Below are 56,957 nucleotides of genomic sequence, written 5' to 3' on the forward strand. Positions count from 1 at the left end.
CTCCCGCAAGCACGGCAACCCCCCGCAGTAACCCAGCGGATCCTTCGCGGTACCCCCGCGGAAACCTCTCTCACGGAGACTGTGACCTATGAACTCCCCTGACATCCGCGTCGAGAAGGGCCACGCCGAGCCCGAGGAAGTCGCCGCCATCACGGCCATCCTCCTGGCCCGCGCCGCCGCGCAGCCCGCCGACCCCACCCCGGCCCACCGAGGCCGCGCCAAGGCCGGCTGGCGCCGCCTGGAGCGCGAGCCCGGGTTCCGGGCGCCGCACAGCTGGCGGTAGCCTGCGGCGCTTGTGCGGCCCTGTTCTCCCGTGGGGAGGGCGGGGCCGTTGGCATGTGAGCGCATGGGAGCTCGGGGGGTGCTGTCTCGTGGGCGGCCGCGGGTGCGTGGTGGCTGATCGCGCAGTTCCCCGCGCCCCTAACGCCCTTAGGGGCGCGGGGAACTGCGCGAACGGCCCCCGACTACCCGCAGCCGCCCACGAAGCCCGACCCGCTCCCACAAACGGCCCGCGGCCACCTCCCGAAGGAGGTGGCCGCGGGCCAAAACCATGTACGTCCTGTCGCCTACCGCAGTCGTGCCATCAGAGCGTGCTCGACCAGCGTGATAAGCGCAGACTTCGCGTCCGCCCGGTGCCGGGCGTCGGTCGTGATGATCGGCGTGTCAGGCCCGATCTGTAGGGCCTCACGGACCTCGTCCGGGTTGTACGGCTGGTTCCCGTCGAACCCGTTGAGGGCGATCACAAAAGGAAGCCCCGAGTTCTCGAAGTAGTCGACCGCCGGGAAGCAGTCGGCAAGGCGCCTCGTGTCAACGAGGACGATCGCACCGATGGCACCGCGCACCAGGTCGTCCCACATGAACCAGAAGCGGTCCTGGCCGGGCGTACCGAAGAGGTACAGGATCAGGTCCTGGTCCAGGGTGATACGGCCGAAGTCCATGGCGACCGTCGTGGTCGTCTTGTCTCCGGTGTGGGTGAGGTCGTCGATGCCCGCCGAAGCAGACGTCATGACGGCCTCGGTGCGCAGCGGGTTGATCTCCGAGACGGCGCCGACGAACGTGGTCTTGCCCACGCCGAAGCCGCCAGCCACCACGATCTTCGCGGACGTGGTGGAGCGGGAAGGCCCTCCGCTAGAGCTTGCGAAGTCCACTGAGCACCCTTTCGAGCAGTGTCACGTCTGGCTGGCCGCCGGCGTTCTCGTCGCCGCCGGGCTGATGGATGGCGACCAGGCCCGCCTCCGCCAAGTCGGCGACGAGGATCCTGGCCACGCCGAGAGGGATCGTCAGGAGGGCGGAGACTTCCGCCACCGACTTGATCTCGCGGCAGAGGTTGCAGATCCGCTGATGCTCGGGCAACTGGCCCTGCATCTGGTGCGGCTGCGCGGTGGTGTGCACCAGCGCCTCGATGGCGAGCTGGTAGCGCGGGCGCGTCCGTCCGCCGGTCATGGCGTACGGGCGCACCAGGGGGTTGTTCGACGCCCCGGCGGGCGCCGGCTCAGGGGCGCGTCGCTGCGGCTGCACGGGCTGGATGCGCGGCGCCGACGGCTGGTCGTACGGCGAGGGCCCGGGGCCCTGCGGAGCGTACGGCTGCCGCTGGCTGGGCGTGGAGGGGAAGTTGTAACGGTTCGGGTTCTGGGAACCGTCGTTCCGGCCCTGGCCAGGACCGTACGACCAATTACCCGACGATGAACCGCCTGGGGGTGTTGCCACTTTCTCCTCCTCCGACTGTGCCTGGCACCCATCCTGTGGAGCCGCGTCCCGAAACCTTACGGCCACGGGACGCCAAAACGCACCGACTGTCTGTTAGTTGAGCAGGCTGCCCTGGAGCTCCGCACGCAGATCCGGCGTCAGGACCGTACCGGCACGGTCGACGAGGAGCGCCATCTCGTACCCAATGAGGCCGATGTCCGCCTCGGGGTGTGCGAGAACCGCGAGCGACGATCCGTCGGAGATGGACATGATGAACAGGAATCCCCGCTCCATCTCCACAACCGTCTGGTTCACGCTGCCGCCCTCGAAGATCCGCGAGGCACCCGCGGTCAGCGAGGTCAGACCGGAGGCGACGGCCGCGAGCTGGTCGGCGCGGTCGCGCGGAAACCCTTCGGACATCGCCAGAAGGAGTCCGTCGGCGGAGACCACCACCGTGTGCGACACCCCGGGGGTGTTGTCCACGAAGTTGGTGATCAACCAGTTCAGGTTCTGTGCCGCCTGGCTCATCGGGCTCACACTAACGCTCCTGGTTGTAGGTGCTGTCAGAACCGAAGCCCTGACCGTTCGTTTCGCTTCCCGCGCTGCGTCCCCGCTGGACACCGCGGCGCAGGTTGCTCAGCCTGCCCCGGACGTCCTCGGGAGCGCGGGAGATCTGTGGACCTCCCTGGGGGGTGGTCTCGGCGGCTCCCTCGACCAGGTTGGCCTTGGGCACCCGCCGCGGCAGGCCGGAGGAGGTCACCCCGCCCGCCTTGGGCTTCCGGAGCTGCGCGGCCTGCTGCCAGCGATCGTCGTTGGCCGAACGCCAGCTGCTGTCGCCGTTGCTCTCCGGCGTGGGGGCCGGCGACTCCTGCCGCACCGGCCGGGCGCCGTTGGTGCCGCTCGCGGCGGCTCCGCGGCGGGGAAGGCCGGCGTCGGTCAGTGCGTGGGCGGCGGAGGAGGCCGGTCCCGGACGGTCGAAGCCTACGCGGTCGTGCTCGTTTGCGTCATCGGCCTGCGCAGATTCCGTTTCCGGAGCGTACTGGTCCGGGTACCCGTTGCGGTAGCCGTCCTGCTGCGGCCAGTCGTCCTGGTGACGCCGCTGTTCGAAGGCCGGGAAGGTCTCCGGGGCGGAGGCACTCGCGGCGGCGGGCTCCTCACGGACCGGCTCCGGATAGGAGGGCTCGGGGTAGCCGCCGTTGGACGAGAAGGTGTCGTTCTGCGACAGGCCGCCGTTCGGCGCGTAGTACGTGTCGTCGTACGACGGACGCTGCTGCTCCTCGTACTGCGTCTGCCGCTGTTCCTCGTACGTCGGCTGCGCCTGCTGCGGGTCGTACCCGCCGGGCTGCTCGGGGAAGCCGCCCCGGCCGTCGTAGGCCGGCTGGCCGGTGAACTCGTCGTACGCCTGCGTCTCGGGGTTCTCCAGGGCGGGCGCCTGGCCGTGGTTCTGGGCCTCCAGAGCCGCCCGGCGCTCCTCGCGCATCAGGGAGCGGCCGACCGGGTCCAGGTCGCGAAGGTCGTCCGGGACCTCGTAGCGGCTGTCGTCGAAGCCCAGCTCGGCTGCGGTGCGCAGCTGCGGCTGGTTGAAGTTCTCACCCTGGAACTGCTGCTCCGGGATGATCTGCGAGACGGTGAACTCGTCCTGGGCCGGCTGCTGCTCGCCGCCGCCACCGTGCGTGATCGCGTCCGGCAGCATGACCAGCGAGGTGGTGCCGGCCTGCTCGCCGGAGGGGCGCAGCTGGACGCGGATGCCGTGCCGGTCGGACAGCCGGCCGACCACGAACAGGCCCATGCGCTGCGAGATCGCGGCGTCCACGGTCGGCGGGTTGGCCAGCTTGTGGTTGATGTCGGCGAAGTCCTCGGCGGTGAGGCCGATGCCCTTGTCGTGGATCTCGATCATGACCCGACCGTCGGGGAGACGGGTGGCGGTCACACGAACCTTGGTCTGCGGGGAGGAGAACGTCGTCGCGTTCTCCAGCAGCTCGGCGAGCAGGTGCACGAGGTCGGTCACGGCACGGCCGTGGATCTCGGCCTCCGGGACGCCCGACAGCTCGATGCGCTCGTACTGCTCCACCTCGGAGGAGGCGGCGCGCAGCACGTCGACCAGCGGAACCGGCTGGTCCCAGCGGCGGCCGGGCTCCTCGCCGGCGAGGACGAGGAGGTTCTCGCCGTTGCGGCGCATACGGGTCGCGAGGTGGTCCAGCTTGAAGAGGTTCTCCAGCTGGTCCGGGTCGGCCTCGTTGTTCTCCAGGTCGGTGATCAGGGTCAGCTGGCCCTCGATCAGCGACTGGTTGCGGCGCGACAGGTTGGTGAAGATCGCGTTGATGTTGCCCCGCAGCAGGGCCTGCTCGGCGGCGAGCCGGACGGCCTCGCGGTGGACCTGGTCGAAGGCGCGGGCGACTTCACCGATCTCGTCCCGGGTGTTGATCGGGATGGGCTGGACGCGGGTGTCCACGCGGCCCGGGTCGGTACGCGAGAGCTGGTCGACCAGCATCGGCAGACGCTGCTCGGCGATGCCGAAGGCGGCGTTGCGCAGCTGGCGCATCGAGCGGGACATCTGGCGGGCGACCATGCCGGCCAGGATGAACGCGGCGAGCAGGGCGACCACGACGGCGGCACCGGTGATGAGGGCGTCGCGCTTGGCGTCGTCGGAGATGGCGGAGGCCTCGTTCACCGCGGTGCCCGCGAGGTCGTTCTCGATGTCGCGGTAGGCGTTGTACTTGAGGGTGTTGACCGCCCACCAGTTCTCGGCGGTGATGCCCTGCTGGGCGAGCGCCGCACGCTCACTGGTGTCCGTGGAGCTCAGCTGGGCCAGCGCCCCGACCAGCTGCTCCGGCTTGGCCGGCGGCGCCACGTAGTCGGGGTTCTTCTGCTTGGCCGCGGCGGCCATGGCGGCGCCTTCGGCCTTGATCTTCGTCGTGGCGTCCTGGAGCTTCTGGATGTCCTTCTCGGTGCCACCGCTCTGGTACTCCTGGATGGCGATGCCCTCCAGGTAGGCGTACGAGGAGAGGGCGACGCGCTGCTTGGCCAGGTCCGTGGCCTTGGGGCCCGGCTTGACCAGCATGTGCATACCGATGGAGCGCTCCAGGGAGAGCGCGCCCTTGGTCAGCGAGATGGCGTAGACGGTACGGCCGTAGCTGGTGATGTTGCCGGTGCCCAGGCCCAGCTCGTTGGAGAACTCCAGCAGCCGGTGCTCGACCGCGACGTAGCCCTCCTCGGTCTGCACGCCTGCGAGCTTGTTGGTGTAGGCGGCCGCGCGGAGGTCCGTCAGATCGGGCTCGACCTCACGGAAGCGCTCCAGACGGCGCACCAGGTTGGGCCGGTCCGGCATGTTCTGGGCGGCCACGTCGAAGGCGTCGGCGGCCTCGTCGGTCTTCTTGCGGGCGGCCACGACCGCCGGGTCGTCCTCGCCCTTGCCCTGGAGCAGGGGAGCGGCGGTCGAGTCGCGCTCCTCCAGCAGGGCATCGCCGTAGGTGAGGGCGGCGGCGACCAGACGCGCGGTGTTCTCCGCGTCCTCGGCCTCCTGCCAGGTGTCGATCGAGCTCTTCACCTGGAAGCCGCCCATGACGAGGCCGACCAGCACGGGTATGAGCAGGATCGCGTTCAGCCGGGTCGGCACGCGCCAGTTGCGCGGCGAGAGACGGCCGCCGCTTGGCGCCGGCGCCGCCGTCGGTTCCGATCCGGGCACAGGGGCGGGCGCCGCTCCGCGCGGCGGCGGGGTGAAGTTGCCCCGGGCCGACGGCTCGGGACTGTTCTTGCTTCGCCTCACTCGACCAACAACCTTCCGGCGGGGTCGGCACCTACGTATGTGCCGCTGTGTCTCAGAGCCCAGTTCGCCATCGAGTACGTAGTACCGGTGGGTACGTCTTTGACTATTGGGCAGTTCTGGCATTCCAGCACGTCGGCCTGCGCTCTTCCAAACAGTGGAAGCGGATCATTCCGCGTGAGGTAAGGCCCAGATAAAACGGTCATAAAGAGCGAGCCCCGTCAAAAGACGGGGCATTTGTGCGCGCAGCGACACCGGTTGACCGCGACGAGTGGCCGTACCACCCGATTCCTCTGCCGAAACGTTATGAACAACGAAGCCGACCGTGTCAAAGGCCACAGCCGGCTCCGGCTCATCTACGACAACTGCCGTATTGCGCTCACGACTTGCGCTACCGCAGCCGCGCCATGAGCGCGTGCTCCACCAGCGTGATCAGGGCACTCTTGGCATCGGCCCGGTGCCGGGCGTCGGTGGTGATGATCGGCGCGTCCGGGCCGATCTGTAGTGCCTCGCGCACCTCGTCGGGCGTGTAGGGCTGGTGTCCGTCGAAGCCGTTGAGGGCGATGACGAACGGGAGCCCGCTGTTCTCGAAGTAGTCGACCGCGGGGAAGCAGTCGGCGAGCCGGCGGGTGTCGACCAGCACGACGGCGCCGATCGCACCGCGCACCAGGTCGTCCCACATGAACCAGAAGCGGTCCTGGCCGGGCGTACCGAAGAGGTACAGGATCAGGTCCTGGTCCAGGGTGATACGACCGAAGTCCATCGCCACCGTGGTGGTGGTCTTGTCACCGGTGTGCGTGAGGTCGTCGATGCCCGCCGAAGCAGACGTCATGACGGCCTCGGTGCGCAGCGGGTTGATCTCCGAGACCGCGCCGACGAACGTGGTCTTGCCCACGCCGAAGCCACCCGCCACCACGATCTTCGCGGAGGTGGTCGCCCGGCCTGGTTCAGAGCTTGCGAAGTCCACTGAGCACCCTTTCGAGCAGCGTCACGTCCGGAGCGCCGCCGTTGTTCTCGTCGCCGCCCGGCTGGTGGATGGCGACCAGGCCGGCCTCAGCGAGGTCGGCGACGAGGATCCTGGCCACGCCCAGCGGCATGGACAGCAGCGCCGAGACCTCGGCGACCGACTTCACCTCACGGCACAGGTGGCAGATGCGCTGGTGCTCCGGGAGGAGCCCCATGAGCGCTGCCGGGTCGGCCGTGGTGCTGATCAGGGCCTCGATGGCCAGCTGGTAGCGCGGCCGGGTCCGGCCGCCGGTCATCGCGTACGGACGTACCAGCGGCTGGTCGCCCTCATCCTCGTACGGCTCCGCGTACGGATCATGAGAGGCGGTGGGCGGGGTCATGAATCCTCCGGGCGGGGACAGCAAGTCGGTCAGTCAAGCCGTCTGGGTGGGGGCCAGTGCGGGGATTGTGGCGGCCGGACGGTGATTTGGTGAGACGGGTGGATCCGCGGGTGATCAGTGGAGCAGACTGCCTTGGAGTTCGGCGCGCAGGTCCGGCGTGAGCACCGCGCCCGCACGGTCGACCAGCAGCGCCATCTCGTAGCCGACGAGGCCGATGTCGCATTCGGGGTGTGCCAGTACGGCGATGGACGAACCTTCCGAGACGGACATGAGGAAGAGGAATCCCCGCTCCATCTCGACGACGGTCTGTGCCACGCTGCCACCGTCGAAGATCCGGGAGGCTCCCGCGGTCAGCGAGGTCAGGCCCGACGCGACGGCCGCCAGCTGGTCGGCACGGTCGCGGGGGAAGCCCTCCGACATCGCCAGCAGCAGACCGTCGGCGGACACGACGACGGTGTGGGACACCCCGGGGGTGTTGTCCACGAAGTTGGTGATCAACCAGTTGAGGTTCTGTGCCGCCTGGCTCATCTGGCTCAACTAACGCTCCTGCTGGTGAGTGGGGTTCGGGAAGCTGCCGGTCTGGCCATTGCGGACCTCACGACCTTGCGCGATACCCCGACGGAGATTGGTCAGCCGGCCGCGTACGTCATCAGGCGCACGCGAGACCTGCGGACCGGCTTGGTGCTGTTGCTGCTGAGCCGTACCCGGGACGAGGTTCGCCCTGGGTACCCGGCGCGGCAGGCCGGAGGTGGTGACCCCGCCCGCGGCCGGTTGCCGGACGCGTTCCGCCTGCCGGACGAGGTCGTCGTTCGGCGAGCTGCGCCAGGCGGTCGATGAGGTCCGCTGGGGAGCGGAGGACGACTGCGCGGGAGCCGCGGGAGCCTGCGGCTCCTGGGGAGCGGAGGCCGGAGCCGAGCCGCCCGCACCGGGCTGACGCCCCTGCGGGCCGCCGTGGAACCAGTTGGTCTCCAACGTGTCGTACAGCGGTGTACGACCGTCACCGGGACCCGTCGCGGGCGGCAGCGCCTCGGGCTCCTGCCGCACGGGCCGCTGCTGCGGACGCGCCGGGGCCGGAGGCTGCGGGGCGCCGTATCCGGCGTTGCCGCCGTACGTGCCGTTGACCTGCGGCCGCTCGAACTGCCCGGTGGACTCGGGGTTCTGGCGGTCGGGCAGCGCGTGCTGGCCCGTGGAGCTGCCGTCGTACGCCTGCGGAGCGGTCGGCCGGCCCTGCTGCGCCGGGGTGTTCTGCCCGGGGGCGCCGAAGACGTCCGGGCGGACGAACTGGCCCGTGCCCTGCGGCTCGTTCGCAGCAGGTCGGGCGAACTGGCCCGTGCCCTGCGGGTTGTACGAGGCCGGGCTCACGGCGTCGAAGTCCGGGCGGGCGTCGAGGCGCGGGATCGCCGGGATCTCCGCCGTCGAGCCGGGGCCCTGACGGTCGTCGATCCGCGGCATCCGGGAGGTCTGCGAGGGGTCCTCGTCGTGCCCGCGCGGGGTGTCGAGTGAGGCGCGCGGCACCGGCGGCTGCGCGTTCTCGTCGCTCCAGCTGGGGCGGGACGGCTGGTTGTTGCCGCCCGGCAGCTCGGCACGCGGACCACCGCGCGGCGGAAGCTGCGGCTGACGGCCACGACGGCCCTTCTCACCGCCGGCGGGCGGCGACTGCGGGGCCGACGGTCCGCCCGGCCGGGACTGCTCGCGGCCGGGGCCCGCGCCGCGGGAGCCGCCGAAGGCGTCCTGGCCCGCGCCGAACGGGTCCGCGCCGAACGGGTCCTGGCCCGCGCCGGCGGCATGCAGTCCCTGCGGAGCACCCGGAGCCTGGCCACCGAAGCCGGCGCCCGCGGGGGCCGGCCGGCCCTGCGACGGCGCGCCGCCCTGGCCCTGCGGTCCACGCGGGGCACCCGGTCCGCCCGGAAGCCCGCCACCGTCACGCCCGGGCAGCGCGGCCCGCGGCCCCTGACCGGCACCGAGCCGGCCACCGCCGGCCGCACCGGCACCGAGGGCACCGCCACCCGGCGCACCCGCGCCGAGGGGGCCGCCACCGGCCTGGGCCTGACGACGAGCGGCAGCCGCACCTGCGGCGGCCTGCGCGGCGGCGGGACCACCGGAGCCACCGGGGCCACCCGGACCGGGCTTGCCCGGAGCGGGCTTCTTGCCGCCCTGGGCGACGTCGACGGGCAGCATGACCAGCGCGGTCGTACCACCGGAGTCGGACGGGCGCAGCTGGATGCGGATGCCGTGCCGCTGGGACAGACGACCGACCACGAAGAGGCCCATGCGGCGGGACACCGAGACGTCCACGGTGGGCGGCGAGGCGAGCCGCTCGTTGATCGCGGCGAGGTCCTCGGGGGAGAGGCCGATGCCGGTGTCGTGGATCTCGATCAGGACGCGGCCGTCGGGCAGCGCGTGACCGGTGACCTTGACCTTGGTCTGCGGAGAGGAGAACGAGGTCGCGTTCTCCAGCAGCTCGGCGAGGAGGTGCACGAGGTCGTTGACGACCCGGCCGGCGACCTCGGTGGTCGGCACGGAGGCCAGCTCGATGCGCTCGTACTGCTCGACCTCGGAGGCGGCGGCACGGAGCACGTCGACCAGCGGGACCGGGCGGGTCCAGCGGCGGCCCGGCTCCTCACCGGCGAGGACGAGGAGGTTCTCACCGTTACGGCGCATACGCGTCGCGAGGTGGTCGAGCTTGAAGAGGGAGGACAGCTGGTCCGGGTCGGCCTCGCGGGACTCCAGTTCGGAGATGAGCGACAGCTGACGCTGGATGAGGCCCTGGGAGCGACGCGAGAGGTTGGTGAACATCGCGTTGACGTTGCCCCGCAGCAGGGCCTGCTCGGCGGCCAGTCGTACGGCTTCGCGGTGCACGTCGTCGAAGGCCGCGGCCACCTGGCCGATCTCGTCCCGGGAGTGCACACCGACCGACTCGACGGAGGTGTCGACGTCCTGCGGGTCGGACTCGGAGAGCTGCTTGACCAGCTCGGGCAGCCGGTCCTGGGCGACCCTGGTGGCGGTCTCCTCGAGGCGGCGCAGCGAGCGGATCATGGAGCGGGCCACGACGAAGGCGCCGACCAGCGAGACACCGAGCACGAGCAGGATCAGCGCACCGGAGATGATCGCCTCGCGCTCCGACTCGTTGCGCAGCTCGCGGGCCTTCTGCTCCATGTCCTCCAGCAGCGTCGTCTCGATGGCGCGCATCTGCTGGATCTTGGTGGTGCTGTCGTCGACCCAGTCCCGGTAGGAACGCTTCTCCAGGTCGTCGAGGGCGTTGGGGTTGCCGAGCGCACGGTTGGCGTACTTGTCGCTCGCCGTGATCGTCGGGTTGCCCTTCTCGATCGACTTGAGCAGGTCGGCGGCGCCCTGGGTGCCGTAGATGCTGCGGAAGCTCTTCAGCTCGGACCGCTGGCTCGCCAGCGCGGACTCGGCGTACAGCCGGTCGTTCTCGGAGAGGTCGCCGACGCTGTCGTTGTTCGCGGGCAGCGCCGCGGCGAGGACCGCGCGCTGGATGGACGCGTACTCCTTGGCGGTGGAGAAGGCCGCCAGGGCACGCGTGCTCTGGATCATCTCCGGGTTGCTGGTCGCCTCCGCCATGTCCTGCGAGAGACCGAGCAGGTTGGTGATCAGCCGGTGGTACGCCTCCACGGTCTGCGTGGAGTTGTCCTTGGCCTCGTAGGCGGTGCTGCGGATCTTCTCGATGGTGCCCAGGTCGCCGACGAGCTGGACGAGGTTCTCGCGGACGCCCTTGAGGTTGCCGTCCTTGCTGGAGTCGTCGATCTCCTCGGACGCCTCGACGAAACTGTCGCGGGCCCGGTTGGTCTTGTCCCGGTAGCCCTTGACCGTGTAGTCGGTCGCCTTGGCACCGTGCGCGAGCGGGCCGGCGGACTGGTCGCGCTCCTCCTGGAGCGCGGCGGCGAGCTCGGTGGCCCGCTTGGTCATGTCCGTCAGCAGCTTCATGTTGTCGAGCTGCTGGATGTCGTCCATGTTGTCGCTGATGCGCAGGGCACCCAGCGAGGTGGCCGCGACCACCGGAAGCGTCAGCAGCGCCACCAGACGCGTGGAGATTCGCCAGTTGCGCAGGGCTATTCGCGCGCCCGGGCCACCGGTGCCCTTGGGGGCCTTCTTCGCAGCCGGCGCGGAAGGGTTCGGCGTCCCCGGGGACGCCGAAACGGCGGGGCGCCCGGAGCGCTCACCGCCGTCGACGGACGGGGCCGGACCCTGGTTCTGGGCGTGCTGGGTCGAGGGACCTCGGTCGGTCCCGCCGTGCTCCGGCTCCGCCGAAGCGCTGCCATCCCTCTTGAAACGTCCCTGCACTAGCGTCGCAACCTCTGGACCAGGCGCCCCTCCGCGTGAACGGACGGACACGGTGTCGGCGTCATGGGGAGCGTCCTGAACACGCTCCCCGGTGGTCGTGAGTGACCGGCGCTGGTTTCCCCCTATCTCGCCGCCACCAGGCGCGTTGGTGCGCCCCCTGTGCGCCGGCTCGATCCTGCGGCGGTCCGTGGAATTCCAGCACAGTGCAGGATCTCCAACAAGGCCCGTAGGTCGAGCCGTGACATACGTGACACCACGTGAGGGCGAGATTACCTGCCGTAGAAACTGATCCCGTCCATAACGGACTTATGCCCGCGAGCCGCTCGGGTGAGGGAGGTGTCCCAGTCGCCATGATCAGGAGCGGAATGATGGGTTCAGGGGGCGAATGTCTGTTTCGTGGGGGTGAGATGCGGGTCTGGATTGTCCCTTTTGTTTGCACCCTCGTGAGCAAACTCACACGCACATCAAGGGTCCCCGCGACCACGGAGGGGAATCGCGTGTTTAGCCTGGCGCTTTACATCATGTAAGACTTTGACAACCCCGCGCCCGCGCGAGACCAGACTCCACCGGCGCCCCGACACGACAGGGTCACGTACAACCGTGAAGACGACGATGATGTTCCACAACATAGCCAACCCGCGGCGCACGACGCTGGCGCACCTCGAGGACGCCGACGCCCTGCAGACCCCGGAGCAGGAGCACTCCGTCGACCTCCCCGCCCAGACCGCCAACCCGCGGCGCACCATCCTCATGGAGGCCCCCGCCACGGCCTCCGTCGCCGGGTAATACGCGCACCGGGCCCACATCACTCAAAGCGCCCGCGTACGGCGGTAATGCGCGAGGCACCCGCCCCTCCCCGCGTTAGCCTGGAGCGTCAGACTCCAGCCGGCTCAAGTGAGGGGCGCAGCATCCCGTGCGCATCGCCAGATTCTCCATCGACGGGAACGTCGCCTTCGGCGCGGTCGAGGGCGACAAGCCGGACGAGCTCGTGCTCGACATCATCAAGGGCATCCCGTTCGCGGACTTCGAGCTCTCCGGTACGAAGGTCCCGCTCAGCAAGGTGCGTCTGCTGCCCCCGGTGCTCCCCAACAAGGTCGTGGCCTTCGGCCGCAACTACGCCGAGCACGCCCGGGAGCTGGGCAACGAGGTGCCCGACGCCCCGTTCGCCTTCTTCAAGCCGTCCACCTCGGTGATCGGCCCCGGCGACGAGATCCAGTACCCGTCCTTCACCGAGGACCTCCACCACGAGGCCGAACTGGCCGTCGTCATCGGCCGCATGTGCCGCGAGGTCCCGCGCGAGCGCGTCAAGGACGTGATCTTCGGCTTCACCTGCGCCAACGACATCACCGCCCGTGACGTCCAGAAGCGCGAGAAGCAGTGGGCGCGGGCCAAGGGCTTCGACAGCTCCTGCCCGCTGGGCCCCTGGGTGGAGACGGACCTGGCCCTCGAAACGGCCGCCGATCTGACCATCCAGCTCACCGTCAACGGCGAACAGCGCCAGCTCGGCCGCACCAGCGAGATGATCCACCCGATCGAGGATCTGATCGTCAACATCTCCGAGGCCATGACGCTGCTCCCCGGCGACGTGATCCTCACGGGCACCCCGGCAGGCGTCGGGCCGCTCACCGTCGGCGACGAGGTCGCCGTCACCATCGAAGGCATCGGCACTCTCACCAACAAGGTTGTCAAGCGTGGCTAGCGCACCCGTCCGCGTACGTTTCTGCCCCTCGCCCACCGGTAACCCCCATGTGGGCCTGGTCCGCACCGCCCTGTTCAACTGGGCCTTCGCCCGGCACCACCAGGGCACGCTCGTCTTCCGCATCGAGGACACCGACGCGGCCCGCGACTCCGAGGAGTCCTACACCCAGCTGCTCGACTCGATGCGCTGGCTGGGCTTCGACTGGGACGAGGGCCCCGAGGTCGGCGGCCCGCACGCGCCGTACCGCCAGTCGCAGCGCATGGACCTCTACAAGGACGTCGCGGCCAAGCTCCTCGAGGCCGGCCACGCCTACCGCTGCTACTGCTCCCAGGAGGAGCTGGACACCCGCCGCGAGGCCGCCCGCGCCGCCGGCAGGCCCTCCGGCTACGACGGTCACTGCCGCGACCTGACCGACGCGCAGGTCGAGGAGTACAAGGCGCAGGGCCGCGAGCCGATCGTGCGCTTCCGCATGCCCGACGAGACGATCACCTTCACGGACCTGGTCCGCGGCGAGCTGACCTTCACCCCGGAGAACGTCCCGGACTACGGCATCGTCCGCGCCAACGGCGCCCCGCTCTACACGCTCGTCAACCCGGTCGACGACGCCCTGATGGAGATCACCCACGTCCTGCGCGGCGAGGACCTGCTCTCCTCGACGCCCCGTCAGATCGCCCTGTACAAGGCGCTGATGGAGCTGGGCATCGCCAAGGGCATCCCCGGGTTCGGCCACCTGCCGTACGTGATGGGCGAGGGCAACAAGAAGCTCTCCAAGCGCGACCCCCAGTCCTCGCTGAACCTCTACCGCGAGCGCGGCTTCCTGCCGGAGGGCCTGCTCAACTACCTCTCCCTCCTCGGCTGGTCGCTCTCCGCCGACCAGGACATCTTCACGATGGACGAGATGGTCGCGGCCTTCGACCTCGCCGACGTGCAGCCCAACCCGGCCCGCTTCGACCTGAAGAAGTGCGAGTCGATCAACGGCGACCACATCCGCCTGCTGGATGTGAAGGACTTCACGGAGCGCTGCCGCCCGTGGCTTCAGTCGCCGTTCGCCCCTTGGGCCCCGGAGGCCTTCGACGAGGTCAAGTGGCAGGCGATCGCCCCGCACGCCCAGACCCGCCTGAAGGTCCTCTCGGAGATCACGGACAACGTCGACTTCCTGTTCCTCCCGGAGCCGGTCTTCGACGAGACGTCCTGGACCAAGGCCATGAAGGAGGGCTCGGACGCCCTCCTGCGCACGGCACGCGAGAAGCTGGACGCGGCCGACTGGACCTCCCCGGAGTCCCTCAAGGAGGCCGTCCTGGCCGCCGGCGAGGCCCACGGCCTCAAGCTCGGCAAGGCCCAGGCCCCGGTCCGCGTCGCCGTCACCGGCCGCACGGTCGGCCTGCCGCTCTTCGAGTCCCTCGAGGTGCTGGGCAAGGACACGACCCTGGCCCGGATCGACGCGGCGCTGGCGAGGCTGGCGGCGTAGTACGCCCACCTACGTGAGGGGCGGCACCCGACTCCCGGGTGCCGCCCCTCACGCGTACGACTCAGATGGCGTCGGGCTCGTCGATCAGGTACGTGCCCTTACGTAGGCCTTGCGCAGGTGCTCGTCGGGACCGAGCTGCGCGGTGGCGTTCTTGCGGAGCGGGTCACGCGCCAGTATTCGTACGGCCCTGTCCGGATGAGCTGAGCTCGACGCTCCCCGGGCAAAGCTTCGTACACCGCGTGTGCCTCGACGGTGAACTGGATGCGGTACTCGCTCATGGCCGCAGTGTGCCAGTCTGTCAGGGTGATCAAAGCCGTTGTCTGGGACGTCGACGACACCCTCTTCGACTACTCGGGGGCCGACCGCGCCGGAATGCGTCTGCATCTGGCGGCAGAGGGGCTGCTGGACGCGTACGACAGTGTCGAGCAGGCCATCGAGCGCTGGAGGACGATCACCGACGCGCAGTGGGCGCGGTTCTCCGCCGGCGAGGCGACCTTCGAGGGGCAGCGGCGTGATCGCGTACGGGTCTTCCTGGGCGCGGAGCTGACCGACCCCGAGGCCGACGGGTGGTTCGAGCGCTACATCGCGCACTACGAGACCGCCTGGGCCCTGTTCCCGGACGTCCTGCCCGTCCTGGACGCCCTCGCCGCCAGCCACCGGCACGCGGTGCTGTCGAACTCCAGCATCCACGTCCAGGACCGCAAACTCCGCGTCCTCGGCGTGCACGACCGCTTCGAGGCCATCCTGTGCGCCGCCGAGCTCGGCGTCTCCAAGCCGCAGGCCGGCGCCTTCCACGCAGCCTGCGCCGCCCTGGAGCTCGCCCCGCACCAGGTGGCGTACGTCGGCGATCACCCGGAGATCGACGGGCGGGGCGCCGCGCAGGCCGGGCTGCTGTCGGTCTGGATCGACCGTGCCGGCGTGTACACCAGCGCGGACGCCCTCGGCGGACCGCACCGGATCGCCTCCCTCTCCGAACTCCCCGCGCTCCTCGGCGCGGATACCCGTTTTGGAGCCCCGTCCACCTTCGGGTAATGTTCTTCCTGCGCCGCCGAGGAGCGGGCCGAAAGGCCGGAACCCGGAGGAGCAAGCTAGAACAAGATCCCCTCAGGGGCTTGCGTTCCAGTGGCCTATGGTGTAATTGGCAGCACGACTGATTCTGGTTCAGTTAGTCTTGGTTCGAGTCCAGGTAGGCCAGCTCGCAGAGCTCATCTGCAAAGCCCCCGTTGTGTAGCGGCCTAGCACGCTGCCCTCTCAAGGCAGTAGCGCCGGTTCGAATCCGGTCGGGGGTACTGATCTCGATCAACTCGGGATCGCTAGGGCCCCCGTTGTGTAGCGGCCTAGCACGCCGCCCTCTCAAGGCGGTAGCGCCGGTTCGAATCCGGTCGGGGGTACAAACTGGTCTAAACCACATTGGTCTATGGTGTAATTGGCAGCACGACTGATTCTGGTTCAGTTAGTCTTGGTTCGAGTCCAGGTAGACCAGCTCGGATCTGCGGAAACGTAAGATCCTCGCCCCCGTTGTGTAGCGGCCTAGCACGCCGCCCTCTCAAGGCGGTAGCGCCGGTTCGAATCCGGTCGGGGGTACAGGGTGAAGGCCCTCCACTTAGGTGGAGGGCCTTCGTCATTCCTGGTCACCGAAGCCGTACCGGCGCGCCGACTCCTCCTCCTGTGCCAGCCGGTGCAGCGCCTGAAGCATCGGCTCGACGAGGATCGCTCCCAGGACCGCCGTCTCCACCTTCTCGGCCTCCGACGCGTGGGTCTCGACGAAGTCCAGGTCGAGGACCGCGGCCCCGTGCATCAACCGGGCGTACGCCGACAGCAGTTGAGGATCCCAGTCGTACCCGAGCCGTCTGAGCGCGGCCATCGCCACCACGAGCGAACGGTACGAGGGCGAGATCGTGACCAGAGCCTTGGCGTTCGACCAGCCCAGGGACTCCAGCAGTTCGTCAGCCGCATCGTGCGCGGCCCGGACGTACTCGTCGTCCTCGTCCGGCTCCGGGACCTGCGGCAACGCCCACAGGGCCGCGCCCAGGCGGATCGTCCGGGGCAGGGCGTCGTCGTCGACATGCCCGAGCACCTCCCGGACCGTCGCCACCGGTACCCGTCCGACCTGGATCATCGCTCGCACCAGACGCAGCCGGCGCAGATGCTCCTCGTCGTACTCGGCGGTGCGGGCGTTGATCTGGCGGCCGGGCGTCAACAGGCCTTCGCGCAGGTAGTACTTGATCGTCGCGATGGGCACCCCGCTGCGCTCGCTGAGCTCGGCCAGCCGCATCTCTTGCGCCTCTCATTGGGAAGTGCCACTATCCAATCACCGACCAGGAGGATAGTGCCGCTATCCGGTTACGGAGCCAGGGGGCCGTCATGTTCGCCAAGCCGGTGCTGGGTCGCACGACCGCGGATGCCGAGGGCGATGTGGTGGTCCTGCTCATCGGGATGCGGATCAACCACTTCTGGGCGGTGCACCAGTGGCTCCCGGTCATGCTGTCGATGTTCCGCATGCTGGGGGAGCTTGCGCGGGACGGCGACCGGGGGCTGCTGGGGCGTGTACTGCTGACGGCTTCACCGCGGACGTACTACGTCGTCCAGTACTGGGAGTCCAAGGAGAAGCTGTACGCGTACGCGACGGCGCCGGACATGTTTCACCACAAGGTGTGGGGGATCATCAGCCGCAAGGAGCGGGCCGGGAAGACGCGGGGGCACGTGGGGATCTGGCACGAGGCGTACGTGGTGCCCGAGGGGGCGTACGAGTCGATCTACGCGGACATGCCGGCGTTCGGGTTGGCGGCGGCGCATGGGCAGGTGCCGGTCGCTGAGCGTGGGCGGTACGCGAAGGATCGGTTCGCTCACAGGTCGGGGAGTGTGACAACTCCCTAGGGGCGCGGGGAACTGCGCGACCAGCCGCGACGGCGCGGCAGACGGCAGACGGCCGGTGGGGGCAGATTCTGCGCCGTTGGGGCTTGGGATGGGGGCGGGTGCGGGGTGTCTGTGGTTGCTCGCGCAGTTCCCCGCGCCCCTGGGGTGGGTCACCGGACCGTCGGACCAGGGCTGCCGCGGCGTTGAGGCTGTCCTGTCCCGACGTACGGCGACGTCGCGCCCTCAGCCTGTCCGGCGCAAGGCCTCGGAGAGGCGCGCGGCGGCGTCGATGACCGCCTGGGCGTGCATGCGGCCGGGGTGGCGGCTGAGGCGTTCGATGGGGCCGGAGACGGAGACCGCGGCGACCACGCGGTTGGAGGGGCCGCGAACGGGTGCCGAGACGGACGCGACGCCCGGCTCGCGCTCGCCGATCGACTGGGCCCAGCCACGGCGGCGTACGCCGGAGAGCGCGGTGGCCGTGAAGCGGGCGCCCTGGAGGCCGCGGTGCAGGCGCTCCGGCTCCTCCCAGGCCATGAGGATCTGGGCCGAGGAGCCCGCCTTCATCGTGAGCGTCGAGCCGACCGGGACCGTGTCCCGAAGGCCGGACAGGCGCTCCGCCGCGGCGACGCAGATGCGCATGTCGCCCTGGCGGCGGTAGAGCTGGGCGCTCTCGCCGGTGACGTCGCGGAGGTGGGTGAGCACCGGGCCCGCGGTGGCGAGGAGACGGTCCTCACCCGCGGCCGCGGCCAGTTCTGCGAGCCGAGGGCCGAGAATGAAACGGCCCTGCATGTCACGCGCCACCATGCGGTGGTGTTCCAGAGCCACGGCCAGTCGATGGGCCGTGGGTCGTGCCAGTCCGGTGGCCGAGACGAGCCCTGCGAGGGTGGCCGGACCGGACTCCAGGGCGCTCAGGACAAGGGCTGCCTTGTCCAGAACGCCGACGCCGCTACTGTTGTCCATGAAACGATACTCGCGTCTCACTCTGTGAAACGCAAGTTCAATTTTCCGTGGAACACGCCACTCTGGAAGAACGAAGGCAGAGCGGCCCGCGGACCAGAGCGGGCTTGTCGGCAGACGCCCGGAAGCAGGGGCGCGGGCGCCGGCCGCCTTCTCAAGATCTCTAGTTGGGCCGGTGGACCGTATGCCGGCCGGAGGGAAAGCGATGGGTAGGACACTCGCGGAGAAGGTCTGGGACGACCATGTCGTCCGGCGCGCCGAGGGCGAGCCCGACCTCCTCTTCATCGATCTGCACCTGCTGCACGAGGTGACCAGCCCGCAGGCCTTCGACGGCCTCCGCAAGAGCGGCCGCAAGGTGCGCCGGCTCGACCTGACCATCGCCACCGAGGACCACAACACCCCGACCCTCGACATCGACAAGCCCATCGCGGACCCGGTCTCCCGCGTCCAGTTGGAGACGCTGCGCGCGAACGCCGCCGAGTTCGGTGTGCGTCTGCACCCGCTGGGCGACGTCGAGCAGGGCGTCGTACACGTCGTCGGCCCGCAGCTGGGTCTGACCCAGCCCGGCATGACCGTGGTCTGCGGTGACTCCCACACCTCCACGCACGGTGCCTTCGGCGGCCTGGCGTTCGGCATCGGCACCTCCCAGGTGGAGCACGTGCTGGCCACCCAGACGCTGCCGCTGGTCCGCCCGAAGACCATGGCCATCACGGTCAACGGCGAACTGCCCGACGGCGTCACCGCCAAGGACCTGATCCTGGCGATCATCGCCAAGATCGGTACGGGCGGCGGCCAGGGCTATGTCCTGGAGTACCGCGGCTCCGCCATCGAGAAGCTCTCGATGGAGGCCCGGATGACCATCTGCAACATGTCGATCGAGGCCGGCGCCCGCGCGGGCATGATCGCCCCCGACCAGACCACCTTCGACTACCTCGAGGGCCGTCCGCACGCCCCCAAGGGCGAGGACTGGGACGCGGCGGTCGCGTACTGGAAGACGCTGAAGACCGACGACGACGCCGAGTTCGACGCCGAGGTCGTGATCGAGGCCGCCGAACTGTCGCCGTTCGTCACCTGGGGCACCAACCCCGGCCAGGGTGCGCCGCTTTCGGCGTCCGTCCCCGACCCGGCTTCGTACGAAGACGCTTCGGAGCGCCTCGCCGCCGAAAAGGCCCTGGAATACATGGGGTTGGAGGCAGGTCAGCCGCTGCGCTCCATCAAGGTGGACACCGTCTTCGTAGGCTCCTGCACCAACGGCCGCATCGAGGACCTGCGCGCTGCCGCCGAGCTCGTCAAGGGCCGCAAAGTCGCCGACGGTGTGCGGATGCTGGTCGTCCCCGGCTCCGCCCGGGTCGGTCTGCAGGCCGTTTCCGAGGGCCTGGACGTCGTCTTCAAGGAGGCCGGCGCCGAGTGGCGGCACGCGGGCTGCTCGATGTGCCTGGGCATGAACCCGGACCAGCTGGCCCCGGGTGAGCGCTCCGCGTCCACCTCCAACCGCAACTTCGAGGGCCGGCAGGGCAAGGGCGGTCGTACCCACCTGGTGTCGCCGCAGGTCGCGGCGGCCACCGCGGTCCTGGGCCACCTGGCCTCCCCGGCCGACCTGTCCGACGCCGAGACCCGTACGCCCGCTGGAGTCTGATCAGCCATGGAAGCATTCACCAAGCACACCGGCCGGGCCGTCCCGCTGCGCCGCTCCAACGTCGACACCGACCAGATCATCCCTGCTCACTGGCTCAAGAAGGTCACGCGGGACGGTTTCGAGGACGGGCTGTTCGAGGCCTGGCGCAAGGACGAGACGTTCATCCTCAACCAGCCCGAGCGCCACGGCGCCACGGTCCTGGTCGCCGGTCCCGACTTCGGCACCGGTTCGTCCCGTGAGCACGCCGTCTGGGCGCTGCAGAACTACGGCTTCAAGACGGTCATCTCCTCCCGCTTCGCCGACATCTTCCGCGGCAACTCGCTCAAGAACGGCCTGCTCACGGTGGTTCTGGAGCAGAAGATCGTGGACGCGCTGTGGGAGCTCACCGAGAAGGACCCGCAGGCCGAGGTCACGGTCGACCTGGAGAACCGCGAGGTACGCGCCGAGGGCATCACCGCCTCCTTCGAGCTGGACGAGAACTCGCGCTGGCGGCTGCTGAACGGCCTCGACGACATCTCGATCACCCTCCAGAACGAGGAGGACATCGCCGCCTACGAGGCGAAGCGGCCGTCGTTCAAGCCGCGCACGCTCCAGGCCTGAGTCCGAGGCCGCTCAGGTTCGGACCGAGGTCTGAGCGCAAGGCGACTTTCGGACACCGCAACACCCCCTCAGTACCCCCGATCAGCCCGATCGGGGGTACTGCCATGTCTGCACCCGAACGGCCCTGCGCCGCTTGCGTCCCGGACTCAACTTCCCACGTTACGAAGGGTGTTGCGCGGGTACGCGAGTGGTGTAGCCGTGACTTCCGCAAGTGCCCGGAAGGCCATTTGAGGCCGGAGTTGCACCCCTGGCAGGCGACAACTCGCCCCAGATGGCACAATCTGTGCATGGAACACGACGGCCAACTCGAGCTCTATGCGGCAGTCGCGGACCAACTGAAGGAAGCGCACGCAAGGGTGCGCGCACTGCAAGTCCCGGAGGGCGTACGGATGGCGCTGACCCGGAAGCTGCTGGTCATTACGGCCGCGGCCAAGCACGACGTCGCCGAAGCGACAAGGCGTCTGGAGCGGTTCATGGCGGATCTCGACGCGGGGCGATTCCCCGAAGAGGAACGCTGAACACCTTCGAGACAGTCGAGTCTGTTGCGGCACAAGGGTGATTAGCCCGTTTCGTGTTTGATTTGCGGTATATATCTGCCTAACGTGCGAAAAAGCTTGAACACTTTCGTTCTGGCGATGTCTCCGAAGGGGAAGACGTGAACAAGGCGCAGCTCGTAGAAGCGATTGCCGACAAGATGGGCGGCCGCCAGCAGGCCGCCGATGCTGTCGACCATGTACTGGACGCCATCGTCCGCGCGGTCGTCGCGGGTGAGCGGGTCTCGGTCACCGGCTTCGGTTCGTTCGAGAAGGTCGACCGACCTGCTCGTTACGCCCGTAACCCCCAGACGGGCGAGCGGGTTCGGGTCAAGAAGACCTCCGTTCCGCGCTTCCGTGCCGGTCAGGGCTTCAAGGACCTGGTCAGCGGCTCGAAGAAGCTCCCTCGGGGCGGCGAGGTCGCCGTCAAGAAGGCGCCCAAGGGCAGCCTGACCGGTGGTGCCGCGGCGACGGTCAAGAAGGCCGCCGCGAAGAAGACCACCAAGGCTGCCGCGGCGAAGAAGACCACCGCGAAGAAGACGACGGCCAAGAAGACGACGGCCGCGGCGAAGAAGACCACCGCGAAGAAGGCGCCGGCGAAGAAGACCACGACGGCCGCCAAGAAGACGACCGCGGCGAAGAAGACGACCGCCAAGAAGGCGACGGCCAAGAAGGCCCCGGCGAAGAAGGCGACCGCCAAGAAGGCGCCGGCCAAGAAGTCGACGGCTCGCAAGACCACCGCCAAGAAGGCGACCGCCCGCAAGAGGTAGGACCGCAGGGGCACTCACGCGCCGGGCCGGACTCCGTCTGGAGTCCGGCCCGCGGCGTTTTCTCAGAGGGTCTGAAGCGTCACCAGCGTGATGTGCAGGGACTCCCCCTTGCCCTCCGTCTCGATGCGGACCCGCTGCCCGGGGCGCAGCAGCCGTAGGCCTCCGGCGTTGAAGGCGGGGGCGTCGAAGGGGACGGGGGTGCCGTCGTCCAGGAGGACGCTGCCGGAGCGGGTGTTCTCGTCATAGGTGTATGCGGTGGCCTGCATGGCGGTAACCCTACGACGGGTTGTGTTTCGACTGCGGCGCCGTGGGGGCTGGTCGCGCCCGCGCGGCGGATCCGCATATTCCATGCAGCCCCGCGCCTCTTGGCGGCGCTGCCGTCACGGTTCCTTGATCAGTAGCCGTGCTGCCATCGCCGCCGTTCGTGGGCCCACTCCCAGGGCCAGTGCCGCCCGTAGATCCTCGCCGGTGTCCACGTCCTGGCGTACGGAGTCGACGTCTTCGAGGCCGAGTTCCACTGCCCCCGAGGCGCGGTGTCGGGACCGCGAATCCTCGCCGAATTCGGGCAGTAATTTCTGGCCGGGCGCAGCCCCGAGCAATGTGGTGCCGATCGCTGCCGCGTCGGGAAGGAAAGCGCGGGGGAATTCCGTTGCCGCATCCAGGACCCGGGCCAATTCCAGGGGGCGCAGCGCCGGAAGATCGGCGTTCAGGGCCGCTACGGCGCTTTCGGGGCGGGCGGACCGTACGACGGCCGTCGCGTGCGCCAGCGCCGCGTTCAGGCCGCCTCCTGGCTCGTCGGGGACTATATGCGCGCCAAGTGCGCCCAGCTCGCGGCCGGCCAGGGCGTCGTTCGTGACGACTGCCACATCCTTCACCGCCGGGCAGGCCAGCGCCGCCGCCACCGTGTCCTGCGCGAAAGCGAGGGCGAGGCCGGGGCGCAGCCCGTCCGACGCGGTGTCCGAGAGCCTGCTCTTCGCCCGCGCCAAGGGCTTCAGGGGTATGACCAAGGTCCACTGCACGAGCGTTTCGCTCCCTCTCTAGTCGCGGCCATTGTCACTCAGCCGTCACCAGGGGCATCTGGTGGTTGTGGCGGCGAGGCGTACGGTGTTCTCGACAGACCGGCGGCCTGGGGCGACACTTGTGCGGCCCTCCGGCCCGATGTCCTTGATCCCTAGAGGAAGGTGTCCGCGTGCCCCGCCGCAGAATCGGCTTCTGGTACCGCTTCGCCGCGGTGCTCTGCAAACCGCCGCTGGTGGTTCTGATCAAGCGGGACTGGCGCGGAATGGAGCACATTCCGGCCGAGGGCGGATTTATCACCGCGGTGAACCACAATTCGCACATCGATCCCTTCACGTACGGGCACTTTCAGTACAACACCGGCCGGGTTCCGCGATTCCTCGCGAAGAGCGGCCTTTTCAGGAAGGGATTCGTCGGTGCCGCGATGCGCGGCACCGGGCAGATCCCCGTCTACCGGGAGACCACGGACGCGCTGAGCGCCTTCCGGGCCGCGATCGAGGCCGTGGAGCGCGGCGAATGCGTCGCGTTCTACCCCGAGGGCACCATCACCCGCGACCCGGACCAGTGGCCCATGACCGGCAAGACCGGTGCCGCACGTGTCGCCCTCCAGACCAAGTGCCCGGTGATCCCGGTCGCCCAGTGGGGCGCCAACGAACTGCTGCCGCCCTACGCCAAGAAGCTCAACCTCCTTCCGCGCAAGACCCACAAGGTGCTCGCGGGACCGCCCGTGGACCTCGCGCGCTTCTACGACAAGGAGATGACCCCGGAGCTGCTGAAGGAGGCGACCGAGGTCATCATGGCCGCCATCACGGCCCAGCTGGAGCAGATCCGCGGCGAGAAGGCGCCGAAGACGCCGTACGATCCGCGTCAGGAGCGCATCGAGCAGCGGCGCCGCACTGCCGCGCAGAACCGGCAGACGCAGCCGCGGGCCGAGCAGGAAAAGGCCGGGCAGGAAGAGGGGCAGGGCACGTGAGCAAGCCCGTCAAGGCGGCAGTTCTGAGTGCTGGTTCGTGGGGGACCGCCTTCGGCATCGTCCTCGCCGACGCGGGATGCGAGGTCACCCTGTGGGCGCGTCGCCCCGAGGTCGCCGACGCCATCAACTCGACCCGTACGAACCCGGACTACTTCCCCGGCGTCGAGCTCCCGCAGGGCATGCGGGCGACCACCGACCCCGCTCAGGCCATGGCGGGCGCCGACTTCACGGTGCTGTCCGTCCCGTCCCAGACCCTGCGCGCCAACCTCGCCGAGTGGACGCCGATGCTGGCGCCGGGCACGGTCCTGGTGTCCCTGATGAAGGGCGTCGAACTCGGCACCGCCATGCGGATGAGCGAGGTCATCGAGGACGTGGCCAAGGTCGGCCAGGACCGCATCGCCGTGGTCACCGGGCCCAACCTGGCCCGCGAGATCGCCGCGCGGATGCCGGCCGCCGCGGTGGTCGCCTGTACCGACGAGTCCGTCGCGCAGCGCCTCCAGAGCGCCTGCCACACGCCGTACTTCAGGCCGTACACCGAGACCGACGTGGTGGGCTGCGAGCTGGGCGGTGCCGTGAAGAACGTCATCGGGCTCGCCGTCGGCATCGCGGACGGCATGGGCCTCGGCGACAATGCCAAGGGCTCGCTCATCACGCGCGGCCTCGCCGAGACCGCCCGGCTGGGGGTCGCGCTGGGTGCGGACCCGCTGACGTTCGCCGGACTCGCGGGCCTCGGCGACCTGGTGGCGACCTGTTCCTCGCCGCTGTCCCGCAACCACACCTTCGGCACCAACCTCGGCAAGGGCATGACCCTCCAGGAGACCATCGCGGTTACCAAGCAGACCGCTGAGGGCGTCAAGTCCTGTGAGTCGGTGCTGGATCTGGCCCGCCGGCACGGCGTCGACATGCCCATCACGGAGACGGTCGTCGGCATCGTCCACGAGGGCAAGCCGCCCGTGGTCGCCCTCAAGGAGCTCATGTCGCGCAGCGCGAAGTCCGAGCGACGCTAGGCGCTCCGCTGGGGGTGCCGTGGGGGTTGTCTTTCGGCTGCGGCGCCGTTGTGGTTGCTCGCGCAGTTCCTCGCGCCCCTTCGGGGGCCCTCCGGGGGCGCTGCGCGAACCGCCAGCCGTCAACGGGCGCTGACTCCGGCCCCTACCACCGGGTACTCTCAACGCGATATGAGCACCGAGAACCTCCCCCAGAGCCCTGGCCAGCCGCCCCGCAAGCCGCGCGTGGCCGTCGTGTTCGGCGGTCGCAGCTCCGAGCACGGGATCTCCATGGTCACCGCCGGCGCCGTCCTGCGCGCCATCGACCGGACGCGGTACGACGTGCTGCCGATCGGCATCACGCGTGGCGGCCGCTGGGTGCTCACCGCCGACGATCCCGAACGTATGGCGATCACCGACCGCCGTACGCCCGAGGTCGACGACCTCGCCGAGTCCAGTGAGGGCGGCGTGGTCCTCCCCGTCGACCCCGCGAGCCGCGAAGTGGTCTACAGCGAGCCCGGATCGGTGCCCAAGGCCCTCGGTGACGTCGACGTCGTCTTCCCGGTGCTGCACGGCCCGTACGGCGAGGACGGCACCCTCCAGGGCCTCCTGGAGCTCTCCGGCGTGCCGTACGTGGGCTCGGGCGTGCTCGCCTCGGCCGTCGGCCAGGACAAGGAGTACATGAAGCGGGTGTTCACCTCGTTCGGGCTCAAGGTGGGCCCGTACGTGGTGATCCGGCCGCGCGAGTGGGAGCGGGACGAGTCGGCCGCCCGCAAGAAGATCGTCGACCTCGCCGGCGAGCACGGCTGGCCGCTCTTCGTGAAGCCCGCGCGCGCGGGTTCGTCGATCGGCATCACCAAGGTCGAGGACATGGCCGGCCTGGACGAGGCCATCGCCGAGGCCCAGCGGCACGACCCGAAGATCCTCGTCGAGGCGGCGCTGCGCGGCCGTGAGATCGAGTGCGGTGTGCTGGAGTTCGAGGACGGCCCGCGCGCCTCCGTACCGGCCGAGATCCCGCCGCCGGACGCGCACGCGTACTACGACTTCGAGGCCAAGTACATCGACTCCACGCCCGGCATCGTGCCGGCCCCGCTGACGCCTCAGGAGACGGCCGAGGTGCAGCGGCTCGCGGTGGACGCCTTCGAGGCGGCCTCGTGCGAGGGCCTGGTGCGCGCGGACTTCTTCCTCACCGAGGACGGGGAGTTCGTGATCAACGAGATCAACACGATGCCCGGTTTCACGCCGATCTCGATGTACCCGCAGATGTGGCAGGCGAGCGGGATCAGCTACCCGGACCTCGTGGACCGGCTGATCCAGGCGGCGCTGCGGCGTTCCACCGGGCTCAGGTAGGGCCCGCCACGGTCAGGTCGGCGATCCCCGTGGGGATCGCCTTCTTGATGGCCGGAGCCAGGTCGATCAGCACACCCGAGCTGTCCAGCCCCTCGGGCACGGTGACCTCGACGTACGCGCGGCGGCTCGCGGAGGTGAACCGGTACCCCCCGCCGTCCTGCTTCTCCATCAGCCACTTGACGTCTTCCACACCCCCGGCCACCGCGTCCGGATCCCGGCCCTCGGCCACCTTGGGGTCGATCATCTTCGGCGGCCGTACGACACCGCAGCGCAGTATGATCGCCGGGTCGTCTCCCCAGCCCGCGGTCAGCGGGGACGCGGGCGAGGGATCCGCACGGCGCTCACCGTCGACCTTGGCCGGCAGTGCTTTGTCGAGGTTCTGACACAGCTTCGCCGCCGTCGCGCCGGGACTGGGAACCGCCGCCGACGCGCTGTCGTCTGCTGATGAGCAGCCCGCGGCGGTGATCAGCAGGACGAGCGCGGGCAGCCCGAGGACAGAAGTGTGCCGGTGACGGAAAACGTTCACCGGCCAAGGGTAGACGGGGGCTACAGATGTACGACCGGGCAGGTCAGGGTGCGGGTGATGCCGTCCACTTGCTGGACCTTCGCGACCACCATGCGACCCAGGTCGTCGACCGTGTCGGCCTGGGCGCGCACGATGACGTCGTACGGTCCTGTCACGTCCTCGGCCTGGATGACTCCAGGGATCTTGCTGATCGTCTCGGCGACGGTCGACGCCTTGCCGACCTCCGTCTGGATCAGGATGTACGCCTGTACCACGGAACCTCCAGGGCGGCCACGAGGATCATGTGGGGAAAAGGAACGCCACGGTATCGCGTCGCCGCTCGCCGCGGGGAGACCTGCGAGGGCCGGGGCTTGCGCGCCGGGGTGCCGGCACGACAGAAGTTGACGTACACCTCGACCGTAGCGAGGACCGAAGTGACGCGCGACCGGGTGCGGACAGGGACAGAAGGGGCGTAAGGGCAATGAAGGGCACTGTTGGTGAGCTCGGCGAGTTCGGGCTCATCAGGGAGCTCACCTCCCGTCTCACCACCACCCCGGCGGTCCGGGTCGGCCCCGGCGACGACGCCGCGGTGGTGGCCGCGCCCGACCGCAGAGTGGTCGCCAGCACCGACATCCTGCTGGAGGGGCGGCACTTCCGCCGCGACTGGTCCACGGCCTACGACGTCGGCCGCAAGGCCGCCGCGCAGAACCTCGCGGACATCGCCGCCATGGGCGCCGTACCCACCGCGCTGCTGCTCGGCCTGGTCGTGCCGTCCGAACTCCCGGTGGCCTGGCCGACCGAGCTGATGGACGGCCTGCGCGACGAATGCCAGGTCGCGGGCGCCTCCGTGGTCGGAGGCGACGTCGTACGGGGCGACTCCATCATGGTGTCGATCACCGCGCTCGGCGATCTGCGCAACCAGGAGCCCGTGACGCGCGCCGGCGCACAGCCCGGCGACCTCGTCGCCGTGACCGGCTGGCTGGGCTGGTCCGCCGCCGGATACGCCGTGCTGGCCCGCGGATTCCGCTCGCCGCGCGCCTTCGTCGAGGCCCATCGGCGCCCCGAGCCGCCGTATCACGCGGGTCCGGCCGCCGCGGGGCTCGGCGCGACCGCCATGTGCGACGTCAGCGACGGGCTGATCGCCGACCTCGGGCACATCGCGGAGGCCAGCAAGGTCCGGATCGACATCCGCTCGGGCGCGATCGACATCCCGTCCCAGATGAACGACATCGGGCAGGCCGTCGGCGTCGACCCCATGCAGTGGGTGCTGACCGGGGGAGAGGACCACGCGATCGTCGCGACCTTCCCGCCGGACGTGAAGCTCCCGGCCCGCTGGAAGGTCATCGGTGAGGTCCTCAACCCCTCCGCGCTGCCCCAGGTGACGGTGGACGGGGCGCCGTGGACCAAGAAGGGCGGCTGGGACCACTTCGGCGGGGACATCGAGTCATGATCCCCACTGTCCTTACGGTGGCGGGATCCGACTCGGGCGGCGGCGCCGGTATCCAGGCCGACCTGAAGACGATGCTGGCGCTCGGCGTGCACGGCATGAGCGTGATCACAACGGTCACCGCGCAGAACTCCCTCGGCGTGCAAGGCGCTTGGGAACTGCCGGTGGAGGCGGTCCGCGCCCAGTACCGCAGCGTCGTGGACGACATCGGCGTCCAGGCGATCAAGACGGGGATGCTGGCGTCCGCCGAACTCGTCGAGACGGTGGCGGAGTTGATCGGGGGCACGGACGCGCCGGCGGTCATCGACCCGGTCGGCGTCTCCAAGCACGGGGACCCGCTGCTCGCGGCCTCCGCGCTGGACTCCGTACGCACGAAACTGCTGCCGGTGGCGACCGTGGCGACCCCCAACCTCGACGAGGTGGCGCAGCTCACCGGCGTCCACGTCGAGGCGGAGGAGCAACTGCGGGAGGCCGCGGCGGCCGTGCTGGCGTACGGGCCGCGCTGGGTGCTGATCAAGGGCGGCCATCTGTCCGGGGACGCCGTGGATCTGCTGACCGACGGTTCCGCGGAGCACTGGCTGCGGGCGCCCCGCTACGACAACCGGCACACCCACGGCACGGGCTGCACGCTCGCCTCGGCCATCGCCTCGGGGCTCGCCAAGGGGCTGTCCGTGCCGGAGGCGGTGACGGCGGCCAAGGAGTACGTCACCGGGGCGATCAAGGCGGGGTTCGCGCTCGGCGAGGGGATCGGGCCGGTGGATCACGGGTGGCGGTTCCGCGAGGGCTCGTAGCGACCCGGGTGGTTGCCTGTCCACGGAGTGACGGGTTCAGGCAACGCCCGGTCGGCCGCCCGGGCACAGCAAAAAGCCGGTCCACCGAGGTGGACCGGCTTACTGCAGCGAACCAGCAGTGGCCGCGCGCTCAGCTGTTGGCGTCAGCGCGAGACCTTGCCGGCCTTGATGCACGAGGTGCAGGCGTTCACGCGCTTCGGCGTCCCGCCGACCACGGTACGGACGCGCTGGATGTTCGGGTTCCAGCGACGGGACGTACGGCGGTGCGAGTGCGAGATGTTGTTGCCGAAGCCCGGCCCCTTGCCGCAGACGTCGCAGTTGGCAGCCACGGGTCACTCCAAAGACTTCAGATCCACTTACGGTTAATCCCGGCATGCCGGGATCGAGATCTAGGATCAGAGATCTGAGTGACATTGCCGGGGGAACGGCCCGATCTGCATCGGGCAACCGGAGCAGCATACAACGACTGCGCCAGTGGAACGAAACTACCATGCCTGCTCAGGGGCCCGCTCCCGGCCCTCTTCCGGCGCACACCGGCTCTGGGTCTACGCTGCGTGCCACGGTCGGCAGCTCAAGGAGGCGCAGGTGGCGCAGGTGCCGCAGACATTCTTCGATGCTCTCGCGGTGCGCACCTGGTGCGGCCTCGCGCTGGAGTCACTCGGTCGGGCGCGCGAGGAGATCGACGCGATCAACGTCTATCCCGTGGCCGACGGTGACACAGGGACGAACCTGTATCTGACCGTGGAGTCGGCGGTCGCGGCCGTGGAGGCCGTGTTCACCGCGTACGACGTGGGCAGGCCCACCCTCGCGGACGCGGCCCGCGCGATGGCGCACGGGGCTCTCATCGGCGCCCGGGGGAACTCCGGGACCATCCTCGCCCAGTTGCTGCGGGGCATGGCCCAGGTGCTCGCCGGCGACGGTGAGACGGCTCACACCGACGGCTCCGGTCTGCGGCTCGCGCTGCGGCACGCGGCGGACTCCGCCCGCCAGGCCGTGGCCCACCCGGTCGAGGGCACGGTCCTCACGGTCGCCTCGGCCGCCGCGGACGCGGCCGGTGGGGCCGAGGGCGGCGACTGCGGGGCGGTCGCGCGGGCGGCCTACGAGGGCGCAAGTGCGGCGCTGGCGGCCACGCCCGGGCAACTGGCCGTCCTGGAGCGCGCGGGGGTCGTCGACGCCGGTGGGCGAGGGCTGGTGGCGGTACTGGGGGCGCTGGTGGAGACGTTCACGGGGGAGGCGGTCCCCGTGGTGGTGTCCGGGGCACACGCGCGCGTGGAGCCCGAGGCCGAGGAATGCGCCGACACCCCGGACGAGAGCGGCCCCGCCTTCGAGGTGATCTACCTGCTGGAGGCCGAGGACGCGGCCGTGGACCGGCTCCGGGAGCGGCTCGACGGCCTCGGGGACTCGCTCGTGATCGTCGGCGGTGACGGGCTGTGGAACGTCCATGTGCACGTCGACGACGCCGGGGCCGCCGTGGAAGCCGGCGTCGAGGCCGGACGGCCGTACCGGATCCGGATCACCCACTTCGGTGCCGGTGATGTGCACACCACCGGTGCCGAGCGGCCGCCGAGGGAGCGGGCCCAGCGGGCCGTGGTCGCCGTCGTGCCCGGTGAGGGCCTGGCCGGGCTGTACGGCGAGGCCGGCGCGACCACCGTCCTCGCCCGCCCCGGGGAGCCGCCCGCGAGCGGGGAACTCGTGGAGGCGGTACGGCGTGCCCACGCGCGCGAGGTCGTGCTGCTGCCCAATGACGCCGAACTGCGCCACACGGCGGCCGCGGCGGCCGAGCAGGCCCGCGCGGAGGGCATCCGGGTGGCACTGATCCCGACCCGCTCCGCGGTCCAGGGCATCGCGGCGCTCGCCGTGCACGAACCGGAGCGCCGCTTCGACGAGGACGTGGTGTCGATGACCTCGGCGGCCGGCGCGACCCGCTACGCCGAGGTCGCCGTCGCCGAACGCCAGTCCTGGACCATGGCCGGCATCTGCCAGGCCGGCGACGTCCTCGGCCTCGTCGACGGCGACGTCGCCGTGATCGGGACGGACGTCACGGCCACCGCCGAGACCGTCCTCGACCGGATGCTCTCGGCCGGCGGCGAACTCGTCACCCTCGTCCTCGGCGACGAGGCACCCGAGACGATCGCCGAGCACCTGGAAGCACGCGTGCGTGAGGCGTATCTCGCCGTGGACACGGTGGTGTACCGGGGCGGACGGCAAGGGGCGCTGCTGCTCATCGGCGTGGAGTAACGCCGGCCGGGAGCCGGGAGCCGGGAGCCGGGAGCCGGGAGCCGGGAGCCGGGAGCCGGGAGCCGGGAGCCGGTAATGGCCGGCTCGGCCCGCCCGCTCCCACTACTCGGCGCCCTGTTCCTCCACCACCTGAAGCATCTGTTCGGCCTCGGCCCGTCGTTCCCGCGCCGCCTCGTCGGCCTCGTCGTGGTCCTCGTACGCCGTCAGCACCGCACGCGCGCGTGCGGCGGCCCGCGCCGGGCGGCTCAGGTCGGCCTCCAGCCAGCCCGCGGCGAGTTCGGCGCCGGTGCGGCTGTGCAGCGCGTCGTCGCCGAGGGCGGCGAACACCGCGACGGCCTGGGTCACTTGGGCCAGGGCCGCCTCCAGGGCGGCCCGGATCGACTCGTCCTCGGCGTCCTCCGTGGCCGAACGGGCGAGCAGGTCACTGAACTGCCGGTGGGTGTGGCCGAGTTCGGCGACCATGCGCCGGCGTGCCTCCTCGTCGTCCGCCGACTCCAGCGCCGCCGTGCATGCGCTGATCGCGCTCGCCATCAACGCGGACGCAGTGTCGTCCCCGCCGTCCCGGCCACCCGCGTCCCGGCCGCCCTCCGAGTCCGCCGGCCGCAGCGCCAGCCACGCGCGGGCGCGCAGGGAGCGGACGAGGCCGTGGACGTTGCCGAGCTCGCGCCACAGGGCGCCCGCACGCGCGTACGCCTGGTCGGCCTCGGTGTGCAGGCCCGCGTGGCCGAGGGACTCGGCGGCGAGGTGGGCGAGCGTGGCGTGGTCGTGCTGTTCGGGCCAGTGCCGGGCGATCTCGGCGGCCTGAAGGCGGCGTTCGGCCGCCTCGCGGTGTTCGCCGAGCTCGCTCAGACAGTCGCCGAGCCACCACTGGGTCTGGACGACCGCGCCGTCGCCGTGCATCTCGGCGGTCAGATCGGGCAGCGCCGACTCCAGGACCTCGGCGGCCTCGGCGAACCGTCCCTGCCGCAGCAGAAGCCCGCCGAGCTGTTGCCGCGCCCAGGCGCCCAGCGTCCGGCTCTCGCCCGCCTCGTCGGCCCAGTGCGCCGCCTCCAGCGCGTGCTCTGCGGCCTCCTCGGCCAGCCCCCGGCCGCCGAGCACCTCGGCCAGTTGGAGGTGCAGCTGGGCCCGCCCCGGCGCCTCCAGGTGCGGCCCGCCGTGCGCCAGGGCCGACCGCAGCGCCCGCTCGGCCTCCGCCGTGTCGCCGAGATGGTGCGCAAGACCGGCCAGCCGGGCCTCGTACTCCACCGCGAACCACGGCAGCCCCGCCCCGACGAACGCCGCCGAGGCCCGCGCGAACAGCTGCGCGGCCCGCTCCACGTCCCCGGCGAGCGCCGCCAGCTCCGCGAGTATGGCCTGCGCCTCCGCGGCCCGTGCGGCAAGTCGTACGTCGTCCCCGGCCTGTCCGTCGACGAGCGCCAGCACCTCACCGGCGGCGGCCTTGGCGTCGGCCAGGGCGGCCTCCTGCGTGGCGCCCTCCGCCTCGTGCACCCGCCGCATCAGAATCCGCGCCCGGCTCATCAGCACGGCCGCCGTCTGCCGTACGCCGGTGCCGTCCTCGGCGTACAGCGCGAGGACCCGGTCGTACAGGTCGGCGATCACCGCGAGGGCCTCGGGCACGTCGCCGGTGAGAGCGCGTACGTACGCTCCGCGCGCGCGTGCCGCCAGGGCCTCCCCCGGGTCGCCCGCCTCCGCGTACAGCCCGGCGGCCTCCTCGAACAGGGCGATGCCCTCCGGGCCCAGGTCCATCGCCTGGTGGTCGGCGATCTCCGCGCGGTCGCGGGCCGCCAGCTCGACGCCCTCGGCGGCCCGCGAGACGGCCGCCCAGGCCTCGATGGCGTGGGGCTGCAAGGTGTCCGACAGCCGGCGTGCCTCGATGAGGAGCGCGGCCAGGTCGGACTCCGCCGCCGGGCCCTGGGAACCGCCCGACGCGGTGGCCGCGGCGGGCGCGGGAGCCGCCGCCCCAGCGGGCCGTGCCGCCGCCGTACGCACCCCGAGCGGCAGCCGCTCCACCAGCGGCCGCTGGTCCATACGCGCGCGTGCCCGCTCGCTGACATGCGCAGTGCCGTTGCGACGGTCGAAGCCCGCCGCCAGTGCGAGGGCCTCCCCACGCGCGTGTGCGGCGAGTTCACGGGCGGTCCACTCACGGTCCGCCGGACCCGGGACCCGCTGATCGCCCAGTCCCAGCTCGCTCAGGCGGTCCATGAGGAGGGCCACCACGGCCATGAACTCCAGCTTGCTGCGCGGATGCCCGTCGTCCGTGAAGTACGCCGGCCGCTCCGCGAGCAGCTCCAGGCCGCGTGCCTCGTTGCCGCTGAGCGCGCAGAACTCCACGTGGTCCGCGTAGGTGCCGCGCATGCTCTCCATGGCCCGGACGAGCCGGAAACCCCGCAGATGGTGGGCGCGGGCCTCGTCCAGGCGTCCCAGGCGCAGCAGCGGCGCCAGGGACGACGCGAGCACGGTGTGCGGTTCATGGGCGCAGGTGAACTCGCCCGCCAGGACCGGCCCCCACAGCCGGATCGCTTCGGCGTCCCGGCCCCGCTCGGCCTGCCACCAGCCCTGCCCGTGCAGTTCGCACGCGTGGCAGTCGGCCATGCTGTCCCGGTCGGCGGCCAGCCAGGCGGCGTAGGCCCGCTCGGCGCGCGTCACGTCCCCGACATGCGCGGCCACGCTGAACTCGGCGCTGCGCACGGCACGTTCGGAGTGCCCGGCGAGCCGGTAGCGGTGCTCCATCTCGCCGAGCCACTTCTCGATCGAGGCGAGCGGGATGTGTGGTTGGTCGAGCATGCCGGACGACATCCACTTGAAGACCCAGTGCAGGGTGTGTGTCTCGTACTCGTCGAAGTCCTCGGGCCGCTCGTCCCACATGCGCAGCAGACGCGCGAAGGGGACGAACATCTTGTCCTTCTCGGAGCTGTAGTTGTAGACCTTCAGCTGGTGTCCGAGGGCCTCGATCACGGCGAGCGGGAGGTTCAGCTTCTCGGCCTCGGCGAGCAGCTGCTCCGCGCGCGCGTTGCGGGCCGCACCCTCCGGCTCCTCGGAGTTGTCCGCCATCGCCCGGCGCAGCGAGTCGAAGTCCGTGACGTCGCTCATCGGCGGCCCTCCTCGCCGTTCGTGGCCCACTCCAGCAGGCCGATGAAGGCCCGGTTCAGCAGCGCGGAGTCCGCGGGCCTGAGCGGGCGCTGCGCCATCAGCAGGGCCTGCCCGTACAGGGACTCGGTGGCGGTGCCGATCAGCTCCGGGTCGCCCAGGGAACTGATCCGCCGGATCAGCGGGTTGAGGTGGTTGAGCACGAGACGCGCGCGTGGCGCGCTGCCGCGCAGCGAGCCGAGGATGCCCGCCCACAGGTCGTCGGCCTGCTCCTCGGCCTCCGCGCGGGCCTGCTCGTGCCGGGCCGCCCGGTCGTCGAGGTGCAGCGCGGGCACGGACAGCGGGTGGAAGGCGCGCAGGACGACGTCACAGCCCAGCGGGTCGAGCTTCGCCCGCGCGGCCGCCAGGAAGCCCGACAGGGCCAGCTCCTCGGCCGGGTCGACCGCGTCCAGATGCGCGGTCACGGTGTCGGCGTCCAGCTCGGCGACGACCGTCCCCGGCCGCACCGAGGGCAGCGCCTCGACCAGCTCGCTGTCGTACGTGTAACCGCCGTTGATCACCCCGACGCCCTGCGCGGACGCGATCGGCGCGACCTGCCGGTACTCCTCGACGGTCCGCGTGAAGTGCACCACCGGGTGCCGCTGCGCGAACTCCTCCAGGGACAGCCGCCCGTCGGTCGTCTCGAACGGCAGCCACGGCAGCATCGTCCGCAGCATCTCCTTGTCGTGCCGTGCGAGCGACTTCACCCCCAGGTGGTGCACGGCCAGGAAGGCCGCCAGCCGCTCCGGATCACCGGCCGCCAGGCCCGTCAGCCAGGACCGAATCCGTTCGCCGAGCGCCTCCCGCACGGCCGCCAGTGTCTCGTCCTCGTACAGCGACTCGCGCGATGCGGTGGGCCGCAGACTGTCCGTGTCGAGCACACAGCGCACGAAGAACGCCCAGTCGGGCAGCAGCTGTTCGGCGCGCTCGGTCAGCAGCATGCCCTTGAGGTGGACGCGATGACCCGCCCGCTGGGCCGGGCTGACCGACGAGGGAAGGACGTACGCCACGCCACGGATCCCCGCGAGCGGCACGTCCAGGTCGATCGAGTCCAGCGGGGTGAAGCCGAACAGGTCGTGACAGTGCCGCGCCAGGGCCACCCTGCGGTTGGCGGGGGAGGGGTACGGCCGGTCCCAGGGCGCGGGCAGGTCGGTGACCGCCTCGCCGCCGACCCGGACGTCGTACGGCAGCAGCGAGCCGAAGTCCCGCGCCAGCGCCAGCACCCGGTCCTCGGCCAGCCACTCGGCGGCCCCGGCCCGCGCCACCAGGTGCACGGTGGTGCCCGGTTCGGTGCGGGCGTCGTCCGGCAGCGTCCGCACGGTGTACGAGCCGTCGTCCGTCGCCGTCCACTCCACGGGCGCTGCGTCCGGCGTACGGGAGCTGCGGCTGACCACCCGGATCCGCTCGGCGACCACGAAACAGGCCAGCAGTCCGATGCCGAACTGCCCCAGGAAGTCGGACCGCGCCTCCTGAAGCCCCTCGGCACGCTTGGAGCTGCGCCCGATGGTCGCGAGGAGGCTGTGCACGTCCGCCTCGGTGAGCCCGACGCCGGAGTCCTCGACCCGCAGGGCGCCCGCCTCGGCGTACAGCCGTACCACGGCGGGCGCGCCCGGCTCCTCGGCGCGTCTGGCGGTGATGGCGTCGACGGCGTTCTGAAGCAGCTCGCGCAGGTAGACCTTCGGGCTGGAGTAGAGATGGTGGGAGAGCAGGTCCACCAGACCACGCAGGTCGACCTGGAACGTATGAGGTGACTGGGGCGGCTGAGGTGCCTGGGATGACTGTGAGGTCTGGGAGTCCATCGTCACGGCGCCGTTGGGGGGCTTGGCGACGGCGCGGGGTCGGGCGGTCCCGGTGAGGCGGTGACCGCGAAAGGATGGCCGGAGCGCGCCATCCTAGAGCCGAAACGAAACGTCTGACCAGGGGTTTCCGGGACGTTTACCGGGACGGGGGCCGCGACCTCTACGGCATTGTCAGTGCGGTGGTGTGGAATGGATCTCGTGCCCGCACTGGAAGAACCACTGAAGAAAGTGCTCGGCCCTCCCACCGCCAAGGTGATGGCCGAGCACCTCGGCCTGCACACCGTCGGCGACCTCCTGCACCACTACCCGCGCAGATACGAGGAGCGCGGCCAGCTCACACACCTGGCCGACCTCCCCATGGACGAGCACGTGACGGTGGTCGCCATGGTCGCCGACGCCCGCCTGCACACCTTCGCCTCATCGAAGGCCCCCCGCGGCAAGGGCCAGCGCCTCGAAGTCACGATCACGGACGGCAGCGGCCGCCTCCAACTGGTCTTCTTCGGCAACGGCGTTCACAAGCCCCACAAGGAGCTCCTGCCGGGCACCCGGGCGATGTTCGCGGGCAAGGTCTCCGTCTTCAACCGCCGACTGCAACTGGCACACCCGGCGTACGAGTTGCTGCGCGGTGCCGACGACGAGGCGGTGGAGACGGTCGAGACCTGGGCCGGCGCCCTGATCCCGATCTACCCCGCCACCGCCAAACTGGAGTCCTGGAAGATCGGCAAGGCCATCCAGACGGTCCTGCCCAGCGCCCAGGAAGCCGTCGACCCCCTCCCGGACACCCTCCGCGCGGGCCGCGGCCTGGTCACCCTCCCCGAGGCCCTCCTCAAGATCCACCGCCCGCACACCAGGGCCGACATCGACGACGCCCGCTCCCGCCTCAAATGGGACGAGGCCTTCGTCCTCCAGGTAGCCCTGGCCCGCCGCCGCCACGCCGACGCCCAACTTCCCGCGGTGGCCCGCAAACCCAAGCCGGACGGCCTCCTGACGTCCTTCGACGACCGCCTCCCCTTCACCCTCACCGAGGGCCAGCAGAAGGTGTCGAGGGAGATCTTCGACGATCTCGCCACCGAACACCCGATGCACCGGCTGCTCCAGGGCGAGGTCGGATCGGGCAAGGCTCAGCCCCTCGACTCGCTCGTGCTCACACCTGCCGGTTTCCGCCGTATGGGGGACTTGAAGGTGAGGGACGAAGTCGTCGTGCCGGACGGCGGGATCGCCTTGATCGACGGTGTCTTTCCACAAGGAGAGCGTGATGTCTGGCGGCTGGTCCTGTCGGACGGGAGCTCCGTCGAGTGCGACGACGAGCATCTGTGGATCGTCGGCACGAGTTGCGGATGGCATCGTGGCCAGGCTCCCAAGGTCATGACCACTCGGGTGATCCGCCTGGACACATTCGAGGCCAACGGGTCCTCCAAATGGTACCTTCCGGCAGCCACGCCGGTTGATCTCGGTAGCGACTCGGGATTGCCTCTCGATCCGTATCTGTTCGGTCTGCTCCTCGGAGACGGCTCATTCCGCCACAACCTGCGTCTGTCCACCATCGACGACGAGATCCGTGACGCTGTGGCGACAACTGTGGCGCCCGAATGCCGACTGGGCCGGGTGAGGGGTTCTCGCTGTGACTTCACGATCCAACTGGCACGGCGGGCCGGAGGAATCCGTAACCCTGTGATCCAAACCCTGCGGGACTTGAACCTGTGGGGCGTGACTTCGCACGGGAAATTCGTTCCCGACGAGTTCAAGAACACTTCGATCAAGAACCGTCTCGCTCTGTTGCAGGGGCTTTTGGACACCGATGGCACCATCGACGCGGACGGCTGGAGCATTTCGCTCCGCTCAGCCTCGCGCAGGCTCGCGGACGACGTCGCCTGGCTGGTGCGTTCGCTCGGCGGCCGGGCGCGTGTTCTGCCGAAGGAAGTCGCCTTCAATGTCTCGGTGGTGCTACCCGACGAATACGCCCCTTTCAGGCTCACCCGTAAGGCAGATCGCGTACGCCCACGGCCCAAATACGACACCTTCCGGCGAGGAATCCGGGGGGTCGAGTACGTGGGGCGAAAGCCGGTCCAGTGCATCAGCGTCGCCCACCCGAGCCATGCCTACATCACCGACAACTTCACGGTGACCCACAACACGATGGTGGCCCTCCGCGCCATGCTCGCCGTAGTCGACGCCGGCGGTCAGGCCGCCATGCTCGCGCCCACCGAAGTCCTGGCCCAGCAGCATCACCGCTCGATCGTCGAGATGATGGGCGAGCTGGCCGAGGGCGGGATGCTGGGCGGCGCCGAGCAGGCCACCAAGGTGGTGCTGCTGACCGGCTCCATGGGCGCGGCCGCCCGCCGTCAGGCCCTGCTCGACCTGGTCACGGCGGACGCCGGGATCGTGATCGGCACGCATGCGCTGATCGAGGACAAGGTGCAGTTCCACGACCTCGGCCTGGTCGTGGTCGACGAGCAGCACCGCTTCGGCGTCGAGCAGCGCGACGCCCTGCGCGGCAAGGGCAAGCAGCCCCCGCACCTGCTGGTCATGACCGCGACCCCCATCCCACGCACGGTCGCCATGACCGTCTTCGGCGACCTGGAGACCTCGGTCCTCGACCAGCTCCCGGCCGGCCGCTCCCCGATCGCCAGCCATGTCGTCCCGGCCGCCGACAAGCCTCACTTCCTGGCCCGCGCCTGGGAGCGGGTGCGAGAAGAGGTCGGCAACGGCCACCAGGCGTACGTCGTCTGCCCCCGCATCGGCGACGAGGAGGACGACCCCAAGAAGGCCGGCAAGAAGAAGTCCGCCGAGGACGAGGCCGAGAAGCGCCCCCCGCTCGCCGTCCTGGAGGTGGCCGACCAACTCGCCAAGGGCCCCCTCCAAGGCCTGAGCGTCGAGGTGCTGCACGGCCGTATGCACCCCGACGACAAGGACGCCGTCATGCGCCGCTTCGCCGCCGGTGAGACCGACGTCCTGGTCGCCACGACGGTCATCGAGGTCGGGGTGAACGTCCCCAACGCCACCGCGATGGTGATCATGGACGCCGACCGCTTCGGTGTCTCCCAGCTCCACCAGCTGCGCGGCCGAGTGGGCCGCGGCTCCGCCCCCGGCCTCTGCCTCCTGGTCACCGAGATGCCGGAGGCCAGCGCGGCCCGCCAGCGCCTCACCGCGGTCGCCTCCACCCTCGACGGCTTCGAACTCTCCCGCATCGACCTGGAACAGCGCCGCGAGGGCGACGTCCTGGGCCAGGCCCAGTCGGGCGCCCGTACTTCGCTGCGGGTCCTCGCCGTGATCGAGGACGAGGAGATCATCGCGGAGGCGAGGGACGAGGCGGCGGCGCTGGTGGCGGCGGATCCGGAGCTGGAGCACCTCCCGGGCCTGCGCACAGCCTTGGACGCCCTCTTGGACGAGGAAAGGGAGCAGTACTTGGAAAAGGGGTGAGGAGGAGCGCCCTTTCAGGGGCGCGGGGAACTGCGCGACCAGCCACACTGATACCTAAAGCCGCCCACAACCAAGGACCACAGATGACCCGCGTGATCGCCGGCGCAGCCGGCGGACGTCGTCTAGCCGTACCACCCGGCACGGGAACCCGACCTACATCGGACCGAGCACGCGAAGGTCTCTTCTCCACCTGGCAGTCGCTCCTGGGCGGCCCGCTGGACGGCGAGCGCGTCCTCGACCTCTACGCCGGTTCAGGAGCCGTCGGCCTGGAGGCCCTCTCCCGCGGCGCCGGCCACACCCTCCTCGTGGAGGCGGACGCAAGAGCCGCCCGCGTGGTCCGCGAGAACGTCAAGAACCTCGGCCTCCCCGGCGCCGAGGTGAGGTCGGGCAAAGCCGAACAGATCATCCAGACCCCGGCACCGACCGAGCCGTACGACCTCGTCTTCCTGGACCCTCCGTACCGAGTCACAGATCACGATCTTCGCGAGATTCTGCTCACACTCCGCTCAGGGGGCTGGCTCGCGCCGGAGGCACTCGTCACCGTGGAGCGCAGCACCAGAGGTGGCGAATTCCGTTGGCCGGACGGTTTCGAAGCGATCCGGGCCCGTCGTTACGGTGAGGGAACGTTTTGGTACGGTCGCGCCGCCTCCACGTGCGAAGACGCACGATGACCGGACTCGAGAGCGAGGGATCACCAGTGCGCCGCGCCGTCTGTCCCGGGTCGTTCGACCCGATCACCAACGGACACCTCGACATCATTTCCCGCGCCTCGAGGCTGTATGACGAGGTCTACGTCGCCGTCATGATCAACAAGGCCAAGAAGGGCCTGTTCGAGGTCGACGAGCGACTCGACCTCATCCGCCAGGTCACGGCCGAGTACGGAAACGTCCGCGTCGAGGCCTTCCACGGCCTCCTCGTCGACTTCTGCAAGCAGCGCGACATCCCGGCCATCGTGAAGGGCCTGCGCGCCGTCAGCGACTTCGACTACGAGCTGCAAATGGCCCAGATGAACAACGGCCTGTCGGGCGTGGAGACCCTCTTCGTCCCGACCAACCCCACCTACAGCTTCCTGTCCTCCTCCCTCGTGAAGGAGGTGGCGACCTGGGGCGGGGACGTCTCCCACCTCGTGCCGCCGGTGGTTCTGGAGGCCCTCAACAAGCGCCTGCGCAAGGACTGATGGGGCTACAGTCGTCCCGTCCGTCTCCATCACAGCTGTAGAGAGTGGCGAGCACACGGTGGACGTGCAGAAGAAGCTCGACGAGATCGTCGCGGCGGTCTCAGGTGCCCGGTCGATGCCCATGTCGGCCTCGTGCGTGGTCAACCGCGCCGAACTGCTCGCGATGCTGGAAGAGGTCCGTGCGGCCCTGCCCGGTTCCCTCGCCCAGGCCCAGGAGCTGATCGGCGGCCGTGAGCAGATGGTCGAGCAGGCCCGCCAGGAGGCCGAGCGGATCATCCAGGGCGCGCACGCCGAGCGCGGCTCCCTGATCTCCGACACCGAGGTCGCCCGCCGCTCCCAGGCCGAGGCCGACCGCATCCTCGCCGAGGCCCGCAAGGAGGCCGAGGACGTCCGTGCGGAGGCCGACGACTACGTCGACTCCAAGCTCGCCAACTTCGAGGTCGTCCTCACCAAGACCCTCGGCTCCGTCGGCCGCGGCCGCGAGAAGCTCCTCGGCACCGGCCCCGGCACCGACGAGAACGGCTACGAGGACGAGGACGCCCCCGAGCGCAGCCACGACCCGGAGACCCTGCGCCGCAGCGCCGACGATTACGTCGACGTCAAGCTCGGCGCCTTCGAGGCGGTCCTGGCCAAGACCCTGGAGGCCGTCGGCCGCGGCCGGCAGAAGCTGCACGGCCGGATCGCCACCGACGACCTCGGCGCCCTCGCCGACGACACCGGCACCGTCCAGCACTCCAGCGACGCCGACTACCTCGCCGACCTCGCCGCGCTCGCGGAGCAGGACACCCCGGCGGCCTCCGCCGAGCAGCCGGCGGCGGCCGTACCGCCACAGCCGCAGTACGACCCGCAGACCGCGCAGCCGGCGTACGGCTACCAGCAGCAGACCGCGGATCCCTACGGCTACCAGCAGCAGTACGGCGGCCAGCAGGACCCGTACGGCTACCAGCAGGCCGACCCCTACGCCTACCAGGGCTACGCCCCCCAGCAGGCCGCCTACGACCCGGGCCAGGACCAGCACCAGGTCCCGCAGCAGGCCGCGCAGGGCAACCAGGGTTACGCGCTCGACGAGACCAGTCTCTTCGACACCGGCATGATCAGCGCGGAGCAGCTGCGGGCCTACGAGCAGGGGCGAGGTCAGTAAGGGACAGCCGGATTGGGCCGTGAGCGGAAGGTCCAGTATCCTGGCTCTTCGGTCGCGTGTACGTCCGCGATCAACGCTGCCCTGGATACCGAGGTAGGTCACCCTACTGGTATCTGGTCAGTGACCATCTGAGCTCAGCAGATCGAAAGCAGGAACGGCGTGACAGCCCGCCTCGACCACCGCAACCCTCTCGTGTTCGACACGCACGAGCTGGGCCGGCGGCCCGGTGCGCTACAGCGCATGACCCGCACGGTCGACGCCCCGAAGGACCTCGGTCTCAAGGACGTCATCGGAGTGCCGGAAGGCGCCCCGGTGGAGCTCGAACTCCGACTCGAGTCGGTCATGGAAGGTGTGCTTGTCACAGGCACCGGCCGTGCACAGGCCGAGGGGGAGTGCGTAAGGTGTCTGGAGCCGCTTCAGCTCGACGTCGAAGCGGAATTCCAGGAGATGTTCTCGTACCCTGACGCCGACGATCGGGGCCGTCACCCTCACGGTGCGGAACCCGGCGACGACGCCGAGGACGACGAGGACAGGCTCTTTCTCGAGGACGGCTTGTTCGACCTCGAATCCGTGCTGCGTGATGCGGTGGTGCTCGCACTGCCGATGCAGCCGGTGTGCCAGGAAGACTGCCCGGGACTGTGCGCCGAGTGCGGTGCGCGCCTTGCGGACGACCCGGACCACCACCATGACGCCGTCGACATTCGTTGGGCGGCATTGCAGGGACTCGCCGGTTCACTCGAAGACGGCGAGAAGGACGAGATGAGCGGCGCTGACGCGGAAGCGGGCGTCGACGAGAAGCAGGAGAAGTAGCCGTGGCTGTTCCGAAGCGGAAGATGTCGCGCAGCAACACGCGCCACCGCCGGTCGCAGTGGAAGGCTGCGGTCCCCACCCTGGTTGCGTGCGAGCGCTGCCACGAGCCCAAGCAGCAGCACATCGCGTGCCCGTCTTGTGGCACCTACAACAAGCGCCAGGTCCTCGAGGTCTGAGCGGCTGGTGAGAGGCACTGTGTCCACTGCCAAGAAGGCGGAAGACGCCATGGCGGACCCACACGCCCGTAAGAAGGCGGACAACCAGGCCTCGTCCCACACGCTGTTGGAAGGGCGGCTCGGGTACAAGCTCGAGTCCGCCCTTCTGGTGCGTGCACTGACCCACCGGTCGTACGCATACGAGAACGGCGGCCTGCCCACCAACGAGCGCCTGGAGTTCCTCGGGGACTCCGTCCTCGGCCTCGTTGTCACGGACACGCTGTACCGCACCCACCCCGACCTGCCCGAAGGCCAGCTGGCCAAGTTGCGGGCCGCGGTGGTCAACTCGCGTGCGCTGGCGGAGGTCGGCCGTGGGCTCGACCTGGGCTCCTTCATCCGGCTCGGCCGCGGTGAAGAGGGCACGGGCGGCCGGGACAAGGCATCGATCCTCGCCGACACCCTGGAAGCGGTGATCGGCGCGGTCTATCTCGACCAGGGCCTGGACTCGGCGGCGGAGCTGGTGCACCGCCTGTTCGACCCGCTGATCGAGAAGTCCTCGAACCTCGGAGCCGGCCTGGACTGGAAGACGTCCCTCCAGGAGCTCACCGCGACCGAAGGCCTCGGCGTCCCCGAGTACCTGGTCACGGAGACCGGCCCCGACCACGAGAAGACCTTCACTGCTGCCGCCCGCGTCGGAGGCGTCTCGTACGGCACCGGCACCGGCCGCAGCAAGAAGGAGGCGGAGCAGCAGGCCGCGGAATCCGCGTGGCGGTCCATCCGGGCCGCGGCGGACGAGCGCGCCAAGAAGGCGAAGGCGGCAGCGGATGCCGCCGAGCCGGATCCGGCTGAGCCGGACGCCGACACGTCGTCGGCCTCCGCCTGACCGAACAGAGCGATCCGAGCGCCCGTACCCCGCCGTGGGGCGGGCGCTCGGTCCATTCAGTGGCCCGACGGGCCCACGCAGGTGGACGGGGGATCCCATGCCCGAGTTGCCCGAGGTCGAGGTCGTACGGCGGGGCCTGGAGCGGTGGGTCGCCCATCGCACGGTCGCCGACGCCGAGGTGCTGCACCCGCGTGCCGTACGCCGTCACCTCGCCGGCGCGGACGACTTCGCGCACCGCCTCAAGGGCCACCGCATCGGCACGCCCAGCCGCCGCGGCAAGTACCTGTGGCTGCCCCTCGAGGACACGCACCAGTCGATCCTCGCCCACCTCGGGATGAGCGGTCAGCTGCTGGTCCAGCCGCAGAACGCCCCCGACGAGAAGCACCTCAGGATCCGGGTCCGGTTCGCGGACGCCCTCGGCACCGAGCTGCGGTTCGTCGACCAACGCACCTTCGGCGGCCTGTCGTTGCACGACAACACCGCCGACGGACTGCCCGACGTCATCGCGCACATCGCCCGCGACCCCCTGGACCCGCTCTTCGACGACGAGGCCTTCCACCGGGCCCTGCGCCGCAAGCGCACCACCATCAAACGGGCCCTGCTCGACCAGTCGTTGATCAGCGGCGTCGGCAACATCTACGCGGACGAGGCCCTGTGGCGCACCCGCCTCCACTACGACCGCCCGACCGCGACCTTCACGCGTCCGCGCAGCCTCGAACTCCTGGGCCACGTAAGGGACGTGATGAACGCGGCCCTCGCGGTGGGCGGCACCAGCTTCGACAGCCTGTACGTCAACGTCAATGGCGAGTCGGGCTACTTCGACCGGTCGCTCGACGCCTACGGCCGTGAGGGACTGCCCTGCAAGCGGTGCGGTACGCCGATGCGCAGGCGGGCCTGGATGAACCGGTCCAGCTACTTCTGCCCGAAGTGTCAGAGGGCGCCGCGCGTCTCGTCGTAGCGCCGGCGTGCGTCGAGCACGCCGTCCATCTGGCCCTCCACGAAGTGGATGAGGCTCAGCAACCGCTCGGCGACCCCGCGTCCGAGCGGCGTCAGCTCGTAGTCGACCCTCGGCGGATTGGTCGGCTGGGCCTCGCGGTGCACCAGGCCGTCCCGCTCCAGGGCGTGCAGCGTCTGGGACAGCATCTTCTCGCTGACGCCGTCGACGCGGCGGCGCAGCTCGTTGAAGCGCAGCGAGCCCTCGTACAGGGCGCCGAGCGTGAGTCCGCCCCAGCGGCCCGTGACGTGCTCCAGCGTGCCGCGCGAGGGACAGGCCTTGGCGAACACGTTGTACGGGAGGTCCTGCGCCTCCGTGCGCGCGTGCTTGGTGTCCATTCCTTAAGCGTACTCCAACGCAGCGCTGACGCTGAGTTTGCGCTAACTTCCAGTTAGCTTTCGCTGAAATGAACGCGGGGACGGGTACGAGATCAGTACCGTCAGTACCCGAAGTCCTGCGTCCACCAGGGTCCGCCCGCGCCGAAGTGCACGCCGACTCCCAGGGTCTTGAAGTCGCAGTTCAGGATGTTGGCCTTGTGGCCCGGGCTGTTCATCCAGGCGTCCATCACCGCGGCCGCGTCGGCCTGGCCGCGGGCTATGTTCTCGCCGCCGAGGTCGGTGATGCCGGCCTTCGCGGCGCGGTCCCACGGGGACGCCCCGCTCGGGTCGGTGTGGTCGAAGAAGCCCCGCGCGGCCATGTCCTCGCTGAAGTCCTGGGCCAGGTCCGTGAGCGAGCTGTTGGCGGCGACCGCGCCGCAGCCGACCTGCGCGCGCTCCTGGTTGACCAGCTGGAGCACCTCGGCCGCGGCGGCGGCCTGGGCGGACATCTCCACAGGGGCGCCGGTCTGCTCGCGCTCCGGTTCCCTCTCCTTCTCCGGCGCCTTCGTGGCCGTACGGGAAGGAGTCTCCTTCGGCTTCTTGCTGGGTGTGGCCGACGGCTTCTTCGACGGGGTCTTCGTCGGCGCGGCCGAGGACGTCGACGGGGCCGGAGAGGCGGGCCGCTCGGCGTCACGGCTGGTCGAGGAGCCGTTGTCCTGGCTGTCGGCGTCGCCGGACGTGCCGCCCTGCTCGGTGGGGACGTTGGTCGGGGTGTCGGCGGCCTGCACCTTGTCCGCGCCGCTGCCGCCGCCGAGCTGGTAGTTGTCGATGCCGGGCACCACGCCCGCGGCGACCGCGACCGTGCCCAGGGCGACCGCTGCGGAGACGCCGAGCAGCCCGGTCTTCACCGGCGCCACAGCCTTCTTCTTGCGTCGGCGGTGCGAGCCGCCCCCGGGACGCCCGGAGCCGGCGCTGGGCGTGAAGCCGTCACTGCGGAAGGCGGCGGTCTCCTCGTCCGGGAACGTCGTGGTGCCGGTGATCCGGTCGTAGTCGTCGTCCGAGGCGAACAGATAGGCGTCGCTCTTCGCGTAGGCCTCGGCGTACGCCTCCGGGTTCAGATAGGGCGCGATGCCCATCGTCGGGCGGTCGCCGCCGGACGAGTCCAGTGGGCTGCCGTGGCCCTCCGTGAAAGAGCCGTCCGTATGTGTGACCCCCGCGGCGCGGCCCGTGGCGGCGCGGCCGGCGGCGGAGCGTCGGTGGCGTCCCATGTCCTGGCCTTCCTCGTCCCTGCGGTCTCAAGATCCCCACAGAACTCACTCGATCGTGTGAGTTTCATATGGGGTTCATTGGGTGGGGACGGTACCCCATGGCGCCAGGGGAGGAAGTGCCCGGAGGGACATTGGCCCGTTAGGTTGCAGTCATGAGCGAGGATGTACGGCTGGTCGCCTGGGTGCGTGGACGTGTCCAAGGTGTGGGTTTCCGCTGGTTCACGCGGGCCAAGGCGCTCGAGATCGGTGGCCTGAGTGGTTTTGCTCTCAATTTGGCCGACGGTCGGGTCCAGGTGGTCGCGGAGGGCTCGCGAGAAGGCTGTGAAGGGCTCCTCGGTTGGCTCGAGGGCGACGACACGCCCGGGCGGGTGGACGGCGTCACCGAGATCTGGGACACACCTCGTGGGGGTTACGACGGCTTCGCCATCCGCTGAGCCGTATCTGTAAACAGGCCCTGGCGCAAGCGGAGGGACCTGCCACCGGCAACTGCCCCGAGCAGAAATGAGCAGGTGGTTGCCAAGAAGCGCACGTGGTGGCAGGCTCCGCACTCAAGGATGATCGCCACGCCCCGAGGGCCCCGCAGGAGTCGCCGCGCAGCCGTATTCCGGCCGTGTGCCACCGGGTTCGCCCGCCAATACGGGGCGTGATCGTGTTGACCGTCAAACTTTTTGGTGAGACGCTGAAAGCCCCGCGCACCTTCGCTGTTTGGCGTGGCTGAACGGCAGCACAACTCCAGGCCTGCCAAGCAACCGCGGGTGCGAATCCCTCACGACCCACACCGCTTCGGTCGGTCACTCAGTGTGGAGGACCATCCATCATGGCAAAGGCGCTTCTCGGTTACGTCGGCGGCTCCGACCCTCGACTCCTCGCCGAGATGCGACGGCTCCAGCAGCGCGTCCAGGACCTGGAATCCGAGCTCGGACGGATCCAGGCCGAGAACGACGCTCTGCAGGCTGCCGCTTCTCACGACAGGATCATGGAGAGCATCGACGCACACCAGGCGGAGCCTGCGCTCACCTGATCACTGCATCGCTCCACAACAGCACAAGCAGTGGTTGGGCAGCCCGTATCCCACCGCTAAGTAGTTGTCAGGCGACTGCTGTGTCAGCCGTCAGAAGTTGCAAGGGACGCTTCGGCGTCCCTTCTCTCTTGCCCCCGGCTTACTGCCCCGCGCATCCTTTCACCCTCTTTAACGTCTGGTGTGCCCTGCGCGTTCATCGGTGAAACCGTGGGTTCATGGAGTGACATCCGGGCGGAAGGTAGAGTCCAGCGGCGTGCACCTCAAGGCCCTGACCCTCCGTGGGTTCAAGTCGTTCGCCTCGGCGACCACGCTCCGGTTCGAGCCGGGCATCACGTGTGTCGTCGGTCCGAACGGCTCGGGCAAGTCCAATGTCGTGGACGCGCTCAGCTGGGTCATGGGCGAGCAGGGCGCCAAGTCGCTGCGCGGCGGCAAGATGGAGGACGTCATCTTCGCCGGCACCACCGGCCGTCCGCCACTTGGCCGAGCCGAGGTTTCGCTGACCATCGACAACTCCGATGGCGCACTGCCCATCGAGTACGCCGAGGTCACCATCACGCGGATCATGTTCCGCAACGGCGGCAGCGAGTACCAGATCAACGGCGACACCTGCCGCCTCCTCGACATCCAGGAACTCCTCTCCGACTCCGGCATCGGCCGCGAGATGCACGTCATCGTCGGCCAGGGCCAGCTCGACTCCGTCCTGCACGCCGACCCCATGGGCCGCCGCGCCTTCATCGAGGAGGCCGCGGGCGTCCTCAAGCACCGCAAGCGCAAGGAGAAGGCCCTCAGGAAACTGGACGCGATGCAGGCCAACCTCGCGCGCGTGCAGGACCTGACGGACGAGTTGCGCCGACAGCTCAAGCCGCTCGGCCGCCAGGCGGCGGTGGCGCGCCGGGCCGCCGTCATCCAGGCCGATCTGCGCGACGCGCGGCTCCGCCTGCTCGCCGACGACCTCGTACGGCTCCGGGAGGCGCTCCAGGCCGAGGTCGCCGACGAGGCCGCGCTGAAGGAGCGCAAGGAGGCCGCCGAGCAGGAGCTGAAGAAGGCGCTCCAGCGCGAGGCGCTCCTGGAGGACGAGGTACGGCAGCTCACACCGCGCCTTCAGCGAGCCCAGCAGACCTGGTACGAGCTGTCGCAGCTCGCCGAGCGGGTGCGGGGCACGATCTCGCTGGCCGACGCGCGCGTGAAGAGCGCGACGTCCGCGCCGCCGGAGGAGCGCCGGGGCCGCGACCCCGAGGACATGGAGCGCGAGGCCGCCCGCATCCGCGAGCAGGAGGCCGAACTCGAAGCGGCCCTGGAGGCGGCCGAGCGCGCCCTGGAGGACACGGTCGCCCACCGCGCCGAACTGGAACGGGAGCTCACGCAGGAGGAACGGCGCCTCAAGGACGTCGCCCGCGCCATCGCCGACCGCCGCGAGGGCCTCGCCCGGCTGAACGGCCAGGTCAACGCAGCCCGTTCACGCGCGGCCTCCGCCCAGGCCGAGATCGACCGCCTGGCCGCCGCCCGGGACGAGGCCCAGGAGCGGGCCTTCTCCGCGCAGGAGGAGTACGAGGCCCTGAAGGCCGAGGTCGACGGCTTGGACGCGGGCGACGCGGAGCTCGGCGAGCAGCACGAGGAGGCGAAGCGGCAGCTGGCGCAGGCGGAGGCCGCCCTGACGGCAGCCCGCGAGGCAGCCACCGCGGCCGAGCGCAAGCGTGCCGCCACCCAGGCACGGCACGAGGCGCTGGCGCTGGGCCTGCGCCGAAAGGACGGCACCGGGATACTGCTCGGCGCGAAAGACCGTCTCACCGGGTTGTTGGGCCCGGCCGCGGAACTGCTGACGGTGACACCTGGCTACGAGGTCCCACTGGCGGCGGCTTTCGGGGCGGCGGCGGACGCAATCGCGGTGACGTCAGCGTCGTCGGCGGCGGAGGCGATCAGGCTGCTGCGCAAGCAGGACGGCGGCCGGGCATCGCTGCTGCTGGCGGGTGCGCCGGAGGTGCCCCGCGGGGGCGCTGGGCTGTATCAATCTGCGGCTCCGTCGCGGGGCGCGCCCAGCCACGACGAACCCGCAGACGCCGGACAACCTCACGCGGCAGATTTCGTCCGCGGTCCTTCCGAGCTCATGCCCGCAGTACGACGCCTCCTCCACGGCATCGTCGTCGTCCCCACCCTCGAAGACGCCGAGGAACTCGTCTACGCCCACCCCCACCTCACCGCGGTCACCGCCGAAGGCGACCTCCTGAGCGCCCACTTCGCCCACGGCGGCTCCGCAGGCGCCCCGAGCCTCCTCGAAGTACAGGCCTCCGTGGACGAAGCCGCCGCCGAACTGGAAGAGCTGGCAGTGCGCTGCGAGGAGCTGGCCGAGTCCCAGCACGCGGCAACAGAGCGGCGCAAGGAGTGCGCAGGGCTCGTCGAGGAGCTGGGGGAGCGGCGCCGCGCCGCCGACCGGGAGAAATCCGCGGTCGCCCAGCAGCTCGGCCGGCTCGCAGGCCAGGCGAGGGGCGCGGCCGGCGAGGCGGAGCGCTCCGTGGCCGCCGCCGCGCGGGCCCAGGACGCCCTCGACAAGGCTCTCCAGGAGGTCGAGGAGCTGGCCGAGCGGCTTGCCGTCGCCGAGGAGATGCCGGTCGAGGAGGAGCCCGACACGTCGGTACGGGACCGTCTCGCCGCCGACGGCGCCAACGCCCGCCAGACCGAGATGGAGGCCCGCCTCCAGGTCCGTACGCACGAAGAACGCGTCAAGGGACTCGCAGGCCGCGCCGACTCCCTCGACCGCGCCGCCCGAGCGGAGCGAGACGCACGCGCGCGTGCCGAGCAGCGGCGGGCCCGGCTGCGGCACGAGGCGGCCGTCGCCGAAGCCGTCGCCTCCGGCACCCGGCAGCTGCTCGCGCACGTCGAGGTCTCCCTGGCCCGTGCCGACGAGGAACGCACCGCTGCCGAGGCAGCCAAGGCGCGGCGCGAGCAGGAACTCACCGTCGCCCGCGGCCAGGGCCGCGACCTCAAGGCGGAACTGGACAAGCTGACCGACTCCGTGCACCGCGGCGAGGTACTCGGCGCCGAGAAGCGGATGCGGATCGAGCAGCTGGAGAACAAGGCGCTGGAGGAACTGGGCGTGGAGCCCGCCGGGCTCGTCTCCGAGTACGGCCCCCACCAGCTCGTACCGCCGTCCCTGGCCGCCGAGGGCGAGCAGCTCCCGGAGGACCCCGAGCACCCCCGCAACCAGCCCAGGCCGTTCGTGCGAGCCGAGCAGGAGAAGCGGCTCAAGGCGGCCGAGCGGGCCTACCAACAGCTCGGCAAGGTCAACCCGCTCGCCCTCGAGGAGTTCGCGGCGCTGGAGGAACGGCACAAGTTCCTCAGCGAGCAGCTCGAAGACCTGAAGAAGACCCGCGCGGACCTGCTCCAGGTCGTCAAGGAGGTCGACGAACGCGTCGAGCAGGTCTTCACCGAGGCGTACCGGGACACGGCCCGGGAGTTCGAGGGCGTCTTCAGCCGGCTGTTCCCCGGGGGCGAGGGGCGGCTGATCCTGACCGATCCCGACAACATGCTCACCACGGGTGTCGACGTCGAGGCACGTCCCCCCGGCAAGAAGGTCAAGCGGCTGAGCCTGCTCTCCGGTGGCGAGCGGTCGCTGACCGCCGTCGCGCTGCTCGTGTCGATCTTCAAGGCCCGCCCGAGCCCGTTCTACGTCATGGACGAGGTCGAGGCCGCCCTTGACGACACCAACCTCCAGCGGCTGATCCGCATCATGCAGGAGCTTCAGGAGGCCTCGCAGCTGATCGTGATCACGCACCAGAAGCGCACGATGGAGGTCGCCGACGCGCTGTACGGCGTCTCCATGCAGGGCGACGGTGTGTCGAAGGTCATCAGCCAGCGACTTCGCTGACCCGGTTCCATTTCTTCAAGAAATGAACACACGTCACCCCATCGCGTCTTCAAGCTCACAGCTCCCCGTGTATTGACTTCGAAACTTGAAGGCATAAGGTCTGCAACGTTGCTTTTAACTTCAGGTGTCACTGCCTGAAGCGGCTGACCCCCACCCGGCAGCGTTGCCGGTGGCCCGAGGAGTACACGTGACCAGCACAGCGCAGGCATCCACGTCAGGAGCCAGGACGGCTCACCCCGAACATCTCGGGCACGTCGTCTTCATCACCGCGGCGGCCGCCATGGGCGGCTTCCTGTTCGGTTACGACAGTTCCGTGATCAACGGAGCCAACGGCGGCATCCAGGCCCGGTTCGACCTCAGCTCCGGCGTCACCGGGACCGTCGCCGCCAGCGCCCTGCTCGGCAGTGCCGTGGGCGCCGCCATCGCAGGACGCATAGCCGACCGCATCGGCCGGATCCGCGTCATGCAGATCGCGGCGGTGCTGTTCGCCGTGAGCGCCGTCGGTTCCGGCCTCCCGTTCGCCGCATGGGACCTCGCCGCCTGGCGTGTCCTCGGCGGTATCGCCATCGGCATGGCCTCGGTGATCGGCCCGGCCTACATCGCCGAGGTCGCCCCGCCCGCGTACCGAGGCAGGCTCGCCTCGTTCCAGCAGGCCGCCATCGTCATCGGCATCGCCGTCTCCCAGCTCGCCAACTGGGCCATCCTCAACATGGCCGACGGCGAGGAGCGCGGCACGGTCGCGGGCCTGGAGGCCTGGCAGTGGATGCTCGGCGTGATGCTTGTGCCCGCCGTGATCTACGGCCTGCTGTCCTTCGCCATCCCCGAGTCCCCGCGCTATCTGATCAGCGTCGGCCGCGTCGACGACGCGAAGAAGGTGCTCGCCGACGTCGAGGGCGGCGTCGACCTGGACGCCCGGGTCGCCGAGATCGACCAGGCCATGCGCAGCGACCACAAGTCCACGTTCAAGGACCTGCTGGGCGGCCGCTTCGGTCTCCTGCCGATCGTGTGGATCGGTATCGGCCTCTCCGTCTTCCAGCAGCTGGTCGGCATCAACGTCATCTTCTACTACTCGAACCTGCTGTGGCAGTCCGTCGGCGTCGACCCGTCGAGCTCGTTCTTCTACTCGTTCGAGACCTCGATCATCAACATCATCGGCACCGTGATCGCGATGATCTTCGTCGACCGCATCGGCCGCAAGCCGCTCGCCCTCATCGGCTCCATCGGCATGGGCATCTCGCTCGCCGCGGCCGCCTGGTCCTTCTCCTTCCAGAACGGCAACGACCCGCTGCCCACCGCGCAGGGCTACGTGGCGCTGATCGCCGCCAACGCGTTCGTCCTCTTCTTCGCCATGTCCTGGGGCGTGGTCGTCTGGGTCATGCTCGGCGAGGTCTTCCCCAACAAGATCCGCGCCGCCGCCCTGGGCGTGGCCGCCTCGGCCCAGTGGATCGCCAACTGGGTCATCACGATCACCTTCCCGGACCTGTCGGACTGGAACCTGTCGCTCACCTACGTCATGTACGCGGTGTTCGCCTTCCTCTCCATCCCGTTCATCCTCAAGTTCGTGCCCGAGACCAAGGGCAAGAAGCTGGAGGAGATGGGCTGACCGGCCCCCGGACTCGGGGGGAAGGGCCAAGTCCCCGCTGCCCCTCCTCCCGTAACCCCGCCGCCGCCCCGGCTCGGCCACTGCCCGAGCCGGGGCGGCGGTCTTCGTACGCCACGGCACGGATCACGGCACCGATCCCCGCGCGGATCACCAGATCAGGACGCCGGCCCCGAGCTCCTGTGCGCGCAGGGCGGTCGCCTCGATGTTGCCCAGCCGCAGCCGCAGCCGCAGCCGCAGCCGGATCCGGCTCAGGTGCTCCGGGAGTTCCCGCGGCCGGCGCGTGGTGGCGGCGATCAGTTCCAGGTTCGCCCGCAACAGTGCGACCTCCCGCAGGAGTTCGGCGACGGTGTTCCCCGGGTATCGGCGCAGGTCAACCCGGTCAGTCCGCCAGCGCCGGAAGCACCTCCTGCGCGAACAGCCGCAGGCTCCGCCATCCCTCCTCCACCGGCATCCCGCCCGACAAGGGGTGCAGCACATAGTTGTCGAACCCCAGCGCCACACACTCCTGCGGCGTCACGATCCGGTACACGCCCTCGGCACGCAACTCGTCCACCGTCGTAGCCGCCGACTTCACCGCCGAGCGCACGTCGCCGGACTGCCAGGAGGCGTACGTCCGTGCCTCGTGCAGGAAGTGGCGACCGTGCTCGGCCCACGCCCGGTCGGGATCCTCGGCGATGTGCAGCAGCGGGGTCTCCGCCGCCGGCATCATCGTCCAGCCCTCGGTGCCGTACTCGACGAGCCGCTCCTTGTAGTACGCCTCCAGCTCCGGCAGATGCGCGCTGGGGAAGAACGGCAGGCCGAGCCTGGCGGCCCGGCGCGCGGCGGCTTTCGAGGAGCCGCCGACCAGCAGCAGCGGATGCGGATCGGTGTAGGGGCGCGGAGTGACCCGTACCGTACGGCCCCGGTACTCGAACTCCTCGCCGGTCCACGCCTTAAGCAGCGTCTCCAGCAGCTCGTCCTGGAGCTTGCCGCGCCGCTTCCACTCCACGTCGAACAGGGCGTACTCCTCGGGCCGGTACCCGATCCCGGCGACCGTCACCAGCCGCCCGCCGCTCAGCAGATCCAGTACGGCGATCTCCTCGGCGAGCCGCAGCGGGTCGTGCAGCGGACCGATGATCGCCGAGACGGTGACCGCGAGACGCCTGGTCGCGCCGAAGACCGCGGCGGCGAAGCCGAACGGCGACGGCAGCCAGTTGTTCGCGGCGCCGTGGTGCTCCTCGGTCTGCACGGTGGTGATGCCGTGCTCGTCGGCGTAGGCCGCCATCTCCAGGGCCGCCCGGTAGCGGGCGGCGAGGGATGCGGGGGTGGCGTCGGGCTCGACGAGGTTGAAACGTACGACCGTGACGGGCATGGGGGTCCCCCTTCACCGGGCGGGTGTGAAGGCGGACGTTAGCTGACGGTGTGTCAGACATCCAGAGGGGTGTCGCCGGGCTCCATGGCCGATACTGGACGGGTTATGGACATCGTCATCCTTGCTGTAGTCATCGCCGTGGTCGTGCTCGGCGCGCTCGGCGGGCTCATCGTCGGCACCCGCCGTAAGAAGCAGCTGCCCCCGCCGCCGCCCGCCGCCCCCGACATCACCGCCCCACCGGCCGAGCCGCACGTCGGCGACGAGGCCGAGACACCGCGCGACGAAGAGCGCCGGACCATAGAGGAGGTGGACCTTCCCGACGGCTCGACCGGGGTCGCCGTCGAGGAACCGCCCGTCGTCGAAGAGCTCCCGCCGACCGAGATCGAGGTCCCGGAGCCCACCGCCGGCCGCCTGATCCGCCTGCGCGCCCGGCTCTCCCGCTCGCAGAACGCCCTCGGCAAGGGGCTGCTCACGCTCCTGTCGCGCGAGCACCTCGACGAGGACACCTGGGAGGAGATCGAGGACACACTGCTCACCGCGGACGTCGGTGTGGCCCCCACCCAGGAGCTCGTCGACGGCCTGCGCGAGCGCGTGAAGGTGCTCGGCACCCGCACGCCCGCCGAGCTGCGCGGCCTGCTGCGTGAGGAGCTGCTCAAGCTGGTCGGCACCGACTTCGACCGCACGGTCAAGACCGAGCCGGAGACCAGCAAGCCCGGCATCGTGATGGTCGTCGGTGTCAACGGCACCGGCAAGACCACCACCACCGGCAAGCTCGCCCGAGTCCTGGTCGCCGACGGCCGCAGCGTGGTCCTCGGTGCCGCCGACACCTTCCGTGCCGCCGCCGCGGACCAGCTCCAGACCTGGGGCGAGCGCGTCGGCGCCTACACCGTGCGCGGGCCGGAGGGCGGCGACCCCGCCTCCGTCGCCTTCGACGCGGTGAAGGAGGGCAAGGAGATGGGCTCCGACGTCGTCCTCATCGACACCGCCGGGCGCCTGCACACCAAGACCGGCCTCATGGACGAGCTCGGCAAGGTCAAGCGCGTCGTCGAGAAGCACGCGCCGCTGGACGAGATCCTGCTCGTGCTGGACGCGACGACCGGGCAGAACGGACTGGTCCAGGCCCGCGTCTTCGCCGAGGTCGTCGACATCACCGGCATCGTCCTCACCAAGCTCGACGGCACGGCCAAGGGCGGCATCGTGGTCGCGGTACAGCGCGAGCTGGGCGTCCCGGTGAAGCTGATCGGGCTGGGCGAGGGCGCCGACGACCTGGCTCCGTTCGAGCCGGAGGCGTTCGTTGACGCCCTTATCGGGGAGTGACCCCACCTCACCTACGAACTTTCGTAAGTGCTCTATCGAAGAAGCGCCCGCCTCCCAAGGTGCAGTTGGGGGACGGGCGCTTCGCTGTATACGCCTGTGACGGTTGTGCCCCTGGCTTACGCCCGCGACCGGTGTGCCACGTACGCCAACGTCCCCAGCAGCAACCGCGCCGCCGGCGGCTTCGAAGCCGTGTCCAGTTCCGGTGGCCTCAGCCAGCGCACCGGTCCCAGTCCGCCCCGGTCGGAGGGCGGGGCCGTGATGGACGTGCCGGGGCCGAGGCCGCGCAGGTCGAGATGGGTCGGGTCGTCCCAGCCCAGGCGGTAGAGGAGTTCGGGGAGCTCGGCGGCGGCGCCCGGGGCGACGAAGAAGTGGGCGCGGCCCTCGGGGGTGGCGGTGACCGGGCCGAGGGGGAGTCCCATGCGTTCGAGCCGGGCCAGCGCGCGGCGACCGGCGGGCTCGGCCACCTCGATCACGTCGAACGCCTGCCCGACGGGCAGCATCACCGAGGCGCCCGGGAACTCCGACCACGCCTTGCTGACGTCATCGAGCGTGGCCCCGGCCGGGACGGGGGGCGCGAAGTCGAGGGGGTGTGCGCCGGGCGCGCCGCAGTCGGAGCGGCCGCATGAACAGGCGCCCGCCGCGGCCCGCGCGCCGGGCACCACGTCCCAGCCCCACAGTCCGGTGAACTCGGCGACGGCGGTGCACTCCGAGGAGCGGCCGCGTCGACGCGCGCCGGATCGGATCTCCCGGATGCCGCCGATCGTGAAGCCCATGCCCCCTCCAACGGGTCCAGCGCGCGGGTGGTTACGGCGCGGATGCGGAACGTGACCCTGTGTGTTCTTGGGTGGCCGGTTACCCTCTGACGCCGCTCGGCTCACGCGGCGCTTGGAAGTGCCCAGGGTTGTGGACTCGGCGACACGCGCCTCCAAGTGCTTCGCTCCGCCCGCTTCCGGCCGTCCTATGTCAAGTGAATCGTGTGGAGGCGGCCGTTAGTTCATTCGAAGGGGTGGCGAATGGTGGCGTTTCCGGGATCGCCGTGGCTGGAGGCGTGATCGTAGGATTACCGTGTGTGCATGAACCCTCGGGGCACATGCACTCGTGGGTATGCCGGAGGCAAGTCGGCTTTCCGTTCGAAGGGTGACAAGTGCCGGACGGACGACTGTATTTACCGGCATTCTGATAGGGCTTGGCGCACTCGGTGACAAGTGGTCCAAGGGATGGGGGCGTTCCAGTGAGCGGCAACAGCGGAAGCGGTACGAGTGCTGGTGGCGCATCGCACGCTGACAAGCGCCCGAACGAGCTGCTCACGTCCTGGTTCGTGCGCAGCGGCTGGTCGAAGGGCGAACTCGCCCGCCAAGTCAACCGCCGCGCCCGCCAGTTGGGTGCCAACCACATCTCGACCGACACCTCCCGCGTGCGCCGCTGGCTCGACGGTGAGAACCCCCGCGAGCCGATCCCGCGAATCCTGTCCGAGCTGTTCTCCGAGCGGTTCGGCTGCGTCGTCTCCGTCGAGGACCTGGGCCTGCGCGCCGCCCGGCAGTCACCCTCCGTGTCCGGTGTCGACCTGCCCTGGACGGGCCCGCAGGCGGTGGCCCTGCTCAGCGAGTTCTCGCGCAGCGACCTGATGCTGGCGCGGCGCGGCTTCCTCGGGAGCTCGCTGGCCCTGTCCGCGGGCCCGGCCCTCATCGAGCCGATGCAGCGCTGGCTGGTCCCCGCGCCGCCCGCCCCGTACCAGGAGCCCCGGCCCGTCCCGTCCTCACGCGCGCGTGGCCGGTTGTCCAAGCCGGAGCTGG

General features: G+C 70.2%; 52 protein-coding genes and 5 tRNA genes (1 of these 57 running past the window's edge). 35 read left to right on the forward strand and 22 right to left on the reverse strand.

Annotated elements, in window-relative coordinates:
• The first annotated feature begins 88 nt into the window (after window positions 1-88).
• Window positions 89-283, forward strand: coding sequence for an acyl-CoA carboxylase subunit epsilon (locus tag KUM44_RS42210; protein WP_217215064.1), 195 nt, complete (start codon window positions 89-91; stop codon window positions 281-283).
• 283 nt (window positions 284-566) lie between these two features.
• Here the strand turns inward: KUM44_RS42210 and KUM44_RS42215 are convergent, their stop codons facing one another.
• The 8 genes from KUM44_RS42215 to KUM44_RS42250 form a co-directional block, all read right to left on the reverse strand.
• Window positions 567-1,148, reverse strand: coding sequence for an ATP/GTP-binding protein (locus KUM44_RS42215; protein WP_026248371.1), 582 nt, complete (start codon window positions 1,146-1,148; stop codon window positions 567-569).
• Complete coding sequence (locus KUM44_RS42220) at window positions 1,129-1,707, reverse strand: DUF742 domain-containing protein (RefSeq protein ID WP_217215065.1); 579 nt, start codon at window positions 1,705-1,707, stop codon at window positions 1,129-1,131. Before KUM44_RS42220 ends, KUM44_RS42215 begins: the two co-directional genes overlap by 20 nt.
• 93 nt (window positions 1,708-1,800) lie before the next feature.
• Window positions 1,801-2,214, reverse strand: a complete 414-nt coding sequence (locus tag KUM44_RS42225; RefSeq protein WP_004983065.1) for a roadblock/LC7 domain-containing protein — start codon at window positions 2,212-2,214, stop codon at window positions 1,801-1,803.
• Window positions 2,215-2,224: 10 nt separating this feature from the next.
• Entirely contained in the window at window positions 2,225-5,452 is a 3,228-nt protein-coding gene (locus tag KUM44_RS42230) for a nitrate- and nitrite sensing domain-containing protein (protein WP_217215066.1), read from the reverse strand.
• Between the two features lie 388 nt (window positions 5,453-5,840).
• Entirely contained in the window at window positions 5,841-6,416 is a 576-nt protein-coding gene (locus tag KUM44_RS42235) for an ATP/GTP-binding protein (RefSeq protein WP_030051303.1), read from the reverse strand.
• Entirely contained in the window at window positions 6,397-6,795 is a 399-nt protein-coding gene (locus KUM44_RS42240; RefSeq protein WP_003997626.1) for a DUF742 domain-containing protein, read from the reverse strand. The genes KUM44_RS42235 and KUM44_RS42240 overlap by 20 nt, the downstream gene beginning before the upstream one ends.
• Window positions 6,796-6,909: 114 nt before the next feature.
• Complete coding sequence (locus tag KUM44_RS42245; RefSeq protein ID WP_030051302.1) at window positions 6,910-7,323, reverse strand: roadblock/LC7 domain-containing protein; 414 nt, start codon at window positions 7,321-7,323, stop codon at window positions 6,910-6,912.
• A 9-nt stretch (window positions 7,324-7,332) separates the two neighbouring features.
• Window positions 7,333-11,097: a nitrate- and nitrite sensing domain-containing protein gene (locus KUM44_RS42250; RefSeq protein WP_217215067.1), complete on the reverse strand. Its 3,765-nt coding sequence runs from the start codon at window positions 11,095-11,097 to the stop codon at window positions 7,333-7,335.
• A 600-nt stretch (window positions 11,098-11,697) separates the two neighbouring features.
• On the opposite strand from KUM44_RS42250, the gene KUM44_RS42255 reads away from it, so the two are divergent.
• The 9 genes from KUM44_RS42255 (at window position 11,698) to KUM44_RS42295 (ending at window position 15,848) form a co-directional block, all read left to right on the forward strand.
• A complete protein-coding gene (locus KUM44_RS42255) occupies window positions 11,698-11,883 on the forward strand; it encodes a hypothetical protein (protein WP_217215068.1) in 186 nt (61 codons plus the stop codon).
• Window positions 11,884-12,010: 127 nt separating this feature from the next.
• Window positions 12,011-12,796 carry a fumarylacetoacetate hydrolase family protein gene (locus tag KUM44_RS42260; RefSeq protein WP_217215069.1) on the forward strand — a complete coding sequence of 262 codons (786 nt, stop codon included), beginning with the start codon at window positions 12,011-12,013 and terminating at the stop codon, window positions 12,794-12,796.
• A complete protein-coding gene (gltX, locus tag KUM44_RS42265; RefSeq protein WP_217215070.1) occupies window positions 12,780-14,264 on the forward strand; it encodes a glutamate--tRNA ligase in 1,485 nt (494 codons plus the stop codon). The genes KUM44_RS42260 and gltX overlap by 17 nt, the downstream gene beginning before the upstream one ends.
• 303 nt (window positions 14,265-14,567) lie before the next feature.
• Window positions 14,568-15,296 carry an HAD family hydrolase gene (locus tag KUM44_RS42270; RefSeq protein WP_308402849.1) on the forward strand — a complete coding sequence of 243 codons (729 nt, stop codon included), beginning with the start codon at window positions 14,568-14,570 and terminating at the stop codon, window positions 15,294-15,296.
• Window positions 15,297-15,387: 91 nt separating this feature from the next.
• A tRNA-Gln gene (locus KUM44_RS42275) sits at window positions 15,388-15,459 on the forward strand.
• Window positions 15,460-15,480: 21 nt separating this feature from the next.
• A tRNA-Glu gene (locus KUM44_RS42280) sits at window positions 15,481-15,553 on the forward strand.
• Between the two features lie 29 nt (window positions 15,554-15,582).
• Window positions 15,583-15,655 (forward strand) — tRNA-Glu (locus KUM44_RS42285).
• Window positions 15,656-15,675: 20 nt separating this feature from the next.
• Window positions 15,676-15,747 (forward strand) — tRNA-Gln (locus tag KUM44_RS42290).
• Between the two features lie 28 nt (window positions 15,748-15,775).
• Window positions 15,776-15,848: transfer RNA gene (locus KUM44_RS42295), tRNA-Glu, on the forward strand.
• 37 nt (window positions 15,849-15,885) lie between these two features.
• Here KUM44_RS42295 and KUM44_RS42300 read toward each other — a convergent pair.
• Window positions 15,886-16,539, reverse strand: coding sequence for a MerR family transcriptional regulator (locus tag KUM44_RS42300; RefSeq protein ID WP_217215071.1), 654 nt, complete (start codon window positions 16,537-16,539; stop codon window positions 15,886-15,888).
• 89 nt (window positions 16,540-16,628) lie between these two features.
• Here KUM44_RS42300 and KUM44_RS42305 point away from each other — a divergent pair, with 89 nt between their 5' ends.
• On the forward strand, window positions 16,629-17,141 hold the full coding sequence (locus KUM44_RS42305) for a DUF4188 domain-containing protein (protein WP_217215072.1): 513 nt from the start codon (window positions 16,629-16,631) through the stop codon (window positions 17,139-17,141).
• 222 nt (window positions 17,142-17,363) lie between these two features.
• On the opposite strand, the gene ndgR is transcribed toward KUM44_RS42305, so the two are convergent.
• Window positions 17,364-18,080, reverse strand: a complete 717-nt coding sequence (gene ndgR / locus KUM44_RS42310; protein WP_217215073.1) for an IclR family transcriptional regulator NdgR — start codon at window positions 18,078-18,080, stop codon at window positions 17,364-17,366.
• 202 nt (window positions 18,081-18,282) lie between these two features.
• On the opposite strand from ndgR, the gene leuC reads away from it, so the two are divergent.
• The 4 genes from leuC (at window position 18,283) to KUM44_RS42330 (ending at window position 21,616) form a co-directional block, all read left to right on the forward strand.
• Window positions 18,283-19,713: a 3-isopropylmalate dehydratase large subunit gene (gene leuC / locus KUM44_RS42315; RefSeq protein ID WP_217215074.1), complete on the forward strand. Its 1,431-nt coding sequence runs from the start codon at window positions 18,283-18,285 to the stop codon at window positions 19,711-19,713.
• A 6-nt stretch (window positions 19,714-19,719) separates the two neighbouring features.
• The gene (leuD, locus tag KUM44_RS42320) at window positions 19,720-20,313 is read left to right on the forward strand and encodes a 3-isopropylmalate dehydratase small subunit (RefSeq protein WP_217215075.1); all 594 of its coding nucleotides are present in this window, start codon (window positions 19,720-19,722) and stop codon (window positions 20,311-20,313) included.
• Window positions 20,314-20,600: 287 nt separating this feature from the next.
• Window positions 20,601-20,831, forward strand: coding sequence for a hypothetical protein (locus tag KUM44_RS42325; RefSeq protein ID WP_217215076.1), 231 nt, complete (start codon window positions 20,601-20,603; stop codon window positions 20,829-20,831).
• Window positions 20,832-20,968: 137 nt separating this feature from the next.
• The gene (locus tag KUM44_RS42330) at window positions 20,969-21,616 is read left to right on the forward strand and encodes an HU family DNA-binding protein (protein WP_217215077.1); all 648 of its coding nucleotides are present in this window, start codon (window positions 20,969-20,971) and stop codon (window positions 21,614-21,616) included.
• 62 nt (window positions 21,617-21,678) lie between these two features.
• Here KUM44_RS42330 and KUM44_RS42335 read toward each other — a convergent pair whose 3' ends face one another.
• Both KUM44_RS42335 and cofC read right to left on the reverse strand, forming a co-directional pair.
• Window positions 21,679-21,882: a hypothetical protein gene (locus tag KUM44_RS42335; protein WP_217215078.1), complete on the reverse strand. Its 204-nt coding sequence runs from the start codon at window positions 21,880-21,882 to the stop codon at window positions 21,679-21,681.
• Between the two features lie 114 nt (window positions 21,883-21,996).
• Entirely contained in the window at window positions 21,997-22,635 is a 639-nt protein-coding gene (cofC, locus tag KUM44_RS42340) for a 2-phospho-L-lactate guanylyltransferase (RefSeq protein WP_217215079.1), read from the reverse strand.
• A 170-nt stretch (window positions 22,636-22,805) separates the two neighbouring features.
• Here cofC and KUM44_RS42345 point away from each other — a divergent pair, with 170 nt between their 5' ends.
• From KUM44_RS42345 to KUM44_RS42355, 3 genes are all read left to right on the forward strand, one after another.
• Window positions 22,806-23,606: a 1-acyl-sn-glycerol-3-phosphate acyltransferase gene (locus KUM44_RS42345; protein ID WP_217215080.1), complete on the forward strand. Its 801-nt coding sequence runs from the start codon at window positions 22,806-22,808 to the stop codon at window positions 23,604-23,606.
• Window positions 23,603-24,613 (forward strand): NAD(P)H-dependent glycerol-3-phosphate dehydrogenase, encoded by a 1,011-nt coding sequence (locus tag KUM44_RS42350; protein ID WP_217215081.1) that lies wholly within the window; start codon window positions 23,603-23,605, stop codon window positions 24,611-24,613. The genes KUM44_RS42345 and KUM44_RS42350 overlap by 4 nt, the downstream gene beginning before the upstream one ends.
• Before the next feature lie 168 nt (window positions 24,614-24,781).
• Complete coding sequence (locus KUM44_RS42355) at window positions 24,782-25,939, forward strand: D-alanine--D-alanine ligase family protein (protein ID WP_217215082.1); 1,158 nt, start codon at window positions 24,782-24,784, stop codon at window positions 25,937-25,939.
• Here KUM44_RS42355 and KUM44_RS42360 read toward each other — a convergent pair.
• Together KUM44_RS42360 and KUM44_RS42365 are read right to left on the reverse strand one after the other, a co-directional pair.
• Complete coding sequence (locus KUM44_RS42360; RefSeq protein ID WP_217215083.1) at window positions 25,932-26,465, reverse strand: DUF3515 domain-containing protein; 534 nt, start codon at window positions 26,463-26,465, stop codon at window positions 25,932-25,934. The two genes, KUM44_RS42355 and KUM44_RS42360, sit on opposite strands and share 8 nt — an antisense overlap.
• A gap of 20 nt (window positions 26,466-26,485) precedes the next feature.
• Window positions 26,486-26,719: an Lrp/AsnC family transcriptional regulator gene (locus KUM44_RS42365; RefSeq protein WP_003997603.1), complete on the reverse strand. Its 234-nt coding sequence runs from the start codon at window positions 26,717-26,719 to the stop codon at window positions 26,486-26,488.
• Window positions 26,720-26,925: 206 nt separating this feature from the next.
• Here KUM44_RS42365 and KUM44_RS42370 point away from each other — a divergent pair, with 206 nt between their 5' ends.
• Window positions 26,926-27,894 (forward strand): thiamine-phosphate kinase, encoded by a 969-nt coding sequence (locus tag KUM44_RS42370; RefSeq protein WP_217215084.1) that lies wholly within the window; start codon window positions 26,926-26,928, stop codon window positions 27,892-27,894.
• Complete coding sequence (thiD, locus tag KUM44_RS42375; RefSeq protein ID WP_217215085.1) at window positions 27,891-28,682, forward strand: bifunctional hydroxymethylpyrimidine kinase/phosphomethylpyrimidine kinase; 792 nt, start codon at window positions 27,891-27,893, stop codon at window positions 28,680-28,682. The genes KUM44_RS42370 and thiD overlap by 4 nt, the downstream gene beginning before the upstream one ends.
• A gap of 143 nt (window positions 28,683-28,825) precedes the next feature.
• Here the strand turns inward: thiD and rpmB are convergent, their stop codons facing one another.
• The gene (rpmB, locus tag KUM44_RS42380; protein ID WP_003993230.1) at window positions 28,826-29,011 is read right to left on the reverse strand and encodes a 50S ribosomal protein L28; all 186 of its coding nucleotides are present in this window, start codon (window positions 29,009-29,011) and stop codon (window positions 28,826-28,828) included.
• A 256-nt stretch (window positions 29,012-29,267) separates the two neighbouring features.
• Between rpmB and KUM44_RS42385 the strand changes: the two genes are divergently transcribed.
• Window positions 29,268-30,920, forward strand: coding sequence for a DAK2 domain-containing protein (locus KUM44_RS42385; protein WP_217215086.1), 1,653 nt, complete (start codon window positions 29,268-29,270; stop codon window positions 30,918-30,920).
• Window positions 30,921-31,022: 102 nt separating this feature from the next.
• On the opposite strand, the gene KUM44_RS42390 is transcribed toward KUM44_RS42385, so the two are convergent.
• A complete protein-coding gene (locus KUM44_RS42390; RefSeq protein WP_217215087.1) occupies window positions 31,023-34,010 on the reverse strand; it encodes a tetratricopeptide repeat protein in 2,988 nt (995 codons plus the stop codon).
• Window positions 34,007-35,845: an HSP90 family protein gene (locus KUM44_RS42395; protein ID WP_217215170.1), complete on the reverse strand. Its 1,839-nt coding sequence runs from the start codon at window positions 35,843-35,845 to the stop codon at window positions 34,007-34,009. Before KUM44_RS42395 ends, KUM44_RS42390 begins: the two co-directional genes overlap by 4 nt.
• Window positions 35,846-36,034: 189 nt before the next feature.
• Between KUM44_RS42395 and KUM44_RS42400 the strand changes: the two genes are divergently transcribed.
• The 8 genes from KUM44_RS42400 to mutM all read left to right on the forward strand — a co-directional run bounded on the left by KUM44_RS42400 (window position 36,035) and on the right by mutM (window position 44,389).
• On the forward strand, window positions 36,035-39,265 hold the full coding sequence (locus tag KUM44_RS42400; RefSeq protein ID WP_217215088.1) for a helicase-related protein: 3,231 nt from the start codon (window positions 36,035-36,037) through the stop codon (window positions 39,263-39,265).
• Between the two features lie 83 nt (window positions 39,266-39,348).
• Window positions 39,349-39,936: a 16S rRNA (guanine(966)-N(2))-methyltransferase RsmD gene (gene rsmD, locus KUM44_RS42405; RefSeq protein WP_217215089.1), complete on the forward strand. Its 588-nt coding sequence runs from the start codon at window positions 39,349-39,351 to the stop codon at window positions 39,934-39,936.
• Between the two features lie 26 nt (window positions 39,937-39,962).
• Window positions 39,963-40,442 carry a pantetheine-phosphate adenylyltransferase gene (gene coaD, locus KUM44_RS42410; protein WP_217215171.1) on the forward strand — a complete coding sequence of 160 codons (480 nt, stop codon included), beginning with the start codon at window positions 39,963-39,965 and terminating at the stop codon, window positions 40,440-40,442.
• A gap of 58 nt (window positions 40,443-40,500) precedes the next feature.
• Entirely contained in the window at window positions 40,501-41,583 is a 1,083-nt protein-coding gene (locus KUM44_RS42415; protein ID WP_217215090.1) for an ATP synthase F0 subunit B, read from the forward strand.
• Between the two features lie 240 nt (window positions 41,584-41,823).
• Window positions 41,824-42,393, forward strand: coding sequence for a DUF177 domain-containing protein (locus KUM44_RS42420; RefSeq protein WP_254390904.1), 570 nt, complete (start codon window positions 41,824-41,826; stop codon window positions 42,391-42,393).
• 2 nt (window positions 42,394-42,395) lie between these two features.
• Window positions 42,396-42,569: a 50S ribosomal protein L32 gene (gene rpmF / locus KUM44_RS42425; protein ID WP_003951102.1), complete on the forward strand. Its 174-nt coding sequence runs from the start codon at window positions 42,396-42,398 to the stop codon at window positions 42,567-42,569.
• Between the two features lie 7 nt (window positions 42,570-42,576).
• The gene (gene rnc / locus KUM44_RS42430) at window positions 42,577-43,431 is read left to right on the forward strand and encodes a ribonuclease III (RefSeq protein WP_217215092.1); all 855 of its coding nucleotides are present in this window, start codon (window positions 42,577-42,579) and stop codon (window positions 43,429-43,431) included.
• Window positions 43,432-43,528: 97 nt separating this feature from the next.
• Window positions 43,529-44,389 (forward strand): bifunctional DNA-formamidopyrimidine glycosylase/DNA-(apurinic or apyrimidinic site) lyase, encoded by an 861-nt coding sequence (gene mutM / locus KUM44_RS42435; protein WP_217215093.1) that lies wholly within the window; start codon window positions 43,529-43,531, stop codon window positions 44,387-44,389.
• Here the strand turns inward: mutM and KUM44_RS42440 are convergent.
• Window positions 44,362-44,763 (reverse strand): helix-turn-helix domain-containing protein, encoded by a 402-nt coding sequence (locus KUM44_RS42440; protein ID WP_217215094.1) that lies wholly within the window; start codon window positions 44,761-44,763, stop codon window positions 44,362-44,364. The genes mutM and KUM44_RS42440 overlap by 28 nt on opposite strands.
• Window positions 44,764-44,864: 101 nt before the next feature.
• Window positions 44,865-46,010: a CAP domain-containing protein gene (locus KUM44_RS42445; RefSeq protein WP_217215095.1), complete on the reverse strand. Its 1,146-nt coding sequence runs from the start codon at window positions 46,008-46,010 to the stop codon at window positions 44,865-44,867.
• Between the two features lie 152 nt (window positions 46,011-46,162).
• Here KUM44_RS42445 and KUM44_RS42450 point away from each other — a divergent pair, with 152 nt between their 5' ends.
• From KUM44_RS42450 to KUM44_RS42465, 4 genes are all read left to right on the forward strand, one after another.
• The gene (locus KUM44_RS42450; protein ID WP_217215096.1) at window positions 46,163-46,444 is read left to right on the forward strand and encodes an acylphosphatase; all 282 of its coding nucleotides are present in this window, start codon (window positions 46,163-46,165) and stop codon (window positions 46,442-46,444) included.
• Between the two features lie 383 nt (window positions 46,445-46,827).
• Window positions 46,828-47,031, forward strand: coding sequence for a hypothetical protein (locus tag KUM44_RS42455; RefSeq protein ID WP_007493378.1), 204 nt, complete (start codon window positions 46,828-46,830; stop codon window positions 47,029-47,031).
• A gap of 253 nt (window positions 47,032-47,284) precedes the next feature.
• Window positions 47,285-50,893, forward strand: coding sequence for a chromosome segregation protein SMC (smc, locus tag KUM44_RS42460; protein WP_217215097.1), 3,609 nt, complete (start codon window positions 47,285-47,287; stop codon window positions 50,891-50,893).
• Between the two features lie 187 nt (window positions 50,894-51,080).
• Window positions 51,081-52,496 (forward strand): sugar porter family MFS transporter, encoded by a 1,416-nt coding sequence (locus tag KUM44_RS42465; protein ID WP_217215098.1) that lies wholly within the window; start codon window positions 51,081-51,083, stop codon window positions 52,494-52,496.
• 147 nt (window positions 52,497-52,643) lie between these two features.
• Here the strand turns inward: KUM44_RS42465 and KUM44_RS42470 are convergent, their stop codons facing one another.
• Complete coding sequence (locus KUM44_RS42470; RefSeq protein ID WP_254390907.1) at window positions 52,644-52,811, reverse strand: hypothetical protein; 168 nt, start codon at window positions 52,809-52,811, stop codon at window positions 52,644-52,646.
• Window positions 52,812-52,875: 64 nt separating this feature from the next.
• On the reverse strand, window positions 52,876-53,847 hold the full coding sequence (locus KUM44_RS42475; RefSeq protein WP_217215099.1) for an LLM class flavin-dependent oxidoreductase: 972 nt from the start codon (window positions 53,845-53,847) through the stop codon (window positions 52,876-52,878).
• A 105-nt stretch (window positions 53,848-53,952) separates the two neighbouring features.
• On the opposite strand from KUM44_RS42475, the gene ftsY reads away from it, so the two are divergent.
• Window positions 53,953-55,164 (forward strand): signal recognition particle-docking protein FtsY, encoded by a 1,212-nt coding sequence (gene ftsY, locus KUM44_RS42480; RefSeq protein WP_217215100.1) that lies wholly within the window; start codon window positions 53,953-53,955, stop codon window positions 55,162-55,164.
• Window positions 55,165-55,280: 116 nt separating this feature from the next.
• Here ftsY and KUM44_RS42485 read toward each other — a convergent pair whose 3' ends face one another.
• Window positions 55,281-55,937: a bifunctional DNA primase/polymerase gene (locus tag KUM44_RS42485; RefSeq protein ID WP_217215101.1), complete on the reverse strand. Its 657-nt coding sequence runs from the start codon at window positions 55,935-55,937 to the stop codon at window positions 55,281-55,283.
• A 458-nt stretch (window positions 55,938-56,395) separates the two neighbouring features.
• Between KUM44_RS42485 and KUM44_RS42490 the strand changes: the two genes are divergently transcribed.
• Window positions 56,396-56,957 carry the beginning of a hypothetical protein gene (locus KUM44_RS42490; RefSeq protein WP_217215102.1) on the forward strand. The gene runs 932 nt beyond the window's last position, so 562 of the gene's 1,494 nt are visible here — the first part of the coding sequence; it begins with the start codon at window positions 56,396-56,398; its stop codon lies beyond the right edge, outside the window.

It is taken from the genome of Streptomyces sp. AC550_RSS872, assembly GCF_019049285.1.
Lineage (GTDB): Bacteria > Actinomycetota > Actinomycetes > Streptomycetales > Streptomycetaceae > Streptomyces.

What these genes read in the sequence shown, in the direction of transcription:
- KUM44_RS42210 (WP_217215064.1), top strand. Translation starts at nt 89, where the DNA reads ATGAACTCCCCTGACATCCGCGTCGAGAAGGGCCACGCCGAGCCCGAG.
- KUM44_RS42225 (WP_004983065.1), bottom strand. Translation starts at nt 2,214, where the DNA reads ATGAGCCAGGCGGCACAGAACCTGAACTGGTTGATCACCAACTTCGTG.
- KUM44_RS42240 (WP_003997626.1), bottom strand. Translation starts at nt 6,795, where the DNA reads ATGACCCCGCCCACCGCCTCTCATGATCCGTACGCGGAGCCGTACGAG.
- KUM44_RS42245 (WP_030051302.1), bottom strand. Translation starts at nt 7,323, where the DNA reads ATGAGCCAGGCGGCACAGAACCTCAACTGGTTGATCACCAACTTCGTG.
- KUM44_RS42300 (WP_217215071.1), bottom strand. Translation starts at nt 16,539, where the DNA reads ATGCGGCTGGCCGAGCTCAGCGAGCGCAGCGGGGTGCCCATCGCGACG.
- KUM44_RS42305 (WP_217215072.1), top strand. Translation starts at nt 16,629, where the DNA reads ATGTTCGCCAAGCCGGTGCTGGGTCGCACGACCGCGGATGCCGAGGGC.
- ndgR (WP_217215073.1), bottom strand. Translation starts at nt 18,080, where the DNA reads ATGGACAACAGTAGCGGCGTCGGCGTTCTGGACAAGGCAGCCCTTGTC.
- leuC (WP_217215074.1), top strand. Translation starts at nt 18,283, where the DNA reads ATGGGTAGGACACTCGCGGAGAAGGTCTGGGACGACCATGTCGTCCGG.
- leuD (WP_217215075.1), top strand. Translation starts at nt 19,720, where the DNA reads ATGGAAGCATTCACCAAGCACACCGGCCGGGCCGTCCCGCTGCGCCGC.
- KUM44_RS42325 (WP_217215076.1), top strand. Translation starts at nt 20,601, where the DNA reads ATGGAACACGACGGCCAACTCGAGCTCTATGCGGCAGTCGCGGACCAA.
- KUM44_RS42335 (WP_217215078.1), bottom strand. Translation starts at nt 21,882, where the DNA reads ATGCAGGCCACCGCATACACCTATGACGAGAACACCCGCTCCGGCAGC.
- KUM44_RS42355 (WP_217215082.1), top strand. Translation starts at nt 24,782, where the DNA reads ATGAGCACCGAGAACCTCCCCCAGAGCCCTGGCCAGCCGCCCCGCAAG.
- KUM44_RS42370 (WP_217215084.1), top strand. Translation starts at nt 26,926, where the DNA reads ATGAAGGGCACTGTTGGTGAGCTCGGCGAGTTCGGGCTCATCAGGGAG.
- thiD (WP_217215085.1), top strand. Translation starts at nt 27,891, where the DNA reads ATGATCCCCACTGTCCTTACGGTGGCGGGATCCGACTCGGGCGGCGGC.
- KUM44_RS42390 (WP_217215087.1), bottom strand. Translation starts at nt 34,010, where the DNA reads ATGAGCGACGTCACGGACTTCGACTCGCTGCGCCGGGCGATGGCGGAC.
- KUM44_RS42395 (WP_217215170.1), bottom strand. Translation starts at nt 35,845, where the DNA reads ATGGACTCCCAGACCTCACAGTCATCCCAGGCACCTCAGCCGCCCCAG.
- KUM44_RS42400 (WP_217215088.1), top strand. Translation starts at nt 36,035, where the DNA reads ATGGATCTCGTGCCCGCACTGGAAGAACCACTGAAGAAAGTGCTCGGC.
- rsmD (WP_217215089.1), top strand. Translation starts at nt 39,349, where the DNA reads ATGACCCGCGTGATCGCCGGCGCAGCCGGCGGACGTCGTCTAGCCGTA.
- KUM44_RS42420 (WP_254390904.1), top strand. Translation starts at nt 41,824, where the DNA reads ATGACCCGCACGGTCGACGCCCCGAAGGACCTCGGTCTCAAGGACGTC.
- mutM (WP_217215093.1), top strand. Translation starts at nt 43,529, where the DNA reads ATGCCCGAGTTGCCCGAGGTCGAGGTCGTACGGCGGGGCCTGGAGCGG.
- KUM44_RS42440 (WP_217215094.1), bottom strand. Translation starts at nt 44,763, where the DNA reads ATGGACACCAAGCACGCGCGCACGGAGGCGCAGGACCTCCCGTACAAC.
- KUM44_RS42445 (WP_217215095.1), bottom strand. Translation starts at nt 46,010, where the DNA reads ATGGGACGCCACCGACGCTCCGCCGCCGGCCGCGCCGCCACGGGCCGC.
- KUM44_RS42450 (WP_217215096.1), top strand. Translation starts at nt 46,163, where the DNA reads ATGAGCGAGGATGTACGGCTGGTCGCCTGGGTGCGTGGACGTGTCCAA.
- KUM44_RS42455 (WP_007493378.1), top strand. Translation starts at nt 46,828, where the DNA reads ATGGCAAAGGCGCTTCTCGGTTACGTCGGCGGCTCCGACCCTCGACTC.
- KUM44_RS42475 (WP_217215099.1), bottom strand. Translation starts at nt 53,847, where the DNA reads ATGCCCGTCACGGTCGTACGTTTCAACCTCGTCGAGCCCGACGCCACC.
- ftsY (WP_217215100.1), top strand. Translation starts at nt 53,953, where the DNA reads ATGGACATCGTCATCCTTGCTGTAGTCATCGCCGTGGTCGTGCTCGGC.
- KUM44_RS42485 (WP_217215101.1), bottom strand. Translation starts at nt 55,937, where the DNA reads ATGGGCTTCACGATCGGCGGCATCCGGGAGATCCGATCCGGCGCGCGT.